General features: G+C 56.1%; 54 protein-coding genes, 1 tRNA gene, 1 riboswitch and 1 other annotated feature (2 of these 57 cut by a window edge). Of the genes, 40 read left to right on the forward strand and 15 right to left on the reverse strand.

Features of this window, described 5'->3' with window-relative positions:
• From D3F01_RS10645 to D3F01_RS10665, 5 genes are all read left to right on the forward strand, one after another.
• A protein-coding gene (locus D3F01_RS10645) for a helix-turn-helix transcriptional regulator (protein WP_117505945.1) crosses the window boundary here: on the forward strand, positions 1 to 564 show its 3' portion. 18 nt of this gene lie to the left of the window's left edge; 564 of the gene's 582 nt are visible here — the last part of the coding sequence; its start codon lies beyond the left edge, outside the window; its stop codon occupies positions 562 to 564.
• A gap of 48 nt (positions 565 to 612) precedes the next feature.
• Positions 613 to 822, forward strand: coding sequence for an AtpZ/AtpI family protein (locus D3F01_RS10650; protein WP_117477165.1), 210 nt, complete (start codon positions 613 to 615; stop codon positions 820 to 822).
• A gap of 251 nt (positions 823 to 1073) precedes the next feature.
• A complete protein-coding gene (locus tag D3F01_RS10655) occupies positions 1074 to 1586 on the forward strand; it encodes a hypothetical protein (protein ID WP_005943478.1) in 513 nt (170 codons plus the stop codon).
• A gap of 14 nt (positions 1587 to 1600) precedes the next feature.
• Positions 1601 to 1846, forward strand: coding sequence for a hypothetical protein (locus D3F01_RS10660; protein ID WP_005943479.1), 246 nt, complete (start codon positions 1601 to 1603; stop codon positions 1844 to 1846).
• Positions 1847 to 1966: 120 nt separating this feature from the next.
• Positions 1967 to 2731, forward strand: a complete 765-nt coding sequence (locus D3F01_RS10665; protein WP_097771615.1) for a nucleoside phosphorylase — start codon at positions 1967 to 1969, stop codon at positions 2729 to 2731.
• A gap of 164 nt (positions 2732 to 2895) precedes the next feature.
• On the opposite strand, the gene D3F01_RS10670 is transcribed toward D3F01_RS10665, so the two are convergent.
• On the reverse strand, positions 2896 to 3249 hold the full coding sequence (locus D3F01_RS10670; RefSeq protein WP_117534414.1) for a cupin domain-containing protein: 354 nt from the start codon (positions 3247 to 3249) through the stop codon (positions 2896 to 2898).
• 142 nt (positions 3250 to 3391) lie between these two features.
• On the opposite strand from D3F01_RS10670, the gene D3F01_RS10675 reads away from it, so the two are divergent.
• The 4 genes from D3F01_RS10675 (at position 3392) to D3F01_RS10690 (ending at position 6199) form a co-directional block, all read left to right on the forward strand.
• Entirely contained in the window at positions 3392 to 3724 is a 333-nt protein-coding gene (locus D3F01_RS10675) for a helix-turn-helix domain-containing protein (RefSeq protein ID WP_005943481.1), read from the forward strand.
• Positions 3725 to 4179: 455 nt separating this feature from the next.
• Positions 4180 to 4617 carry a radical SAM mobile pair system MarR family transcriptional regulator gene (locus tag D3F01_RS10680; protein WP_242888594.1) on the forward strand — a complete coding sequence of 146 codons (438 nt, stop codon included), beginning with the start codon at positions 4180 to 4182 and terminating at the stop codon, positions 4615 to 4617.
• A complete protein-coding gene (locus D3F01_RS10685; protein WP_242888701.1) occupies positions 4614 to 5303 on the forward strand; it encodes a radical SAM mobile pair protein A in 690 nt (229 codons plus the stop codon). Before D3F01_RS10680 ends, D3F01_RS10685 begins: the two co-directional genes overlap by 4 nt.
• Positions 5291 to 6199 (forward strand): radical SAM mobile pair protein B, encoded by a 909-nt coding sequence (locus D3F01_RS10690; protein ID WP_242888595.1) that lies wholly within the window; start codon positions 5291 to 5293, stop codon positions 6197 to 6199. The genes D3F01_RS10685 and D3F01_RS10690 overlap by 13 nt, the downstream gene beginning before the upstream one ends.
• A 258-nt stretch (positions 6200 to 6457) precedes the next feature.
• On the opposite strand, the gene D3F01_RS10695 is transcribed toward D3F01_RS10690, so the two are convergent.
• Positions 6458 to 7402, reverse strand: coding sequence for a bile acid:sodium symporter family protein (locus D3F01_RS10695; RefSeq protein WP_156070172.1), 945 nt, complete (start codon positions 7400 to 7402; stop codon positions 6458 to 6460).
• A gap of 106 nt (positions 7403 to 7508) precedes the next feature.
• Positions 7509 to 7765, reverse strand: a binding site (T-box leader).
• 267 nt (positions 7766 to 8032) lie between these two features.
• Here D3F01_RS10695 and D3F01_RS10700 point away from each other — a divergent pair.
• On the forward strand, positions 8033 to 8563 hold the full coding sequence (locus D3F01_RS10700; RefSeq protein WP_242888597.1) for a DUF6514 family protein: 531 nt from the start codon (positions 8033 to 8035) through the stop codon (positions 8561 to 8563).
• A 78-nt stretch (positions 8564 to 8641) separates the two neighbouring features.
• The gene (locus tag D3F01_RS10705) at positions 8642 to 8956 is read left to right on the forward strand and encodes a hypothetical protein (RefSeq protein WP_097771623.1); all 315 of its coding nucleotides are present in this window, start codon (positions 8642 to 8644) and stop codon (positions 8954 to 8956) included.
• A gap of 87 nt (positions 8957 to 9043) precedes the next feature.
• Here the strand turns inward: D3F01_RS10705 and D3F01_RS10710 are convergent, their stop codons facing one another.
• Positions 9044 to 10414, reverse strand: coding sequence for an NCS2 family permease (locus D3F01_RS10710; protein ID WP_227612823.1), 1371 nt, complete (start codon positions 10412 to 10414; stop codon positions 9044 to 9046).
• Positions 10415 to 10788: 374 nt separating this feature from the next.
• Positions 10789 to 12480, reverse strand: coding sequence for a M3 family oligoendopeptidase (locus D3F01_RS10715; RefSeq protein WP_242888599.1), 1692 nt, complete (start codon positions 12478 to 12480; stop codon positions 10789 to 10791).
• A gap of 244 nt (positions 12481 to 12724) precedes the next feature.
• On the opposite strand from D3F01_RS10715, the gene acpP reads away from it, so the two are divergent.
• The 10 genes from acpP (at position 12725) to fabZ (ending at position 21311) form a co-directional block, all read left to right on the forward strand.
• Positions 12725 to 12952, forward strand: coding sequence for an acyl carrier protein (gene acpP / locus D3F01_RS10720; RefSeq protein ID WP_005935295.1), 228 nt, complete (start codon positions 12725 to 12727; stop codon positions 12950 to 12952).
• A gap of 11 nt (positions 12953 to 12963) precedes the next feature.
• Positions 12964 to 13836: an acetyl-CoA carboxylase, carboxyltransferase subunit beta gene (gene accD / locus D3F01_RS10725; RefSeq protein WP_242888601.1), complete on the forward strand. Its 873-nt coding sequence runs from the start codon at positions 12964 to 12966 to the stop codon at positions 13834 to 13836.
• A complete protein-coding gene (locus tag D3F01_RS10730) occupies positions 13833 to 14786 on the forward strand; it encodes an acetyl-CoA carboxylase carboxyltransferase subunit alpha (RefSeq protein WP_005935299.1) in 954 nt (317 codons plus the stop codon). Before accD ends, D3F01_RS10730 begins: the two co-directional genes overlap by 4 nt.
• A complete protein-coding gene (locus tag D3F01_RS10735) occupies positions 14783 to 15727 on the forward strand; it encodes a beta-ketoacyl-ACP synthase 3 (protein WP_097773326.1) in 945 nt (314 codons plus the stop codon). The genes D3F01_RS10730 and D3F01_RS10735 overlap by 4 nt, the downstream gene beginning before the upstream one ends.
• Positions 15728 to 15905: 178 nt before the next feature.
• Positions 15906 to 16841, forward strand: coding sequence for a DUF561 domain-containing protein (locus D3F01_RS10740; protein WP_242888603.1), 936 nt, complete (start codon positions 15906 to 15908; stop codon positions 16839 to 16841).
• On the forward strand, positions 16835 to 17902 hold the full coding sequence (locus D3F01_RS10745) for a nitronate monooxygenase family protein (RefSeq protein WP_156067298.1): 1068 nt from the start codon (positions 16835 to 16837) through the stop codon (positions 17900 to 17902). The genes D3F01_RS10740 and D3F01_RS10745 overlap by 7 nt, the downstream gene beginning before the upstream one ends.
• Positions 17899 to 18831 carry an ACP S-malonyltransferase gene (locus tag D3F01_RS10750; protein WP_242888605.1) on the forward strand — a complete coding sequence of 311 codons (933 nt, stop codon included), beginning with the start codon at positions 17899 to 17901 and terminating at the stop codon, positions 18829 to 18831. The genes D3F01_RS10745 and D3F01_RS10750 overlap by 4 nt, the downstream gene beginning before the upstream one ends.
• Entirely contained in the window at positions 18828 to 19577 is a 750-nt protein-coding gene (fabG, locus tag D3F01_RS10755; protein ID WP_197036327.1) for a 3-oxoacyl-[acyl-carrier-protein] reductase, read from the forward strand. The genes D3F01_RS10750 and fabG overlap by 4 nt, the downstream gene beginning before the upstream one ends.
• 15 nt (positions 19578 to 19592) lie before the next feature.
• On the forward strand, positions 19593 to 20831 hold the full coding sequence (gene fabF / locus D3F01_RS10760; RefSeq protein WP_005935311.1) for a beta-ketoacyl-ACP synthase II: 1239 nt from the start codon (positions 19593 to 19595) through the stop codon (positions 20829 to 20831).
• A gap of 3 nt (positions 20832 to 20834) precedes the next feature.
• Entirely contained in the window at positions 20835 to 21311 is a 477-nt protein-coding gene (fabZ, locus tag D3F01_RS10765) for a 3-hydroxyacyl-ACP dehydratase FabZ (protein ID WP_242888610.1), read from the forward strand.
• 192 nt (positions 21312 to 21503) lie between these two features.
• On the opposite strand, the gene D3F01_RS10770 is transcribed toward fabZ, so the two are convergent.
• Positions 21504 to 21579 (reverse strand) — tRNA-Val (locus D3F01_RS10770).
• Positions 21580 to 21721: 142 nt separating this feature from the next.
• Positions 21722 to 22315, reverse strand: a complete 594-nt coding sequence (locus D3F01_RS10775; protein ID WP_097773333.1) for a TetR/AcrR family transcriptional regulator — start codon at positions 22313 to 22315, stop codon at positions 21722 to 21724.
• Positions 22316 to 22563: 248 nt separating this feature from the next.
• On the opposite strand from D3F01_RS10775, the gene D3F01_RS10780 reads away from it, so the two are divergent.
• From D3F01_RS10780 to D3F01_RS10795, 4 genes are all read left to right on the forward strand, one after another.
• Positions 22564 to 24663, forward strand: a complete 2100-nt coding sequence (locus D3F01_RS10780) for an MMPL family transporter (RefSeq protein WP_154276939.1) — start codon at positions 22564 to 22566, stop codon at positions 24661 to 24663.
• A gap of 5 nt (positions 24664 to 24668) precedes the next feature.
• Positions 24669 to 26573, forward strand: coding sequence for a hypothetical protein (locus D3F01_RS10785; protein WP_242888613.1), 1905 nt, complete (start codon positions 24669 to 24671; stop codon positions 26571 to 26573).
• A gap of 134 nt (positions 26574 to 26707) precedes the next feature.
• Positions 26708 to 27502 (forward strand): threonine/serine exporter family protein, encoded by a 795-nt coding sequence (locus tag D3F01_RS10790; protein ID WP_242888616.1) that lies wholly within the window; start codon positions 26708 to 26710, stop codon positions 27500 to 27502.
• On the forward strand, positions 27499 to 27957 hold the full coding sequence (locus D3F01_RS10795; RefSeq protein ID WP_097771637.1) for a threonine/serine exporter family protein: 459 nt from the start codon (positions 27499 to 27501) through the stop codon (positions 27955 to 27957). Before D3F01_RS10790 ends, D3F01_RS10795 begins: the two co-directional genes overlap by 4 nt.
• Positions 27958 to 28007: 50 nt before the next feature.
• On the opposite strand, the gene D3F01_RS10800 is transcribed toward D3F01_RS10795, so the two are convergent.
• A complete protein-coding gene (locus D3F01_RS10800; RefSeq protein ID WP_242888619.1) occupies positions 28008 to 29066 on the reverse strand; it encodes a hypothetical protein in 1059 nt (352 codons plus the stop codon).
• A gap of 784 nt (positions 29067 to 29850) precedes the next feature.
• Here D3F01_RS10800 and D3F01_RS10805 point away from each other — a divergent pair.
• The 3 genes from D3F01_RS10805 (at position 29851) to D3F01_RS10815 (ending at position 32314) form a co-directional block, all read left to right on the forward strand.
• A complete protein-coding gene (locus D3F01_RS10805) occupies positions 29851 to 30675 on the forward strand; it encodes an ABC transporter substrate-binding protein (RefSeq protein WP_242888622.1) in 825 nt (274 codons plus the stop codon).
• Between the two features lie 108 nt (positions 30676 to 30783).
• Positions 30784 to 31548, forward strand: a complete 765-nt coding sequence (locus D3F01_RS10810) for an amino acid ABC transporter permease (protein WP_156182527.1) — start codon at positions 30784 to 30786, stop codon at positions 31546 to 31548.
• Between the two features lie 31 nt (positions 31549 to 31579).
• The gene (locus tag D3F01_RS10815; RefSeq protein ID WP_278252040.1) at positions 31580 to 32314 is read left to right on the forward strand and encodes an amino acid ABC transporter ATP-binding protein; all 735 of its coding nucleotides are present in this window, start codon (positions 31580 to 31582) and stop codon (positions 32312 to 32314) included.
• An 83-nt stretch (positions 32315 to 32397) separates the two neighbouring features.
• Here D3F01_RS10815 and D3F01_RS10820 read toward each other — a convergent pair whose 3' ends face one another.
• On the reverse strand, positions 32398 to 34833 hold the full coding sequence (locus D3F01_RS10820; protein ID WP_242888625.1) for a glycosyl transferase: 2436 nt from the start codon (positions 34831 to 34833) through the stop codon (positions 32398 to 32400).
• A gap of 423 nt (positions 34834 to 35256) precedes the next feature.
• Here D3F01_RS10820 and D3F01_RS10825 point away from each other — a divergent pair, with 423 nt between their 5' ends.
• From D3F01_RS10825 to D3F01_RS10840, 4 genes are all read left to right on the forward strand, one after another.
• On the forward strand, positions 35257 to 36267 hold the full coding sequence (locus D3F01_RS10825; RefSeq protein ID WP_117477177.1) for a LacI family DNA-binding transcriptional regulator: 1011 nt from the start codon (positions 35257 to 35259) through the stop codon (positions 36265 to 36267).
• Between the two features lie 84 nt (positions 36268 to 36351).
• Entirely contained in the window at positions 36352 to 37791 is a 1440-nt protein-coding gene (locus tag D3F01_RS10830) for a twin-arginine translocation signal domain-containing protein (RefSeq protein WP_098924402.1), read from the forward strand.
• A 112-nt stretch (positions 37792 to 37903) separates the two neighbouring features.
• Entirely contained in the window at positions 37904 to 38881 is a 978-nt protein-coding gene (locus D3F01_RS10835) for a sugar ABC transporter permease (RefSeq protein WP_242888627.1), read from the forward strand.
• A complete protein-coding gene (locus D3F01_RS10840) occupies positions 38881 to 39747 on the forward strand; it encodes a carbohydrate ABC transporter permease (protein ID WP_005935355.1) in 867 nt (288 codons plus the stop codon). Before D3F01_RS10835 ends, D3F01_RS10840 begins: the two co-directional genes overlap by 1 nt.
• A 72-nt stretch (positions 39748 to 39819) precedes the next feature.
• Here the strand turns inward: D3F01_RS10840 and D3F01_RS10845 are convergent, their stop codons facing one another.
• Positions 39820 to 40116: an antibiotic biosynthesis monooxygenase family protein gene (locus tag D3F01_RS10845; protein WP_242888628.1), complete on the reverse strand. Its 297-nt coding sequence runs from the start codon at positions 40114 to 40116 to the stop codon at positions 39820 to 39822.
• Between the two features lie 115 nt (positions 40117 to 40231).
• Positions 40232 to 41347 carry a sn-glycerol-3-phosphate ABC transporter ATP-binding protein UgpC gene (ugpC, locus tag D3F01_RS10850; protein WP_097771644.1) on the reverse strand — a complete coding sequence of 372 codons (1116 nt, stop codon included), beginning with the start codon at positions 41345 to 41347 and terminating at the stop codon, positions 40232 to 40234.
• Positions 41348 to 41474: 127 nt separating this feature from the next.
• Between ugpC and D3F01_RS10855 the strand changes: the two genes are divergently transcribed.
• Positions 41475 to 42320, forward strand: coding sequence for an AraC family transcriptional regulator (locus D3F01_RS10855; RefSeq protein WP_242888629.1), 846 nt, complete (start codon positions 41475 to 41477; stop codon positions 42318 to 42320).
• 47 nt (positions 42321 to 42367) lie between these two features.
• Here the strand turns inward: D3F01_RS10855 and D3F01_RS10860 are convergent, their stop codons facing one another.
• Positions 42368 to 43669 carry an MATE family efflux transporter gene (locus tag D3F01_RS10860; protein ID WP_242888630.1) on the reverse strand — a complete coding sequence of 434 codons (1302 nt, stop codon included), beginning with the start codon at positions 43667 to 43669 and terminating at the stop codon, positions 42368 to 42370.
• 272 nt (positions 43670 to 43941) lie between these two features.
• Positions 43942 to 44017: riboswitch (cyclic di-GMP riboswitch) on the forward strand.
• Positions 44018 to 44175: 158 nt separating this feature from the next.
• Here D3F01_RS10860 and D3F01_RS10865 point away from each other — a divergent pair.
• From D3F01_RS10865 to lysS, 4 genes are all read left to right on the forward strand, one after another.
• Positions 44176 to 45699, forward strand: a complete 1524-nt coding sequence (locus tag D3F01_RS10865; RefSeq protein ID WP_242888637.1) for a leucine-rich repeat protein — start codon at positions 44176 to 44178, stop codon at positions 45697 to 45699.
• Complete coding sequence (locus D3F01_RS10870) at positions 45674 to 46498, forward strand: hypothetical protein (protein WP_242888639.1); 825 nt, start codon at positions 45674 to 45676, stop codon at positions 46496 to 46498. Before D3F01_RS10865 ends, D3F01_RS10870 begins: the two co-directional genes overlap by 26 nt.
• Positions 46499 to 46776: 278 nt before the next feature.
• A complete protein-coding gene (greA, locus tag D3F01_RS10875; protein WP_117534428.1) occupies positions 46777 to 47262 on the forward strand; it encodes a transcription elongation factor GreA in 486 nt (161 codons plus the stop codon).
• Positions 47263 to 47281: 19 nt separating this feature from the next.
• On the forward strand, positions 47282 to 48793 hold the full coding sequence (gene lysS / locus D3F01_RS10880) for a lysine--tRNA ligase (protein WP_242888642.1): 1512 nt from the start codon (positions 47282 to 47284) through the stop codon (positions 48791 to 48793).
• Positions 48794 to 49137: 344 nt separating this feature from the next.
• Here lysS and D3F01_RS10885 read toward each other — a convergent pair whose 3' ends face one another.
• Positions 49138 to 49806 carry an alpha/beta hydrolase-fold protein gene (locus D3F01_RS10885; RefSeq protein ID WP_242888644.1) on the reverse strand — a complete coding sequence of 223 codons (669 nt, stop codon included), beginning with the start codon at positions 49804 to 49806 and terminating at the stop codon, positions 49138 to 49140.
• Positions 49807 to 49925: 119 nt separating this feature from the next.
• Between D3F01_RS10885 and D3F01_RS10890 the strand changes: the two genes are divergently transcribed.
• Positions 49926 to 50717 carry an AraC family transcriptional regulator gene (locus tag D3F01_RS10890; protein ID WP_097773351.1) on the forward strand — a complete coding sequence of 264 codons (792 nt, stop codon included), beginning with the start codon at positions 49926 to 49928 and terminating at the stop codon, positions 50715 to 50717.
• Positions 50718 to 50742: 25 nt separating this feature from the next.
• Here D3F01_RS10890 and D3F01_RS10895 read toward each other — a convergent pair whose 3' ends face one another.
• Genes D3F01_RS10895 through D3F01_RS10905 form a run of 3 tightly spaced genes read right to left on the reverse strand, consistent with a single transcriptional unit; the run spans position 50743 to position 53609 of the window.
• Positions 50743 to 51792: an ABC transporter substrate-binding protein gene (locus D3F01_RS10895; RefSeq protein WP_242888646.1), complete on the reverse strand. Its 1050-nt coding sequence runs from the start codon at positions 51790 to 51792 to the stop codon at positions 50743 to 50745.
• A gap of 38 nt (positions 51793 to 51830) precedes the next feature.
• Positions 51831 to 52589, reverse strand: coding sequence for an ABC transporter ATP-binding protein (locus D3F01_RS10900; protein ID WP_186851309.1), 759 nt, complete (start codon positions 52587 to 52589; stop codon positions 51831 to 51833).
• Entirely contained in the window at positions 52590 to 53609 is a 1020-nt protein-coding gene (locus tag D3F01_RS10905; RefSeq protein ID WP_242888648.1) for an iron ABC transporter permease, read from the reverse strand. It lies immediately after the preceding gene.
• A gap of 309 nt (positions 53610 to 53918) precedes the next feature.
• On the opposite strand from D3F01_RS10905, the gene D3F01_RS10910 reads away from it, so the two are divergent.
• Together D3F01_RS10910 and D3F01_RS10915 are read left to right on the forward strand one after the other, a co-directional pair.
• A complete protein-coding gene (locus D3F01_RS10910; RefSeq protein ID WP_242888650.1) occupies positions 53919 to 55238 on the forward strand; it encodes a phage/plasmid primase, P4 family in 1320 nt (439 codons plus the stop codon).
• A gap of 369 nt (positions 55239 to 55607) precedes the next feature.
• Positions 55608 to 56724, forward strand: the 5' portion of a protein-coding gene (locus D3F01_RS10915) for a plasmid recombination protein (RefSeq protein ID WP_242888703.1). It continues 224 nt past the right edge of the window; 1117 of the gene's 1341 nt are visible here — the first part of the coding sequence; it begins with the start codon at positions 55608 to 55610; its stop codon lies off the right edge, out of view.

The following is a 56724-nucleotide window of genomic DNA, read 5'->3' on the forward strand; positions in this document are numbered from 1 at the left end:
ATAAAAAAATATCGCCAAGAGTTACAACTGTCTCAAGAGGAGTTAGCCGATCATGTTTATGTTTCAAGGCAAACAATCTCAAATTGGGAAAATGACAAAAGCTATCCAGATGTAACCAGCTTGGTATTACTGAGTGAAATCTTTCAAATCTCACTTGATAAACTAATCAAAGGAGATATTGATACTATGAAAGAAGTAATCAAACAAGAGGAAATCAAAAAACTCAATCACTATGGCGCAATCTATACGGTTTTTCTCGTTATTGCTGTTATTTCGGCAGCTCCGTTATTTTACATTGGTAATAAATGGGCATTGATCCTTTGGTGTGTCATTGCTTTAGCTGCCATGTATTTTGCAGCAAAGGTTGAACGAATAAAAAAGGACAATGATGTTCAAACATATAAAGAAATCGTAGCATTTTGTGAAGGTAAAAGGCTGGATGAAATCCAGAGCGCCAGAGAATACGGCAAACGTCCTTATCAAAAGGTTTTATGGTTTATCGGAAGTGCTGCAGTAGGAGCAATCGTTAGTTATGTATTGAGTCTTTTGCTGCAATCATTTTGATAACGACACTCAATAAATCTTATAATTTGGAAAGGAATGTATAGCTATATGAAAAATAAAAAAGATGATAAGCCTCACTATTTACCGACTTTTATGAGCATAGGAATTTCTATCGGTGCGGCTATTGGTGTAGTAACCAACAATATTCCACTCTATATGCTTGTCGGTTTAGCGCTTGGTGTAGGCATAGGGTCTGCTCTCGATGGTCAAAATCGAAATAGGGAAAGTGATGAATCTCAAAAGGATAACGAAGAATAATCAACCAACTAAATTCCCGTTTGTCGTAACCTCAGAAGCAGGGTTTGGGGCAGGCACGCCCCAACAAGAGCACTTCAAAAACGCGGGAGCGTTGCAGAAGTGCAGTCCCGGATGGGCAAGAAATTTTCAAGAATTGAAAATTTGTGGCCACGGGACGATTCTTGCTCTCACACTTTCACTCTCTTTGCGATTTTCTTTCTTGAAAGTCTATCGTTCTTTCGTTATAATAAAACTGAAAGAAGGTGGGCATTATGACTTTGCAATATTTTGTCACAGCATCCGATACGGGCAATAGGATTCCGATTGAGGTTGACAAGTCAACTCCCGCTGACCTTGCTGCAACCAAAGAAAGCTGGCAGACCGACTGGACAAGTGAGTTCATCGGTGACCCCGCACTGGAAAAGTACACGGCTAAAACCGAAAACGGCGAAATCGTAGCATTGGGTGCTTACCGCGAAACAGAATCCAGCATGTTCGTTTATATTGAGTACATCGAAAGCCACCCGGAGAGCAACCCGACGCTGACCATTCAGAAAAAATATCTGGGCATCGGGCGTATGATGATCGCGTTCGGCATCCAGCTTTCCATTGATTCCGGTAAAAACGGCGTCGTCACTTTTGAAGCTAAGACGGATGAACTTGCAAAACATTATATCCGGGATTTTGGCGCGATCCGGGTCTTTGCCAAACAGTCCGGCGGGCCAATCATGCTGATGCTTGCCGACAATGCGGCGCTTTCGCTCTTCAATACGTATCTTTCCTGAAAGGTGGTGCTCCCATGGATATTGAAGTCAAACGAATGTCCCCTACTGCTATTGAAATGCTTGACCAACTCAGCGCAGTCTGCAAACGGTTCGGCGTTGATTACTATGCAGCTTCCCAAAATCAGCGTGATCTGCTGGACAGCATTGCCCTGCACGAATATCAACTGAAAAAAGCACACGAGCAAGGGCTGAAGCGTTCCGAAGTGCCTCCGTTTCTCGGTTTGAAGCGCTCTGACCGCAGCAACGATATGCCTGCCTAAAGGTTCGACTGCTGCTGACAATGCTCCACCATACAGTTTGTACCCGAACCCGATTCTTTGTGAAAAAGGGTTCGGGTATTTTTATTTCGTGCAGCAATTTGCAGGAAGAGGAAATTTTCCATGATACAAAAACATGATCTTCCCATTCTTGAATACGATTTTGATTCGATTGAGGTCATCAGGCCCAATCATGGCGCAGAGCAGCTCGTCCTTCCGGAAAAATGTGTGTTTGGTTTTCTGGGCGATGTGATTGATGATTACGCATTTGAAATGGATGCAGTCATTGCTGAACACTTTGAAACGATTACAAAAAGTTATCCTGTTTATATCGTCCAGCAAAATGGGCTGGAATTTTGCCTGTGTCAGGCACCGCTGGGAGCTGCCGCGGCTGCACAGCTTCTGGATTTTTTAATCTCCTGCGGATGCAAAAAAATTATTTCAGCCGGTTCCTGCGGAGTGCTGACCGATTTGGACGAAAACGAATTCTTGATTCCAATCAGGGCGATGCGCGATGAAGGCACTTCGTATCATTATCTTCCAGCCGCTCGGTTTGTTGATCTGGAGCCTTCCGCAATAAAAGCCATTGAGCAGACGTTTTGTGCGTTGAATATTCCGTTTCAAAAATGTATCACATGGACAACGGATGGTTTTTTCCGAGAAACACGAGATATGGTAGAATATCGCAAATCCGAGGGCTGTGCCACAGTTGAAATGGAGTGTGCTGCACTGGCCGCCTGTGCCCAGAAGCGTGGTGCAGTCTTTGGCCAGATTCTCTACACTGCCGATTCCCTTGCGAATGTTTATGCTCATGATGAGAGAGATTGGGGAAAGGGCTCTTTGCGGAAAGCACTGGAGCTTTGCATCAATGTTCTTATAACCATGTGACGATTCACCACCATACAGTTCGTACCCGAACCCGATTCTTTACGAAAAAGGGTTCGGGTACGTTTTTGTTTATTGAAGTTTACCGCAGCAACCGAACGGTAAATGAGCAAAGGCAGGGTATCACCATGACGGTGGTATCCTGCCTTTTGTTTTGATATGTTTTATCAGTAGATCACAGCATCCGTTGCAGTATAGCCTTCGAGAGAATTCTCCTTGACCTGAATACAAATATAAGTGATTTCAGAATTGTTTGCAGCAAAGAACTGACGTTTTGCCACGGGAGAAATCTTCAGCCAGTCGCCTGCTGCAAGGCTGATTTCTTCGCCATCGATAACGACCTTGCCTTTGCCAGAAAGAACACCGTAGATTTCCTCATTTGCCTTGTGGGAGTGGACAAACGGAACATTTGCTCCCGCAGGAAGCGTATTCAAGCTGATCTCCGCACCAGTCAGGGCGAGCTTTTCATGAAGCTCCGTCCGATTTTCTTTTCCAACTGTCATTTTTGTGTAGCTTGCCATTGTAAGCACCTCCATTTTGATTCGCAATCTTTCATTGCCTGAGCTAAGTATAGAAGCTCGCACATTCAAAAACAAGTACGCACCTTTTTGTAACTGTACACTCAAAAATGAATGTGCTATACTATATACAGAGGTGACTGATATGCGTACAAAAGAAGAACTGCCGGAATGTCCGGTTGCAACAGCAGTATCCCTGATTGGCGGAAAATGGAAACTCTTGCTTCTGCGCAATCTAAAAGAGCGTCCATGGAGATTCAATGAGTTGCAAAGAAGCATCGACGGGATCTCGCAGAAAGTTTTGACCGAGAGCTTAAGACAGATGATTGATGATGGGCTTGCCTACCGTCGTGATTATCACGAGAATCCTCCCAAAGTAGAATATGGGTTGACCGATCTCGGAACGGAAATGTTACCAATCGTCAATGCACTTGCAGACTTTGGCAATTACTATAAATCAGTCGTTGATCGGTCATGATCGATATTATGAAGTAGGGTTTAGGGCAGGCACGCCCCAACCAGACCGCGTTTGCGAAGCAACGAACGCCCCAGTGGGGATTTCAAGCGGCAGAACGGTCTGCGTTAGCAGATGGAGGGGCTTTGCCCCAACAAGTTCTGAAAAGAGACTACTCAGAGCGATAAACAAGCAAAGGCAGGGTATCACCATGGAGGTGGTGCCCTGCCTTTTGCTTTGCACCCCCCTATACTGTGCGTTTCGGGTCAATCGCGGCGTACGTCCGTACATGGCCGGTACGCACGTACGCAGGAAAAAGGGCAGGTTCTTGCATATAGGGGTGTTCTTTCGGCTGTCGGTATGGTATACTCGGTTTAGTTCAACAAATCGGAATTTACTTCTACTTAGACATACAAACTGTTGACAGTAAAACTCCTATATAGTATTATTTGATAAAATACTATATAGGAGTTTTTTGTGTGAAAATGAATGGCGGATTTCTTGTTACCAAAATAAAACAACTTGGAGATCGAATCTTTGAGAAGATTCTCAGCGAAAAGAATATTGATGCATTTAATGGAGCTCAGGGGCGTATTCTTTATGTGCTGTGGCAGGAGGATGGTATCTCAATCAGGTCACTCTCAATCAAATGTGGATTAGCGATAACATCTCTTACTACGATGCTGGAAAGAATGGAAAATCAAGGGCTGATAAGCCGTGTTCAGTCTGAAACGGACAAAAGGAAAACACTCCTGTTTCTGACTGAGAAAGCACACGCCTTAAAGGGCGAGTACGATTCTGTATCTGATGAAATGGGCAGTATTTACTACAAAGGTTTTTCGGAGGAAGAAATTACCCGGTTTGAGGAATGCCTCGACCGTATCAGAAAGAATCTTGAGGGGTGGCAGAAGTCATGAGTATTTGTATCAAAGATCAGATTCAGAACATGAATATCGTCATTGGCTGCACAGTGGGGTGTACATATTGCTATGCCCGCAACAACGTGAAACGCTGGCATATGATTGAAGACTTCTCTGACCCTGAATTCTTTCCGGGTAAGCTCAAGATGATGGAAAAGAAACGTCCGCAGAACTTTCTTCTTACCGGTATGAGCGATCTTTCCGGCTGGAAGTCAGAATGGAGAGACGAGGTATTTGAAAAAATCCGTGAAAATCCACAGCATCAGTTCCTGTTCCTTACAAAGCGACCAGATCTGCTGGATTTTGATACTGAGCTGGAAAACGCATGGTTTGGCGTTACGGTGACGAGAAAAGCAGAACTGTGGCGTATTGACGCACTACGGGAAAATGTCAGAGCAAAACACTATCATGTTACCTTTGAGCCGCTATTCGACAATCCGGGTTCCGTTGATCTTTCCGGAATCAGCTGGATCGTTGTCGGCACCATGACCGGGGTTCAGAGCAGGAAGGTTCATACGGAGCCGGAGTGGGCATGGTCTCTGACGGACCAGGCACATAAGCTCGGCATTCCGGTGTTTATGAAGGAAGACCTTGTCTCTATCATAGGGGATGAAAATATGATTCAGGAAATGCCGGAAGAATTTAATAAAGTGTTAGAGGTACAGAAATCATGGAAGAAGTAATAAATGGAATCCTCATTCGTGAGGTGGAAACAAAGAACATCATGACTAAGTCCAGTCTGCCGGTAGGCGGTTACTCGGTCAATCCCTATGTGGGCTGTACACATGCCTGCAAGTATTGCTATGCTTCTTTTATGAAGCGCTTTACCGGGCACAAGGAGGAATGGGGCACTTTCCTTGATGTGAAGCATTGGCCGAAAATTAAAAATCCGAAGAAATATGCCGGACAGCGGGTGGTCATCGGTTCTGTGACAGATGGCTACAATCCACAGGAGGAGCAATTCGGGAATACCAGAAAACTTCTGGAGCAGCTGATCGGCAGTGACGCAGATATTCTAATCTGCACAAAGTCGGATCTTGTGGTACGGGATATTGATCTGCTGAAGAAGCTTGGACGTGTAACCGTTTCATGGTCGATCAACACACTAGATGAAAATTTCAAGAATGATATGGATTCTGCTTCGAGCATTGAGCGCCGTATCGCTGCTATGAAGCAGGTATATGAGGCAGGTATCCGTACAGTCTGTTTCGTATCCCCGGTATTCCCCGGTATCACGGATTTTGAAGCAATCTTTGAGCGGGTAAAGGATCAGTGCGATCTGTTCTGGCTCGAAAATCTCAATCTTCGAGGCGGTTTCAAAAAGACAATTATGGATTATATCGCTGGAAAATATCCTGATCTTGTACCACTTTACGACGAGATCTATAACAAACATAACCGTAGCTACTTTGAAGCACTTGAAGTAAAAGCTGAGGAAATGGCTAAGAAGTATGATTGTGTCTTTGCGGATAATGAAATGCCTTATGGCAGAGTCCCGCAGGGACATCCGGTGATCGTAGATTATTTCTATCATGAGGAAATCCGTGGGACAGAGAATACCGGAAAAAGAAATCGCTAACTTCCAGTTTGCCGTACTCGTTCCTGGCAGGGCCTGGGGCAGGCACGCCCCAACAAGACCGCGTTTGCGAAGCAGGATGGAGGGGCCTCGCCCCGACAAGTTCCTGCGGAGGCACTGCTCGGAACGATAAACAAGCAAAGGCAGGGTATCATCACGGTGATGGTACCCTGCCTTTTGATATTATCGTATCCTCGGTTTCGTTCAGCAAATCGAAAGGTGTAAGGGATGTTTCCGGGCGTTCGAGGTTCTTATGAACCATCAGTCCTTCTTCTCTGCAGTGCGGGCGAAGAAGTTGGCAAGGAGGGCACCGGAAATGTTATGCCACACAGAGAACACAGCACCGGGGATGGTTGCCAGCGGATACTGTGCAAAGTGAGCAGCGGCCAGAGAGGTGGCCAGACCGGAGTTCTGCATACCGACCTCGATGGAAATTGCACGGCACTTAGTGGAGTCCAGCTTCAGCAGCTTGCCCACGCCAAAGCCGGTGAGGTAGCCCAGCAGGTTGTGCAGGATGACCACGGCCAGGATCAGCAGGCCGCTGGTCATGATCTTAGCGGAGTTTGCGGACACAACGGCGCAGATGATGAGCACGATGGCAGTGGTGGAGATCAGCGGCAGCACCCGGACGGCATTCTGGGTGAAGGCTTGGAAGAAGTGGTTGACCACAAAGCCCAGTGCGATGGGAACCAACACCACCTTGACGATGGACAGGAACATGTTCACGGGGTTCACCTCCACGCGCTGACCGGCATACAGCAGAGTGAGCAGCGGGGTGAGGAACGGAGCCAGCACGGTGGAAACAGCAGTCATGCCAACGGACAGTGCAACGTCGCCCTTGGACAGATAAGTCATCACGTTAGAGGAGGTGCCGCCGGGGCAGGTGCCCACAAGGATGACACCGATGGCCAGCTCAGTGGGCAGATGGAACACCTGCGTCAGCGCCCATGCAAGGAAGGGCATCAGCGTGAACTGTGCAATGCAGCCGATGATCACGTCCTTCGGGCGGCTGAACACCACCTTGAAATCCTCCGGCTTCAGGGTGAGGCCCATGCCGAACATAACGATGCCCAACAGGGTGTTGACCCATGCGGTCTTTACCACGCTGAATGTGCCGGGGAAGAACAGGGCCAGCGCTGCCACCACAATGACGATGGCAGCCATATACTTGCCTACAAAATCGCTTACTTTTTCCAGTGTTTTCATGTTAAACTCTCCTTTTCCAGGTCCTGATTTTTGCGGATGCAAAGGCAATGAAACATCCGGAAAATGGCTTTCCCGCAAACAAAAACGCCTTTGTCCCTTACGGTTTGTAAGAGACAAAGGCGTAGATCCTCTGCGGTACCACTCTTATTGCCGGTGCAAAGCCCGGCCCCTCAGTGCGCATCCAACAATGCGCGGCCCGTGATAACGGGGGCCTGCCGTTCCCGCTTACTGGGGCGCAGATGCCGCCCATTCAGCCGGAAAGCTCGGAGAGGATCTTCCCACGGACACCCTGCACTGCCTTGCACCATCCGGCAGCTCTCTGCAGCATTCTTTCCGGGTACTCTTTCTCGTCATAGCCGAATATTTCACTGCCCCGGAGTATACTCCCCTGCAAGGGGAAAGTCAAGTGACACGGTCCGTCGGATTTTTCATCTGGTTTGCATCCGGAGTGAAAGCGGTTCAGGCAAGGGCAGCGCCGGGGTCTGCGGCAGACGATGCGGAGGCAAAGCAGAATGAGCAGCCTTATCCGCACAGCGAACAAGTGATATACCAGAAAGCTCGGTCTTACGACCGATTTCTCAACTTTTTCTGCCAAAAAGTGGTTAAGATGCGGCAAAGATTTTTCTTTTTGTGCTTTCGGTTTTCCGCGGAGCATCCTTTCCTCTGCTGCTGCGTGAAGTTGATTTTTCTCAATTTTACACGATATTCCGTAAAATTGTTCGTTCCCGTTTTCCAGTTCGTCTTTTTACTGCACCACCGGTTTCACCGGACATGCAAAACACGCCGCCAGATTTTGAAATTTTGGCTGTTTATTTTGAAGCCAAGAGATGGTATATAAATTTTGTCAGAACATTTTGCGGGCAGCAAACCTGCATTCATGCAGCCGTTTCAAAGCGGCGTGACAATTTTGACAGAGAGGTGATTGGTGTGTTTTGGTATCATTGTGTTATGGAACGACTTTATCATCCCGCGTGTGGTGCGTATACATCCTTTGGCATCGCCGCGTATTCTGCATCTCACGGACGACACCGAAAACTGCGGTTCATCTCAGATGTCTCCGTTGACCCGGTGCGGGTCCTTCGCCTGGCCGCGCGCTGTACCGCGTGCCAGCTCGAGCCGTCTCAGCTGATGGATGTGGTGGAGGATCTGCTGGCGGAATAAGGCCGCTTTTTGCGGGAGGAGTTTTTTCTGTCACAATTCTATGGTATACTGGTAGAAAAAACGCCGGAGGATACCACCATGGCAGAAACGAATCAGACCCAGCGGGAAGAAGAGCTGGCCCGCCGTGAGGCACTGCTTGCCCAGCGGGAGGCCCAGCTGGAAAAGGAGCAGGCAGAACTTGCCGCCGCCAAAGCCCAGAGCGCTGAGCGCAAAAAGACCCTGCTGGACAACAACGACCCGAATTTCGTCAACCCCAAGGAAAAGCTCTACGATAAATTCCCCCTCACGGTCCACCAGATGGACATCATCATTGGGGTACTGTTTGCCCTCATTCTTCTGTTTCTGGTGCTGGGCATGACGCACACCAGCTTTTTCGGGCTGTTCGGCGGCTGAGCCCAGCCCGCCCCACCCGCGCAGGAACCAATAAACGCACGAAAGCCCCGGCCGGAGCCGGGGCTTTCTGTTTGCTGCAAATGCCTGTTACAGCAGAACGTATTTCAGGATGAACAGAACGGTCAGCACATACATCAGGGGGCTGATCTTCTTCTCCTTGGCCTTGCCGGTGATGACATTCAGCAGGGTCCAGGAGATGACACCGATGGCGATGCCCTCAGAGATGCTGTATGCGGTGGGCATTGCCAGGATGGTCAGGAATGCGGGGATGCCCTCAGCAGGATCGTCGAACTCGATCTTCAGGGCAGAACCCATCATGTAGAAGCCAACGATGATCAGGGCCGGAGCGGTCGCAAAGCTGGGGATGGTCAGGAACAGGGGGCTGAACACCACGGCCAGCAGGAACAGCACACCGGTGGTCATGGAGGTCAGGCCGGTGCGGCCGCCCTCAGTCACGCCGGAAGCGCTCTCGACGAAGGTGGTGGTGGTGGAGGTGCCCAGCACGGCACCGGCGCAGGTGGCGATGGAGTCGGCCATCAGTGCGCCCTTGATGTTGGGCAGCTTGCCCTCCTCATCCAGCATGTCGGCCTTGGAAGCAACACCGATCAGGGTGCCCAGGGTGTCGAACAGGTCAACGAAGAGGAAGGAGAACATCACGGCGAAGAAGTTCAGGATGCCCACGCCGGAGAAATCGGTCTTGAACACCTGACCAAAGGTCTTGCCCAGCGCAGAGAAATCGAAGCTGATGAAGCTGGTGGGGATGACACTGTACATGCCGGCATCGGGGTTGGGGATGTAGATGCCGGTCAGCTCGCAGAGGATGCCCAGCACCCAGGTGATGAGGATGCCGTACAGGATGCCGCCCTTGACCTTTTTGACCAGCAGGATGGCGGTGATGAGCACGCCCACCAGCGTGAGGATCGCACCCACGCCGATGCTGTGGAAGGTCTCGCCCTTGAAGTGCTGATAGGTGACGAGGGTGGAATCGCTGTTCACGATCAGCTTTGCGTTCTGCAGGCCGACGAATGCAACGAACAGACCGATGCCCACGCTGACAGCGCTCTTCAGGGTCATGGGGATGGCATTGAAGATGGCCTCACGCACATTGGTCAGGCTCAGCACAATGAAGATGATGCCCTCCACAAAAACGGCCATCAGGGCCAGCTGCCAGCTGTAACCCATGGTCAGGACGACCGTGTAGGAGAAGTAGGCGTTCAGGCCCATGCCGGGAGCCAGAGCGAACGGATAGTTGGCCAGCAGAGCCATCAGGGCAGTGCCAACGAACGATGCCAGCGAGGTGGCGATCAGGACCGCATTGGCATCCATGCCCGAAGCGGACAGGATGCTGGGGTTGACCGCAAGGATGTAGGCCATCGTCATAAAGGTGGTGACACCCGCCATGAGTTCGGTCTTGACATCGGTGTGGTTTTCTTTCAGGTGAAAGATCTTTTCTAACATGAAAGTTCCTCCTGTGTTATAGTAAAAACAAAAACCGCCGCGTGGGAACCGGCGGAAAGAACAGCTCCCATTGTAGCAGAACTGTTCCCACCTGTCCATGGTCGAAACACAGAAAATTCACGAAAAGTTCAAACCTTCTTGTATAGGTATGACTTATCCAAAGGCTTTTTGGCGTTTTATGGAAATTTTTCTTTCCGGTCATGGAGTTTGTGCCGCTCCGTATATCCCCATAGTCTGTATTTGCGATAAAATCGACCTCCTATTCACAAGAAAGCGCCCCCGCTCACTGCGATCTTACAGTGAACGGGGGCGCTGTGCTTTTTCATAGAAAAGAGCGGATTTTGCAAGAAAAAATCTCCGTAGGTCCGGGAGGCTTACACCTGATGCTCTGCGATCCACTGACCCATCTGCTGGGCGATGGCCTTGATCGAGCCATCCTCAAAGGGAACCTTCAGTCCGGCGGTCTGCATCAGCTCTGTGTAGCTGGCCAGACCGGCACGGCGCACCAGCTTGAGGTAGCGCTCCCAGGCATCCTTGTGGTCCTTGAGGCTCAGCAGGAAGAACTGCAGCGCGGCCATGGTGGACAGGCAGTAATCAATATAGTAGAAGGGGCACTCATAGATGTGGAGCTGACGCTGCCAGCCGGCACCGCGGCCATAGAAGGGCAGGTTGTCGAAATCGATCCAGGGGCGGTACTTGTGCTCCAGCTCCAGCCAGACGGCGTTGCGCTCGTCCGGGGTGAGGTCGGGGTTCTGGTACATCCTGTGCTGGAACTCGTCCACGATGCAGCCATAGGCCAGGAAGAGGAAGCTGTCCTCGGCGTGGAGCAGGGCGTATTTCTCAGTGTCCTTGCCAAAGAGCAGATGGTGCCAGGGAGCCGTCAGGAACTCCATGGCCATAGAGTGGATCTCGGCGCTCTCCATGCCGGGGCACTCGAGGTCTGCGGGAACCTTGGGGTCACGCTCGGCCACATAGCCCTCAAAGGCGTGGCCGCACTCGTGGGTCAGCACGTCCACGTCTGCGGAGGTGTTGTTCCAGTTGGCAAAGATAAAGGGGGCCTTGTAGGTGGGCAGGCTGGTCATATAGCCGCCGGACATCTTGCCGGGGCGGCTCTCCACGTCGAACAGCTCATTGTCCTGCATAAAGTCAATGAATTCTGCGGTCTCGGGGCTCAGCTCGTGGTACATGGTGCGGGCGGCGGTCATCCGGGCATCGTAGCCGGGGATGGGAGAGGGGTTGCCGTCCTGAAACGCCACAGGCAGATCGGAGAAGGTCAGGTGGGAGATGCCGGTGCGCTTGCAGCGCAGCTCGATCACCTTTTTCAGCTCGGGCACCACATCGTTGGCCACCTGGTCGCGGAACTTCCGGATCTCGGCAGGGCCGTAGCCGATGCGGTTCATCCGCACATAGGAAAGCTCGCTGTAATCGTGGTAGCCCAGGATCTGCGCCTGTGCGTTCAGGTTCTTGACGATCTTGGTGTACAGACCGTCCAGCTCGTCACGGTGGGCATCGAAATACGCTGCCTCAGCCTCGTAGGCAGCGCGGCGGACGGCAGGGTCCAGGTTCTCCTTATAGGGGCCCAGCTGGGGAATGGTCAGCTGCTTGCCGTCAAACTCGACCAGTGCGCCGCCGTACACCTGCTGGTACTGGCTGACAAGGGCGTTGTACTCCTTCTGCAGCTCCACGGTGCGGTCATCCATGCCCAGCACGGCATTCTTCATACCGGCCACGCAGGTGGTGCCAAAGGCTTCGGTCAGCGCGTCCACATGGGCGTTGGCCAGAAATGCCCGGCTGATCTCCACCCGTGCGTTCTCCACGGCGGGGCCGTTGGCATCAAAGAAGTCCTGCTCGGCCTTCCAATAAGCGTCACGGGTGTCGCAGGTGTAGTGGATGCTTGCCAGCTGTGCGGCGGTGTTGTAATCGGCAAAGGCGCGGCTCTGCTCGTAGTAAACATTCACCAGCTCCTCGCCGCTGGCGGCCCCGGCGGCCTTGGCAGCCAGCGCCTTGCACTGGCCCAGCAGGGCATCAATGTCCGGGCGGGTATAACTCATTTCGCTGAATTTCATGGGATTCATCCTTTCGTTTCTTCTTGTCTGAGTGCTGAACCCATATTAGCACGTTTGGGGAAAAAGGGCAATGGAAAAGAGGAACTGCCCCTGTGGAGTAAAGTGTGTCAGAATTGTAAAAGTTAAAATATTTTAGCTATTATTCTTGACTTATCCGACGATTCAGATATAATGGTCGTGTTCGCAAGAAACCTCAAACTTTTTAGATAATAAAAATACAAGTCAATCAAAGGAGAATATTACCATGACGTTTGAAGAAATGAAGAAGATCGTTGTTGACACCCTGAACTGCGAGGAGGACAAGGTGACCATGGAGGCCAGCCTGACCGAGGATCTGGAGGCCGACAGCCTGGATGCCGTGGAGCTGAACATGGCGCTGGAGGATGCCTGCGGTGTGTCCATCCCGGACGAGGAGCTGGCAAAGCTCAAGACCGTGGGTGACATCTACAACTACATCACCGCACATATCTGAGGAAACATGCGATGAATGATATCCGAGATCTGCTCCCCAACCGGATGCGGGAGCGCACTTTCCAGCTGAAAGCCAAGCGGGATGCCGGAGCGGTGTGGCACGAGCCGCAGTTTGTGGAGTGCAAGCAGTGCGGCCGCCGCGCTGCCCGCACCCTGTGGGGCAGAAGTCTGTATGTCTGCCCCAACTGCGGCTACCACATGCCCATTGGCGGGTATTACCGGCTCAGTCTGGTGCTGGATCACGGCAGCTTCCGGGAACTGGACGCTGACCTTGATCCGCAGGATGTGCTGAACTTCCCCGGATACGGGGAAAAGCTTGCCGCCGCCCAGAACAAGACCGGCCTGCACGAAGCTGCTGTCACCGCCGTCGGCCGCATTGGCGGCGTGGCCTGCGTGGCAGCCGTGTTGGACAGCCGGTTCTTTATGGGCAGCATGAGCACGGCTGTGGGCGAGAAGATCACCCGCGCCGTGGAGTACGCCACTGCCAAGCGCCTGCCTCTGGTCATCTTTTCGGCCAGCGGCGGCGCGCGGATGCAGGAGGGCATTTTCAGCCTGATGCAGATGGCCAAGACCAGTGCCGCCATCCAGCGCTTTTCGGCAAAGGGCGGGCTGTACGTCAGTGTGCTGACCCACCCCACCACCGGCGGCGTGACCGCCAGCTTTGCAAGCCTGGGCGATATCATGCTGGCCGAACCGGGGGCACTCATCGGCTTTGCCGGCCCCCGTGTCATTGAGCAGACCATCGGTGAAAAACTGCCCGCCGGGTTCCAGCGCAGCGAATTCCAGATGGAACACGGCTTTGTGGATCAGGTGGTGCCCCGCAGTCAGCTGCGGGATACGCTGATCCAGGTCCTGCAGCTTCATGCCGGAGGGAAACACGAATGATAAAAGATATTTTGGAGCAGCTGGCCCCACTGGACGCACAGATCGCCGCGCTGAAGGGCAGCGGCAGTGACATGGAGGCCATCACCGCCCATGCGTCCGAACTGGCAGAGCTGGCGGTGGAAGAGGACGAGATCCTGCGCTCCTGCGGCCCGCTGACTGCCGAGGACCGGGTCTTTCTGGCCCGTCACCCGGAACGTCCGCACATCGACGAGACGATCTCTGCCCTGTTCACGGATTTCTTTGAGCAGCGCGGCGACCGGCAGTGCAAGGAGGACGCGGCCATTCTGGGCGGCGTGGCCCGTTTCCACGGGATGCCGGTGACAGTCATCGGCCACCGCAAGGGTTCCACGCTGGAGGAAAATCTGGCCTGCAACTTTGGAATGCCGGGGCCGGAGGGTTACCGCAAGGCTCTGCGCCTGATGAAGCAGGCTGAAAAATTCGGTCGTCCCATCATCACCTTTATCGACACGCCGGGCGCTTACCCCGGCAAGGATGCCGAGGAGCGGGGGCAGGGCGAGGCCATTGCCCGGAATCTGATGGAGATGAGCGGCCTGACGGTGCCGGTCATCGCCGTGGTCACCGGCGAGGGCTCCTCCGGCGGCGCGCTGGCACTGGGTGTGGCCAACCACATCCTCATGCTGGAAAACGCGGTCTACTCAGTGCTGAGCCCCGAGGGCTTTGCCAGCATCTTGTGGAAGGACTCCTCCCGCAGCGGCGAGGCCTGTGAGATGATGAAGCTGACGGCGCAGGATCTGTACCGCGGCGGCATCGTGGAAGAAGTGATCCCGGAGCCGGTGGGCGGTGCCCAGCGCTGCCACGCGGCCCTGTTTGAGCGCATGGATGCCGCTCTGCGCGCCCACCTGAAAGAATTGTGCCGCATGAGCGACCGGCAGCTGGCCGATCAGCGCTATAAAAAGTACCGCCAGATCGGAGAAACGAGGAACGCATGAATGGTTTACAGCTGATCGCCACCGGCGGGGCACTTCCCGGACGGACGATCACCAATGACGCGCTGAGCCGCATGGTGGACACCAGTGACGCATGGATCACCAGCCGCACCGGCATCCGCACCCGGCACTGGTGCACCGAGGATGAATCTGCCGCCACGCTGGCCATTGCGGCCGCGCGGCAGGCCCTTGACCGCAGCGGCCTTGCCCCGGCGGACATTGCCTGCTGTGTCTGCGCGACCCTTTCTGCCCCGGATGCCACCCCCAGCGTGGCCTGTCAGGTACAGGCGGCACTGGGGCTGCCCGAAAACCGGCCCGCGCTGGACATCAACGCGGCCTGTTCCGGTTTTCTCTATGGCATGGCTGTGGCGCGGGGAATGCTGACGACTCTGGGCGGGCAGTATGCCCTTGTCATCGGGTGCGAAGCGCTTTCCCGCCTGATGGACCCCACCGACCGCTCCACCTGCGTGCTGTTCGGCGACGGGGCCGGAGCCGCCATTTTCCGGCTGGCAGATACCCCCTTTGCGTTGACGCTGGGGGCACGCGGCAGTGATGTCCTTCATGCGGGCGGGCCGAGCCGGGAAGGCTCTGCCCCCATCACCATGGACGGCAAGGCGGTGTTCCGCTTTGCCGTGGATGCCCTTCCCAAGTGCCTGCACACGGTGCTGGACGAGACCCGGCTGACCCTCGAGGATCTGTCGTGGGTGGTCTGCCATCAGGCCAACAGCCGCATCATCGACCACTGCATCAAAGCCCTGCAGGCCGACCCGGCAAAATTTTATAAGAACATGGATCGCCACGGCAACACCAGCGCCGCCAGCATTCCGGTCGCCCTCAACGAGCTGGCCGAGAGCGGGCAGCTGACCCCGGGCAGACCGCTGGCCTGCATCGGCTTTGGCGGCGGCCTGACCTGGGGCGGCGCGATCCTGCAATACAAAGAGTGAAAATCATGTTCGGCAAACGGGCTCGCCCTCTCAGTCACCTTCGGTGACAGCTCCCCCAAAGTGGGAGCCTTTGGCAAAACCGAAAAGTTTACCGTACTGCCAAGGGCTCTCCCCTTGGGAGAGCTGTCGAGCAGAGCGAGACTGAGAGGGCGAGGACGCTTACCGATAGGATAAAACTATGAAACTTTTAAATGAAATTTTAGGCACAAAATACCCCATCATCCAGGGCGGCATGGCAAACATTGCCACCGGTGAGTTTGCCGCAGCCTGCTCCAATGCAGGTGCATTGGGCATCATCGGCGCAGGCGGTATGAATGCCGACACCCTGCGCGAAAATATCCGCCGCTGCAAACAGCTCACAGACAAGCCCTTTGGCGTGAACATCATGCTGATGCACCCGCAGGCAGACGAGTTTGCCCAGATCGTTGTGGAAGAAGGCGTGCAGGTGGTCACCACCGGCGCAGGCAACCCGGGCAAATATGTTCCCATGTGGAAAGCGGCGGGCATCAAGGTGATCCCCGTGGTGGCTGCCGCCGTGCTGGCAAAGCATCTGGAGAAGCTGGGCATCGATGCCGTGATCGCCGAAGGGACCGAGAGCGGCGGCCATGTGGGCGAGATGGCCACCATGGCGCTGGTGCCGCAGGTGGTGGACGCTGTGGATCTGCCCGTCATTGCGGCGGGCGGCATTGCCGATGGCCGTCAGCTGGCAGCAGCCCTGGCGCTGGGTGCCTGCGGCGTGCAGGTGGGCACCTGCCTGCTGGTGAGCCAGGAGTGTCCCATCCACGAAAACTACAAGGCTGCCCTGCTCAATGCCAAGGACAGCGACACCATCGTGACCGGACGCATCGGCGGTTCCCCGGTCCGGGTGCTGAAAAACCGGATGAGCCGTGAATATGTCCGGCAGGAAAAGGCCGGTGCCGATAAGATGGAGCTGGAAAAGTACACGCTGGGCAGTCTGCGCCGGGCCGTGTTTGAAGGCGACATCTCCACCGGCAGTCTGATGGCCGGTCAGGTGGCCGGAATGCTCCACGAGGTGCGCCCCGTGGCAGACATTCTGGATGACCTGTGGAACGGCGGGAGGCAGCGCATCCGCGCGCTGAGCGAGGAATGCTGACGCTCGGAAAGAAAACCCTGTCTGTGCCCATCCTGCAGGGCGGCATGGGCGTGGGCGTTTCTCTGGGCGGGCTGGCCGGTGCCGTGGCGGCCTGCGGCGGCATGGGGTGCATCTCCACCGCCGATGCAGGCTATCGGGAGCCGGACTTTGCCCGTGACCCGGCCAGCGCCAACCACCGCGCCCTGACCGCTGAGATCCGGAAAGCAAAGCAGATCGCAAACGGTGCCGGTATGGTGGCCATCAATGCAATGGTGGCCACGCAGGACTATGCCGCCGCCATCCGCACCGCGGTGGAAGCGGGCGTGGACGCTGTGGTGTCCGGCGCGGGTCTGCCGCTGGAGCTGCCTGGCCTTGTGAACACGATGGAGGTCGCCATCGCGCCCATCGTTTCCAGCGGGCGGGCGGCAAAGCTCATCCTGCGCCGCTGGGCCAAGGAGTTCGGCCGCACCGCCGATTTTGTGGTCATTGAGGGCTGCAAGGCAGGCGGTCATCTCGGCTTTGCGGAGCAGGACCTGTTCTCCGGAACCTGTCAGACACTGGATGAGATCCTGCCGGAGGTGCTGGCCGAGGTAAAGCCCTATGAGGCGCAGTTCGGCCACAGCATCCCCGTGTTTGTGGCGGGCGGCGTGTACACCGGGGCCGATCTGGCTCACTTTACCAGACTGGGTGCCGCAGGCGTTCAGCTTGCCACCCGCTTTATCACCACCTACGAGTGCGATGCATCCCAGGGGTACAAGGACGTTCTGCTGAACGCCGGTTCTGAGGATGTGCGCATCATCCACAGCCCGGTCGGAATGCCGGGCCGGGCGCTGAACACGCCGCTGGTGCAGGCCATGGCGGAGGGCAGACGCTTCCCGCCCCGGCACTGTGCCCGCTGCCTGAAGACCTGCGACCCTGCCAAGGTACCCTACTGCATCACCCATGCACTGATCGAAGCGGTCAAGGGCAACCTGGAGGAAGGACTTTTCTTCTGCGGGGCCAATGTGGGCAGGCTGGACCGGATGTACACCGTCCGTGAGCTGATGGATGAACTTGTGACCGAATGGAGGCAAAACCGATGAAGCTTGCTGTTTTGTATGCCGGTCAGGGTGCCCAGCACCCCGGCATGGGCAAAGAATTTTACGAAGCATCTTCCGCTTTCCGTGCCGCGTTCGACGCTGCAGACCTTCCGTTTGATCTGCACCGCGTCTGCTTCGACGACCCGGACGGCGTTCTGAATCAGACCGAATACACCCAGCCCTGCATGGTGGCCTTTGCCTGCGGCGTATCCGCCGTTCTGGCCGAGCAGGGGGTCAAGCCCGCTTATGTGGCCGGTCTCTCTCTGGGCGAATATTCCGCGCTGGAAGCCGCCGGTGTATTCACCGCCAAGCAGGCCATTGAGCTGGCAGCCTACCGCGGCAAAGCCATGGCCGACGCGGCCAGCGGCATCGACTGCGGCATGACCGCAGTGCTGAACCTCGACCGGGTCCCCCTTGCAGAATGCTGTGAGCAGGCATCCGCGCTGGGCTGTGTGCAGATCTGTAACTACAATTGCCCGGGCCAGCTGGTCATTGGCGGCGAAAAGGCCGCAGTGGACAAGGCCGCGGAGCTTGCAAAGCAGGCCGGTGCCCGCCGGTGCATCCCGCTCAAGGTGAGCGGCCCGTTCCACACCCGTCTGATGGCTCCCGCCGGGGATGCCCTGGCAAAGCGCTTTGCCGCCGAACCCTTTGGCGAAATGAGCGTTCCGGTGCTGTTTAACTGCCTAGGCCGTGAAAAAGCCGAGAGCGACAGCATCCCGGCCCTGCTGGTCTGGCAGGTGCAGAGCAGTGTCCACATGGAGGACACCCTGCACCGTCTGGGCGAGCTGGGTGTGGATCACATTCTGGAGGTCGGCCCCGGCAATGCGCTCTCCGGCTTTGTGAAAAAGACCCTGCCCGGTGTGACTTGTGTGTCGGTGGAGACCCCGGCGCAGCTGGACACCGTTTTGAACGCATGGAAGGAAGAACAATGAACGAAGAAACCATCATCCGTACCGCCGTTGTGACCGGCGGAAGCCGGGGGATCGGCCGGGCAGTGTGCGTACAGCTTGCCCGGCAGGGCTGCCATGTGGTGGTCAACTACTGCCACGGCGAAGCGGCTGCTGCCGAGACCGTGTCTCTGTGCAGGGCCCTGGGCGCGCAGGCTGTGGCCGTGCAGGCCGATGTTTCCACCGCCGAGGGCTGCAAAAAGCTCTTTGAGGAAGCGGTAAACGCCTTTGGCCGGGTGGATATCCTTGTGAACAATGCAGGCATCACCCGGGACAACCTGATCCTGCGCATGTCCGAAGCAGACTTTGATGCCGTGCTGGACGCAAACCTCAAGGGTGCGTTCCTCTGCTGCAAGGAAGCGGCCCGCCGGATGGTGCGCCAGCGCTGGGGCCGGATCGTCAATCTGAGCAGTGTCGTTGCCCTGCGGGGCAATGCAGGCCAGACGAATTACGCCGCCAGCAAGGCCGGGCTCATCGGCCTGACCAAAAGCCTGGCCCGGGAGCTGGCCAGCCGCAATGTGACAGTAAACGCTGTTGCGCCCGGCTTTATTGAAACTGATATGACCGCCGCCCTGCCGGAGGCTGTCCGCACCGAAATGGCAAAGGACATCCCGGCAGGCCGCGCGGGCCAGCCGGAGGACGTGGCAAACGCGGTGGCGTTTTTTGCCGCAGAACAAAGCAGTTATCTCACCGGGCAGGTGCTCTGTGTGGACGGCGGCATGGCAATGTAAAAGGAGAAATTCTCTATGGAAAAACGCAGAGTCGTGATCACCGGTCTGGGCACCGTGAACCCGCTGGGCAACACTGCTGCCGACAGCTGGGCTGCCGCAAAGGCAGGCCGGTGCGGCATTGGCCCCATCACCCAGTTTGACACCACCGATTTCAAGTGCAAGCTGGCCGGTGAAGTGAAAAACTTTGACCCCGAGACCGTTGTGGACAAAAAGGAAGCCCGGAAGATGGCCCGCTTCACCCTGCTGGCACTGGCTGCTGCAGCCGAGGCCATTGCCGACAGCGGCCTGAATACGGAAGCAGAGGCCAAAAACATCGGTGTGGTCCTTTCCAGCGGCATTGGCGGCCTGCCCACCATCGAGGAGCAGCACACCCGCGGGGAAGAAAAAGGCATGGAGAAGGTCAGCCCCTACTTTGTGCCTATGTCCATTGCCAACATGGCGGCGGCACAGGTGGCCATCCGGTTCGGCCTGAAGGGCATGTGCACCTGCCCGGTCACGGCCTGTGCCGGCGGCACCAATGCTGTGGGCGATGCCTTCCACCGCATCCGGGACGGTTACGAGACTGCCATGGTCTGCGGCGGTGCCGAAAGCTGCATCAGCCCGCTGGGCATCGGCGGTTTTACCAGCATGAAGGCGCTTTCCACCGCCACCGACCCGGATGCTGCCAGCCTGCCCTTTGATGCCCGCCGCGGCGGCTTCGTGATGGGCGAGGGCAGCGGTGTGCTGGTTCTGGAAGAGCTGGAGCACGCCCGGGCACGCGGTGCGCATATCTACGCCGAGGTGGTGGGCTATGGTGCCAACTGCGATGCTTACCACTTTACCGCACCGGCTCCCGGCGGCACAGGTGCCATCGACTGCATGAAGCTGACACTGGCCGATGCAGGCATTGCCCCGGAGCAGGTGGATCACATCAACGCCCACGGCACCGGCACCCACATGAACGATGCCTGCGAGACGGCTGCCATCCATGCCGTGTTCGGTGAGCACGCAAAGCAGCTGACCGTGGTCAGCACCAAGAGCATGACCGGCCATCTGCTGGGCGGTGCGGGCGGCATCGAGGCCGTGTTCACGGCGCTGGCCCTGCGAGACCAGTTTGCCCCGCCCACCATCCACTACGAGCAGCCTGACCCGGAATGCGATCTGGACTATGTGCCCAATGCAGGCCGTGCACAGGCCATGACCTACGCACTGAGCAACAGCCTGGGCTTTGGCGGGCATAACGCCTGCATCGCCCTGCGCAGATGGGAGGGCTGAGCCATGGCAGAACCGCGCACCGTGCGGGAGAATGCAAACGCCCTGAACAGTGAGCAGATCGCAGCCCTTCTGCCTCACCGCTACCCCTTTGCCCTCGTGGACCGTATCCTGGACTACGAGCCGGGTCAGTGGGCCATTGGCCGCAAGTGCGTATCCCGCAATGAAGAATTCTTCTGCGGTCACTTCCCGGGCCAACCGGTCATGCCGGGGGTGCTGATCCTGGAAGCACTGGCCCAGACCGGAGCTGTTGCGGCACTGAGCATCCCCGAAAACAAAGGCAAGCTGGCCCTCTTCGGCGGCATCAAAAATGCCCGCTTCCGCAAACAGGTCGCCCCCGGAGATGTTCTCACGCTCCATTGTGAGCTGGTGGAACAGCGCGGCCCGGTGGGCATCGGGAAGGCATCCGCTTATGTGGATGGCAAGTGCGCCGCAACAGCGGAGTTGACCTTTGTGCTGACCGAAGCAAACACAGGGGCTTAAGGCGCTTTGTGCGCAGCAATCGCCCCCAATACCATATCGTATATAAAAGGCAGGATACCATCGCCATGATGATATCCTGCCTTTGTTCGTTCCTGTTTACCGTTCTGCATACTCCCTCCGCAGAACCTCTTGTAAACAAAAAACGTACCCGAACCCTTTTTCATAAAGAATCGGGTTCGGGTACGAACTGTATGGTGGACGGTACAGGACTCGAACCTGTGACCTCCTGCACGTCAAGCAGATGCTCTACCAGCTGAGCTAACCGTCCAGATGTCGTATCGACTTGAGTATGATACCACATTTTTCGCGCAATTGCAAGGGCTTTTTTGAAAAAAGTCTGCCTTTTCCGTTTTTTGCCCCGGAGGATTGGCGCAAAGGCCCCTTTGCGGGGGCTGGCAGGGGAGAGGTGCTCAGAGCGCCCGGCGGATGATGTCGTAGAGGATGGGCTTCATGTTGTCGATGTTGTCGGGCTTGCCCTCCAACACGGAGGTATAGCACACCGACATGCACATGCTGCCCAGGGCGGTGATGCGCTGGTAGATCTCCCGCTCAGTGCGGCCTGCCATCTCGGGGCTGCACATCACGATCTGGAGGACCTTGCGCATCAGCGGCTCGGCCTCGCCGCTGGCTTCGATCTGATCCAGCCCGGGCCAGACAAAGCTGCGCTCCAGGAAGCGGAGCATCAGGGTGTCCGCGCGCAGGGCTTCGATGATATGGTCAATGACAAAGATCATCTGGTCGGGAAAGCTGGTAAGCTCGGCGGCGTGCTGCTCGGCGGCGGCACAGGCGTTGTCCAGCAGCTGGTAGCTCACCCGGGCCAGCAGGGCCTGCGTGACCGAACCCTTATCGGCAAAATAGAGGTAGAATGTGCCCTTGCCCACCTTGGCGCGGGAGGTGATATCCTCCACGCTGGTCTTGGAGGTGCCCCGCTCCAGAAACAGCTCGTAAGCTGCGTCCAGAAGCGCGCGGCGCTTTTCCTGTTTCTTTCCTTCCACGGTGCTCATAGCTTGCTGCATCCTCTTTTCTGACGTTGTTTTGTCGTGTAAACAATATTTTAGCAGGGAGAAGGGAAGAGTGCAAGAGCAAAAGCCCCCGGACAAGCTATACAATTTTTGCTTTGTGATAAGAAAACTGACTTTTGGTCATTTTCTATCTTGACACCTTGCGTCGATTGGTTATAATAGTGCTTGCTCAGAAATGACCACGGGTCATTTTAGGGCAGATCCAATCAACTTTCGTATGGAGGGTTCCCATGAAAAAGATCGCACAGAGCATCGTGCGTCTGCGCAAGCTGATCTTAACAGTAGCGGTCCTGCTGTTGATCCCTTCCGCAATCGGCGCGGTTGCTACCCGCATCAACTATGATGTCCTGACCTATCTGCCGCAGGAGCTCGACTCCATGATCGGCGAGGTAGCGCTTGAGGACGACTTCCATCTGGCCTCCACCGGTATGATCACGGTGGAAGGCCTGCCTACCAATGAACTGATCGCCATGAAGAAGGACATTGATGCGGTGCCCGGTGTCACACAGACCTTCTGGCTCAGCGATGTCATCGACCCCAGCATCCCCACCGAGATGCTGCCCGCGGATGTCCAGCAGTTCATGTTCGGTAAAAATGATTCTACCATGCTCATCGTCCGGTTTGATGCGCCCAGCGCCAGCGACGAGACGATGAACGCCGTCAAGCAGATCAAACAGGTGCTGCGGCACGACTGCTACTTTGGCGGCATGAGCGTCATTCTGCAGGATACCAAGGCGCTGATCAATGAAGAGATGCCGCTGTACATCCTGTGCGCTGTGGGTGCCAGTATGCTGGTGCTGTTCCTCTCGCTGGAGAGCACCATCACGCCTGTGCTGTTCATGCTGGGCCTGCTGTTCCCCATTGCGTACAACTTTGGCACCAACATCTTCCTGGGTCAGATCAGCTACATCACCCAGGCGCTTTCCACGGTGCTGCAGTTGGGCGTGACGATGGACTTCTCCATCTTCCTGCTCCATCGTTATCAGGAGGAAAAGGAACTCCGCTCCTCCAACGAGGAAGCCATGGTGACCGCCATCTGCAAGACCATGACCTCCATCACCGCTTCCTCCCTGACCACCATTGCGGGCTTCCTGGCACTGTGCGCCATGCGGCTGACGCTGGGCCGCGATATCGGTGTTGTTATGGCAAAGGGTGTGGCGCTGGGTGTCATCTGCACCATCGTCATTCTGCCTGCTTTGATCCTGACCTTTGATCAGCAGGTCGAAAAGTACAAGCACCGCACCATCGTGCCCAAGCTGACCAAGCTCAGCTACTTTGTTTCCAAGCACGCAATGCCCATCGTGGTCGTCTTTCTTGTGCTGCTGGTGCCCTTTGTGGTGGCCCAGCAAAAGACCGAGGTCTACTACACCCTGTTCGACTCGCTGCCCCAGGACCTGACCGGTATCGTTGGCACCAACAAGCTGGGCGAGGACTTTGGCATGACCACCTCCCACTTTATTCTGGTGGATGAGGACCTGACCGCAACGCAGGTGTCTGACCTCTGCGATGAGCTCAAGGATGTGGACGGCATCACCCAGGTGGTGAGCCTGGATTCCATCACCGGCCCGGGCTTCCAGACCGAGCTGCTGCCCGACAGCGTGACCGAGATCCTGCAGTCCGGCGGCTACAAGCTCATTCTGGCCAACAGCTCCTATAAGACCGGTACCGATGCCATCAACAACCAGCTGACCGAGATGAATGACCTTATCAAGGCGGTTGACCCCAACGGTGTCATCACCGGCGAGGGTGCCATGACCAAGGATCTGATCGAGGTCGCGGACGTGGATTTCAAGAACGTCAACGTCTGGTCGATCATGGCAGTCGCTGCCATCATCCTGATCTCCTTCCGGAGTCTGTCCATCCCTGTGCTGCTGGTTGCCAGCATCGAGGCCGCCATCTCCATCAATATGGGCATCCCGTACTTCACCGGTACCCAGCTGCCCTTCATCGCCAGCATCGTCATCGGTACCATCCAGCTGGGCGCGACTGTGGACTACTCCATCCTGATGACCACCCGTTATCACGAGGAGCGCAGCTATGGCCGCACCCCGCAGGAAGCTGCCCAGCAGTCGCTGGAGCACTGCAGCCAGTCCATCCTGACCAGCGGCCTGACCTTCTTTGCCGCAACCGTCGGCGTGGCCGCCATCAGTAAGATGGAGCTGCTGCAGAGCATCTGCCGGCTCATCTCCCGCGGCGCACTGATCAGTATGGCTGTCATTCTGGTCGTTCTGCCCGCTGCCCTGATGCTGCTGGACTGGGTCATCCGCCACACCACCATGCACTGGCTGGTCCCTGAATCTTCCAACGCCAAGAAGTCTGATAAGGAGTAATTACCATGAAAAAATCGCTTCGTTTCGCCAGTGCGGCGCTGGCGCTGACTCTCGCCGCAGGCATGACCCTGCCCGCCTTTGCAGCCGCCAAGGCCGATTATTCCAAGGACGAGACCGTCTACGCCGTGATGAACGCCGACGGCTCCATCAAGTCCACCACCGTCAGCGAGCACCTGTACAGCGCTTCCGGCCTGTCCAATGTCACCGATGAGAGCACCCTGACCGATATCCAGAACACCGAGAGCGATGCCGCGTTCACCCAGGACGGCGAAAAGCTGGTCTGGAACACCGACGACACCGACGTGTACTATAAGGGCAATACCGACAAGGCCCTGCCCATCACCGCAAATGTCACCTATACGCTGGACGGCGTGACCGACAGCCTTGAGAACCTGATCGGCAAGAGCGGCCACCTGACCGTGACCGTCGACCTGACCAACAACGAGACCGGCACCGTGACCGTCAACGGCAAGGAGTGCACCGTTGTCACCCCGCTCATCACTGCTGTGGGCGTGATCTTTGGTCAGAATGCCACCAACCTGAGCGCCGAGCACGGAATGCTGGAATCTGCCGCCAAGAGCAGCGTGGCCGCTTTTGTCTGCCTGCCCGGCGTAAAGGACTCTCTGGACGGTCTGCTGCCCGATGACCTGTCTACTGTGGAGGATTATCTGCAGGACAGCGTCACCGTGGAAGCCGATGTCGAGAACCTGACCGCACCGCAGGTCATGCTGGCCTGTGCCACCAACGCCGATGCGCTGGGCACCAATGCCTTTGACCTGAGCAGCCTCAACGAGCTGACCGATGGCATCGGCCAGCTGAACGATGCCATGAACCAGCTGATGGATGGTGCCGCCCAACTGGTGGACGGTGCTTCTCAGCTGGCCAACGGTACCCTGGCCCTGCTGGACGGCGCTTCTCAGCTGAACAGCGGTGCTTCTGCCCTGGACGATGGTCTGGGCCAGCTGACCAACGGTCTGGATACCCTGAGCTCCAATAACGCCGCCCTGCAGGCCGGTGCCCAGCAGGTGGCCGATGGTGTTCTGGCCTCCGCCAACAGCACCCTGATGGAGGGCGGCCTGATCGACACCCCCATGACCTGGGACAACTATGCTTCCGTCATTGACGAAGTGCTGACCATGAACGAAAAGACACTGGCCGCTGCCCGCAAGAAGATGGTGCGCACCGTCTGGGAGCAAGAGCCCAGCTTCAAGGCCAGCCAGCTGGACATTGCCCTGTACCTCTCCGCAACCAAGACCAACCATGACCTGGAAGCGGCTCTGCGGCTGATGCAGAGCTACGACCCCTCCATGTTCAGCGCCATGCTTGACCTGAGCACTGCCAGCGCCAAGCAGACCGTGCATGACGAGCTGAAGTATCAGGCTGAGAACAGCCAGGATATCGCAGATGTCCGTGCCCTGAAGAACAGCCTGGCGCAGATCCAGTATTTCGTGTCCAGCGTCAACCAGTACACCAATGGTGTTGCCACCGCTGCTGACGGTGCCCACTCCGCAAAGGACGGTGCCGCCCAGCTGGCCGATGGAACCAAGACCCTGTATGACGGCGTGACCACCCTGAATGATGGCGCAGGCCAGCTCAGCGATGGCACGGTCCGGCTGAACGATGGCCTGAACCAGTTCAATGAGGAGGGCATCTCCAAGCTGACCGGCGCTCTGGACGAGGAGCAGATCCATGGCCTGAAGATCGTGCTGGACGAGATGACCAGCCGTCTGGAGGACTACACCAGCTTTGCCGGTAAGTCCGAGGATGCTTCCGGCAGCGTGAAGTTCATCTATAAGACCGGTGAGACGGTCGCCGCTGCGGATGTTACCGCCCAGACCACCGCCGATGTGCAGGAAGGCAACTTCTTCACCCGCCTGTGGCAGCGGATCGTGAACCTGTTCAAGTTCTGAAAAAACGGTGTGCCTGCTTGACAAGCCGCCGGAGATTGACTATACTACAAATAGATTCGTCAAGAAAAATGACCGCTCAGGCACTGAAACGTTGAGGCGGTCATTTTTTATGCCAATTTTAAGGAGACCACAGCATGGCAGAGAGGGAATTGTATCCGGACGGGGAACAGCGCCGCCGCATCATGGATTTTATTATGGCGGCTGGTCAGACCCTTTTGGAGAACGGGGCAGAGGTGTTCCGGGTGGAGCAGACCATGGAGATCATGGCGGCCAGCTTCCACCTGCGGGAGTTCCATGTCTATGTGCTGACCAACGGCATTTTTGCCAGCGCAGGCACGGCGGAGATGAGCGAGGTGCGCAACGTGCCCACCCGTACCACCCACCTGGGGCGGGTGGCGGCGGTGAATCAGCTTTCCCGCCAGATCGCGTCCGGGGAAGTGGAGACCGTCGCCGAGGCCGAGACCCGGCTGGCTCAGGCCAGGTGCATCCCTTTTCCAAAGGACTGGGTGCAGCTTGCGGCAGGCATGGGCGGCGCGTTCTGCTTTGCGCTGATCTTTGGCGGCGACCTGAAAGCCGGGCTTGCCGCCGCTGCGGCCGGTGTTGCGGCCAACGCCTATCTGCTGTTCTGCGGGCGGCGCGGCGTGGGGGGCGGGTTTCGCACCATCTCCACCGCCGCCCTCATCACTCTGTGCTGCATTCTGGGCTGCGGCCTGCTGGGCACTGAGTCCAGCCACGCCATCATCGGCACCCTGATGATCCTGACCCCCGGCATCGCCTTTACTATGGGCATCCGGGACTTTGTGCAGGGCGATTATCTGTCCGGCACCATCCGGATGATCGATGCGCTGCTCATTGCGGCCAGCATCGCCATCGGCGCCGGCCTTGTGCTGAGCCTCTATGCCTTTTTGAAGGGGGTGGCCGTGGTATGACAGAACTTCTTTTCACCGGGGAGCAGCTGGGCCGTCTGGCCCTGCAGTTCCTGCTGGCCGGGGCGGGCACCCTGAGTTTTGCCATCCTCTTTGCCTGCCCCAGGCGCACCCTGCCCTACTGCGGGCTGGTGGGCGCAGTGGGGTGGCTGGTATACGAGATCGCGGAGCTGTTCGGGATGGAAGCCTTTGCAGCCTCGCTGCTGGCGGTCATTCCGCTGACGCTGCTGGCCCGCATCCTTGCGATGACCCTCAGGACACCGGTGACGGTGTTCCTGCTCACCGGCATCTTTCCGCTGGTGCCCGGTGCGGGCATCTATTACAGTGCCTACTACTTCATTCAGGGCAACAACGCTCTGGCGCTGGCAAACGGCATCTCCACCTTCAAGATCGCCGTGGCGCTGGCCGTGGGCATTGCCCTGGTGCTGGGCATCCCCCTGCCGCAGAAACGCCGATAAAACAAAAACGAGACCGCCCACCGGGCGGTCTCGTTGGTTGTGTGAATGATTTATTCTGCAATGGGAACAAGGTGGATGATTTGTGCACCATTGGCAAAGTTCAGGGCAAAGCTGCTCTTGCCGTTGCCGCTTCCCACAGAAAGCTCGGTCTCCGTGCCGTCTGCGTTTACCAGCATCAACCGGTAACCGGCTACGACATCGGTATTCACCACCACGTTCAGGGTGATATCGACCTCGGAAATGCCGTCACTGCCGATCAGGGCCACGGTCATAATACGCTCACCATTTGCCAGCGTACCGTGGAAGACCGTCAGACCAGAGAAGTTGGTGTAGGCGGAAGTAACTGCCTGCAGAGCGGGCGCATCTTTCTGCGCACCGGTGGCAACATCTACCCGATGGCTGGACAGAACGCCTGTCTGATTCAGGTGGAAGTCTACATTGGTATCGGGAACCAGAGCAGGAATCACTTCCTGTTCCTTAAAGACAAGGCCACAATCTGCACAATGGCTGCCCTCAGTCAGGCCAACGGAGCTGTAAGTGGGAGCCACGGCGGCATCCACAACAGAGGTGTGGCCTTTGGCAGAGCCTTCATCGGACTGGGTGTCAGTTACATCACAACGGTCACACTTTGCGGTTTTGGTGCCGTCCTCAGTGCAGGTGGCATCGTCGTTGCTGATGTAGTTGGTAAAGCTGTGATTCAGAGCAGAAACCGTTTTCTGTGCAACCAGGATTTTGTTGCAGACAGAGCAGTGGCTGCCCTCAGTCAGGCCTGTTTCGGTGCAGGTTGCTGCAACAGCCGGGTCAATCACTTCGGTGTGGTTGGTGGAGGAGACAACTTCCTGGGCGATCAGTATTTTATTACAGTCACCGCAGTGGCTACCTTCAGTCAGGCCCGTTTCGGTGCAGGTGGGAGCTACGGCAACATCTTTAACTATGTTTGCATGATTGTTGGGATCGATCGGAAGGCTCTGTGCCGGAACGATATAGTCACAGCGTTTGCACTGCTGTGTTGCTGCTGTTCCCTTCGTTACACAAGTAGCAGGAACTTCCGCAACATTCTTATAATCGTGTCCGGGGGCTTCAATATTCTTTCCTAAGGATACGAGCAAGCCGCAATCATTGCAATAAGTATCACCGGTATAGCCATTTTCTGTACAGGTGGCATCTTTTGCATTCCGAAGTTCCCTATTGTTACCGTGGTTAAGCAGATTTTTGACAAGTGGAATGCCCTTTATTACTACGGCTCCGCATTTTTTACAAACTTTATCACCAGAATAGCCCATCTCAATACATGTTGCTGCTTTATAATTTATGGTTTCTCTCCCTGTTCCAATATGGTAGCATTTTGCCTGCATCGCGACCCCATCCGCACCAGTTGCAAAGCCGATGGCAGAACTGCCGACAACGACACAGCCTGCGAGGATGAGAGCGACAAGGCGTTTGTAAAGCTTTTTGTTTCTCATAGTTCTCTCCTATTCCAATTTTTGCAAAATTTCCCGTTTTTTCGGTTTTCCGCACTGACTCTATTATACCCTCCCCTTTTTTTTCTTGTCAATTGATATGTTCTCGTGCTTTTGAACGATTTTTTCTTCCGTTTTTTGGCAATTTCGCCATACGCTTTTCGAACAGGACGGTTTCGAGAAAAACCACTGCGAAGATATGATTTTACTTCGGAGAAAGTGACTCCCAGACCAGAGCTTGTATATATTCATTCTTTCTTCGGCTGTTTCTGTATAAATGTTTTCAAAAGGGTTTCATTTGTTCCGATTTTTTGCACAACACTTGACTTTTTTATTTGTACAACATATACTAATTCTGTTCCTTGATGACACGATGAAGCGCATTGTGCCGGGAAAGTGAAAAAATATACAATCAACAGAGGAGTGTTTGAATATGAAAAAGATCAATCGCCGCAGCTTTCTGGCTGCCGCTGGTCTGACCGCTGCCGCTCTGGCTCTGACTGCCTGCGGCGGTTCCGCCTCCAGCACCGCTTCTTCCACTGCAAGCAGTGCAGCTTCTTCCACCAGCGCTGCCGCTGAGCTGACCACCGTTGAGGCTGGCAAGCTGACCATGGCCACCAACGCCACCTTCCCTCCGTACGAGATGACCACCGACTCCGGTGAGATCGAGGGCATCGATGTGGACACCGCCAAGGCGATCGCTGAGAAGCTGGGCCTGGAGCTGCAGATCGATGATATGGACTTCGACGCAGCCCTGCTGAGCGTGCAGCAGGGCAAGGCCGATATCGTCATGGCTGGCGTTACCGTGACCGACGAGCGCAAGGCTGTGATGGACTTCTCCGACAGCTACGCCACCGGCATCCAGTCCATCATTGTGCCGAACGGCTCTGACATTGCTTCTCCCGATGATCTGGCAGGCAAGAAGATCGGCACCCAGCGCGGCACCACCGGCTACATCTACTGCTCTGATGACTTCGGCGATGACGCTGTGGTCGCATACGACGACGGCCTGACCGCTGTGCAGGCTCTGAAGAATGGCCAGGTCGATGCAGTTGTCATCGACAATGCACCCGCTACGGAGTACGTTGCCGCCAACCCCGGTCTGGTCATTCTGGACACCAGCTACGCCGAGGAGGACTACGCCATTGGCATGGCAAAGGGTTCCGCTCTGGAGGATGCTGTCAATGCCGCTCTGGAAGAGCTGAAGGCTGACGGCACCCTGCAGTCCATCGTGGACAAGTACATCACCGCTGAATAATTCAGCTGTACCTTGTATCACGGGGAGGCGGCCCCATTTGGGGTACCTCCCCTTTTTTGGAAAGAACAGGTTACAAAATTCTAACAATTTTAGAAAGCGAGGATGCGAATGGCCGCACAATACGAACTGCTGAAAGAGCTGCTGAATAGCGGCACGAAGCTGGGCTTCGGGCAGGAAATGTTCTTCAAATTTTATCAGGCGTTCATCCTGAACGACCGCTGGGTGCAGTACATCCAGGGCGTGGGCACTACGCTGCTGGTCACCGCCATTGCGCTGGCAATGGGCGTGGTGCTGGGCAGCGTGGTCGCACTGGTGCGTGTTGCGCACGACCAGCAGCGTCCTGGCCGCAGGAACCCGGTGCTGGGCTTCTTCAACGCCGTCTGTCAGGTGTATACCACCATCATCCGCGGCACCCCCATGATGGTGCAGCTGCTCATTATGAGCATGGTCATCTTTGCCAACAGCCGCAACTTTACCATGGTCGGTGCGCTGGCACTGGGCATTAACTCGGGCGCTTACGTTTCGGAGATCATCCGCGGCGGCCTGATGGCGGTGGACCCTGGCCAGATGGAAGCCGGCCGCAGCCTGGGCCTGAACTACATGACCACCATGGTGGTCATTGTCATTCCGCAGGCCATCCGCGCGGTGCTGCCTGCACTGGGCAACGAGTTCATCATCCTGCTCAAGGATACCTCGCTCATCACCGTCATCGGCGGCAAGGAGCTGCTGTATGCGGCGCAGGGCATTATGAACCGTACTTACGAGGCCATGTTCCCCCTGTTGGGCGTTGCAGTGGTCTATCTGGTTTTAGTCATGATCTTTACATGGCTGCTGTCGAAGTTTGAGAGGAGGATGGCGCAAGGTGACCGCTAATCATGCTGAAAAGATCCTGGAAGTCCGTGGTCTGACCAAGACCTACGGCGGTGAGACCAAAAAGGGCGCAAAGCAGCCCACCCCCACCCTGGATGTCCTGAAGGGCATCGATATCGACATCTACCGCGGCGATGTGGTCTGCCTGATCGGCCCCTCCGGCTGCGGCAAGTCCACCTTCCTGCGCTGCCTGAACCGGCTGGAGATCCCCACCGGCGGCTCCATCAAGTTTGAGGGCATCGAGGTGGATGATGCCCACATCGATGCCGTGCGCCAGAAGATGGGCATGGTGTTCCAGCACTTCAACCTCTTCCCCCACCTGACCGTCAAGCAGAACCTCTGCCTGGCCCCGGAGCTGCTCAAGCTCAAGAGCAAGGAGGAGGCTTCCAAGCGTGCCGAGGAGCTGCTGGCCCGTGTCGGCCTGTCCGATAAAGCCAATGTGTTCCCCAAAAGCCTTTCCGGCGGCCAGCAGCAGCGCATTGCCATTGCCCGCGCTCTGGCCATGGACCCGGATGTCATCCTGTTCGACGAGCCCACCTCCGCCCTCGACCCTGAGATGGTCGGCGAGGTGCTGGAGTTGATGAAGGAGCTGGCCCACACCGGCATCACCATGCTGGTGGTCACCCACGAGATGGGCTTTGCCCGCGAGGTGTCCAACCGCGTCATCTTCATCGATGAGGGCAGGATCCAGGAAGATGAGCCCCCGCAGGAGCTCTTCTCGAACCCCAAGCATCCTCGTCTGAAAGCTTTCCTTTCCAAGATGCTGTAATTGAAGCTGAAAAAACTGTATTGAAAAGACCGCCAGAGCAAGCGTTTCTACTTGCTTTGGCGGTCTTTTTGCTGTGAGGGGGGTTATCCAAGAATGACAGAGACCTCCACGTTTTCGCCGGCCTTTGCCAGTGGCAGGAGGGTGCCCGCAATAGGAGCACCGTTCACGGTGACGCTCTGCACGCCCTTCTGCACGGCGTGGGGGTTCTCCACCCGGATGTGGTACACGGCACCCCGGTAGCGGCGGGTGACGGTGTAGCCTGCCAGCGTGTGGGGGATGCAGGGGTCAACGCGCAGACCATCCAGAGTGGGCTGGATGCCCAGAATGTACTGGCTCACGTTCACGAAGGTCCATGCCGCCGTGCCGGTCAGCCAGCTGTTCTTGGCCTCGCCGAAGGTGGGGGCATCGCGGCCTGCCACCATCTGGCTGTAAACGTAGGGTTCGGTGCGGTGGATCTCGCTGATGTCCTCGATATAGGCCGGACAGGTCTTTTTGTAGACAGCAAAGGCCCGGTCACCGTGGCCCAGCACGGTCTCAGCACAGCTGATCCAGGGGTTGTTGTGGCAGAAGATACCGGCGTTCTCCTTGTAGCCCGGGGGATAGCTGGAGATCTCGCCCAGATTGAGCCGGTAGGTGGTGTAGGCGGGCTGGAGCAGTACCACGCCGTACGGGGTGTCCAGCCGCTCCTCCACGCTCTTCAGTGCGGCTTCGGCCTGACCGGTCTCCCGGCCGATCCCGGCCATCACGCACATGCCCTGGGGTTCGATGAAGATCTGCCCCTCGTCGCATTCCCTGCTGCCTACGGGGGCACCAAAGGCATCGTAGGCACGGCGGAACCATGCGCCATCCCAGCCGGCGGTCAGGGTGGCCTGTTCTACTGCATCAATGGCAGTGCGGGCACTGGCAGCCTCCTCAGTGAGGTGCAGGTGGTCACAGAGTTCGGCGTACTCGCGGCCGTATTTCACGAACATGCCCGCAATGAACACGCTCTCAGCCACAGGGCCCTCGCTGGGGCCGGTGATCTGGAAGCTCTCGCCTGGGTGCTCCGAGAAGCAGTTCAGGTTCAGGCAGTCGTTCCAGTCGGCCCGGCCGATCAGGGGCAGGCCGTGGGGGCCCAGATGGGTATGGGTGTAGCGGAAGCTCCGGCGCAGATGCTCCATCAGGGGCTGTGCTCTGGTCACGTCGTTGTCAAAGGCAACCGGCTCGTCCAGGATCGACCAGTCACCGGTCTCCCGCAGATAGGCGGCGGTGCACGCAATGAGCCAGAGCGGGTCATCGTTGAAGCCGCTGCCCACGTCGCTGTTGCCCTTTTTGGTCAGGGGCTGGTACTGGTGGTAGGCACTGCCGTCCTCAAACTGGGTGGCAGCAATGTCCAGAATGCGCTCCCGTGCGCGGGAAGGGATCATGTGGACGAAGCCCAGCAGATCCTGACAGGAATCCCGGAACCCCATGCCGCGGCCGATGCCGCTCTCGTAATAGCTGGCACTGCGGCTCATGTTGAAGGTGACCATGCACTGATACTGGTTCCAAAGGCTCACCATCCGGTCCAGCTTTTCCTCGCCGGAGGTCAGCTGCCAGCCCGAGAGCAGCTCCTGCCAGTAGTCGGCCAGTGCCCTGCGGGCGGCATCCACCTGTGTGTCGGTGGCATAGCGGGCCATCATGGCCTCGGCCCGGGCTTTGTTGATGATGCCGGGAGCGCTGAATTTTTCCCCGACCGGGTTTTCAATGTAGCCCAGCCCGAAGATGATGCTCTTTTTCTCACCCGGTGCCAGCGTGAGATGGAAATGGTGGGCACCCACCGGAGCCCAGCCGTGGGCAATGCTGTTCGAGCAGTGACCGGCTTTGACCGCTTCCGGTGCGGCGGAGCCGCCGTACACGCCACAGAAGGCATCCCGGCTGGTGTCGAAGCTGGTAACGGGGGCGTTGGCCCAGAACACGGCGTAGTGATCCCGGCGCTCCCGGTACTCTGTCTTATGATAGATGGCACTTTCCACCACTTCCACCTCGCCGGTGGAAAAGTTGCGCTGGAAATTGGAGCTGTCGTCCATGGCATCCCACAGGCAGAACTCCACATAGCTGAACACGTCCAGCGTGCGGGGGGCAGCGGTCTTGTTTTCCAGCGTCAGCCGGTCGATCTCACAGGCATCGCCCCGGGGCACGAACAGCTCCTGAGCGGCCGCAATGCCGTTTTTTTCGCCCTGCAGGATCGTGTAGCCCAGACCGTGGCGGCAGGTGTAACTGTCCAGTTCCGTCTTGGCGGGCTGCCAGCCCGGGTTCCAGATGGTGCCGCCATCGTTGATGTAGATGCGGTGGCCGTCCATGTCCAGCGGGGAATTGTTGTAGCGGTAGCGGGTCAGCCGCCGCAGCCGGGCATCCCGGTAAAAGCTGTAACCGCCGCCGGTGTTGGACACCAGACTGAAAAAGTCCTCGCTGCCCAGATAGTTGATCCAGGGCAGGGGAGTGCGGGGCGTGTCGATCACATATTCCCGGCGCGCATCATCAAAATGTCCGAATCTCATAGCCTTGTTCCTCCTTATAGGGTAAACCGGAAATGCTGAAATCATTTGATGGCGAAAACGATTTAGGGTTTGCGGCCCAAGGGTGGGAAAGGCACTTGTCACCCTAAGAATAGTCTATCCTGCGGGAAAAATCAAGAGCGGACCTGAAATATACAACAAGGGTGCAGCGGGCTGGTTCAGGGGTGGAAACCGGTATGGGAACGAAAAAATTATCGAACGGTAACGAAATGTAACGAAAACGATACAGACTGCATAATTCTGAGGAAATGAAATCTCGCAACCTGCTGAAATGCGGACTTTTAGGATAAAACTTTTCTTCTTCTGCTTGATTTTTAGTGCAAAGTGCGCTATATTGAAATTGCGAAAACGATTTAGGATTCGCTCGGGAGCCCTGAGCGGGTCCCTGTGAGGGAGGGCGGCGAAATGTCATCCTTGAAAGATCTGGCGCGTGAATGCGGTGTCTCGGTGGCAACGGTGAGCAAAGCGCTCAATGGCCAGTCGGACATCTCTGCTGCGACCCGCGACCGTGTCCGCGAGGCGGCCCGCCGGATGGGCTATGTGCCCAATATGGCGGCCCGCGCGATGAAGACCAACCGTACCTACAACCTTGGCGTTCTGTTTGTGGACGAGCGGCAGAGCGGCCTGGCCCACGAGTACTTTTCGGCGGTGCTGGACAGCTTCAAGGTGCAGGTGGAAAAGCTGGGCTATGATATCACCTTTGTCAACCGGAACCTCGGCGGCAGAACAATGACCTATCTGGAGCATTGCCACTACCGGGGCGTGGATGGAGCGGTGATCGCCTGCGTGGATTTCAACGATCCGCAGGTGGTGGAGTTGGTCAACAGTGATGTGCCGGTGGTGACCATCGACCATGTGTTCAACAACCGGATGGCGGTCCTTTCCGATAATGTCAACGGGCTTTCGGCGCTGGTGCGGTACGCCTACGCCAACGGCCACCGCCGCATCGCCTTTATCCATGGCGAGCGCACGGCGGTGACGGAGAACCGGCTGGCGGGCTTCTACAAGAGCTGTGCGGAGCTGGGGCTGCAGGTCCCCGAAGAATATGTGCGCTGCGGTGTGTATCACGATCCCGACCGCTGTGCCGAGGAGACCCGGGCCCTGCTGGCACTGCCCCAGCGGCCCACCTGCATCCTCTTCCCCGATGATTTCTCGGCCATGGGCGGCTGCATCGCTCTGCAGGAAGCGGGCCTGAGCATCCCGGAGGATATTTCCGTGATGGGATATGACGGCATTTACCTCTCCCGCGTGATGAAACCCCAGCTGGTGACCTGGCAGCAGAACACCAGAATGCTGGGCCGGATGGCAGCGGATAAGCTGGTGCAGATGATTGAGCACCCCCGTGTGACGCTGGCCGAGCAGATCCCGGTGACAGGAAAACTGCTGGAGGGCGGCTCGGTGCGCAGCATCGAATGAATGGGTTGGATTTGGTTCCGGGCGAACCGGAGCCTTGAATTTGAAACGCTTTTTCACGAAAACCATTGAAGGAGGTTTTTCATTATGAGAAAGATTTCGCGTCGTAATTTCCTGCTGGCTTCCGGTGCAGTTACCATCAGTGCAGCGCTGAGCGCATGCGGCGGCTCCTCTTCTTCTACCGGCGCGGCATCCTCTGCCGCAGCTTCTTCCGCCGCTTCCGATGCTCCGGCAGCTCAGGGCAAGGTGCTGAATATCTGGTGCTGGAACGACGAGTTCCAGGGCCGCTTCAATAACTATTACCCCGAGGTCGCCTCCATCGCTGAGGACAAATCCACCACCACCCTGAAAGATGGCACCGTTGTCAAGTGGACCATCAACGCCAACGAGAACAACAACTACCAGAATAAGCTGGATGAGGCCCTGCTGAATCAGGACTCCGCCGCCGATGATGACAAGGTAGATATCTTCCTGATCGAGGCTGACTACGCACTGAAGTATGTGGATTCCGATTACGCACTGGATGTCAAGGCAGACATCGGCCTGACCGATGCCGATCTGGCCGGTCAGTACCAGTACACCAAGGATATTGTCAGCGTGGACGGCAGCCAGCGCGGCACCACCTGGCAGGCGACCCCCGGTCTGTTCGCATACCGCCGCAGCATCGCCAAGGAAGTGCTGGGCACCGATGATCCCACCGAGGTGCAGAGCCATCTGTCCGATTGGGATAAGTTCAACGAGGTGGCTGCACAGGCCTATGCCAAGGGCTACAAGATGCTGTCCGGCTTCGATGATGCTTACCGCACCTTCTCCAACAACGTGGACGCTCCCTGGGTGGACGGCACGACCGTCAAGGTAGACCCCAACATTATGAAGTGGGTCGATCAGACCAAGGAGTACACCGATAAGGGCTACAACAATAAGTCCAGCCTGTGGGACAGCCAGTGGGCAGCCGATCAGGGCCCGAGCGGCAAGGTGTTTGGCTTCTTCTATTCCACCTGGGGCATCAATTTCACCCTGCTGGGCAACTCTCTGGAGACCCCTGTGGCCGAGGGCGGCAAGGAAGAAGTGGGTAACGGCATCTACGGCGATTACGCAGTCTGCGAAGGTCCTCAGCCCTATTACTGGGGCGGCACCTGGATCTGCGCGGCAGCCGGTACCGATAATACCGATATCATCCGCGACGTGATGCAGAAGCTGACCTGCGACGAAGCCATTATGAAGCAGATCACCCTGGATACGCAGGATTACACCAACAACGAGAAGGCCATGGAAGAAATCGCAAACAGCGATTATGCCTCCGACTTCCTGGGCGGCCAGAACCATATCGCCCTGTTTGCAGAAGCTGCAAAGAAGATCGATATGTCCAACGCAGGCCCGTACGATCAGGGCCTGAACGAGAGCTTCCAGAATGCCTTCAAGGATTACTTTACCGGTACGGTGGACGAGGATACCGCAAAGGCAAACTTCGAGACCGCCATCAAGGAAAAGTACCCCGAGCTGACCGATGTGGTCTGGCCCGCATAAGCGCAGCCGGAACCTGAAAACCTTTTGAACCGAATCCGAATGGGGCGGGCCGGACGCTGATCCCGCCCGCCCCGTTTTGCTTTGGGCAGTGTACGTCAGGAGGGCAGTTACTATGGGAGCAAAACCAAAGAAGAACGGCTCGATCAGCTATGCAAAGTGGGGCTATATCTTCATTGCACCGTTCTTCCTCATCTTTGCGCTGTTCCAGCTCATTCCACTGGGGTCTACGATCTATTACAGCTTTTTTGAATATTACCGCAGCGGCCTGAAGATCATCGGCCCTACCTTTGTGGGCCTGAAGAACTACATCACCCTGTTTGCAACCGACCTGCCCAAATACTTTGGCAACACGCTGCTGCTCTGGATCATCGGTTTCATCCCGCAGATCGCCATCTCGCTGCTGCTGGCGGCCTGGTTTACCGACCTGCGCCTGAAGCTGAAGGGCCAGACCTTCTTCAAGACAGTCATCTACATGCCCAACCTCATCATGGCTTCGGCATTTGCCATGCTGTTCTTTGCCCTGTTCTCGGATAACGGCCCCGTGAACGCTGCACTGGTGGGCATGGGCATCCTCAAGGAGCCCTTCAGCTTCTTGAACAGTGTCTGGGGCAACCGCGGCCTCATCGGCCTGATGAACTTCCTGATGTGGTTCGGCAATACGACCATCATGCTGATGGCGGCCATCATGGGCGTGGACCCCACCCTGTATGAGGCAGCGGAGCTGGACGGCTGCACCCCGAACCAGATGTTCTGGAAGATCACCATCCCGCTCATCCGGCCGATCCTGGTCTATGTGATGATCACTTCGATGATCGGCGGCCTGCAGATGTTCGATGTGCCGCAGATCCTGACCAACGGCAAGGGCGGCCCCGACCGCACCTCCACCACCATGATCATGTACCTGAACAACCACCTGTTCAGCAAGAACTACGGCATGGCCGGCGCGGTCTCGGTGGTACTGTTCCTGGTGTGCGCAGTGCTCTGCGTGATCGTTTACATGGCCCTGACCAAGGAGGACGACGGCCTGAGCAGGGCCGAGCGCAAGGCCCGCAGGCAGGCGGCCAAACAGGTGAAGGGAGGAAAAGCATAATGTCACACGCAGTCAAGACAAGATCCGAAAAAGCGACCCTTGCGGCCCGCCGCACGGTGTGCTATGCGGCGCTGGTGCTGCTGAGCTTTTTATGCCTGTTCTTCTTCTATGTGCTGGTCATCAATTCCACCCGTACCCATTTTGAGATCCAGAAGGGCTTTTCCTTTCTGCCGGGCAGATCCTTGATGACCAACCTGAAAAATGTGCTGTCAGATGCCAACATCCCGGTGCTGACCGGTGTGCGGAACAGCCTGATCGTGTCCGGCTGCTCGGCTGCCCTCAGTGTCTATTTTTCGGCCCTGACAGCCTACGGCATCTACGCCTATAACTTCCGGTTCAAAAAGGCGGCGTTTGCCATCATCCTGCTCATTATGACCATGCCGACCCAGGTCTCGGCGCTGGGCTTCCTGCAGCTCATCACAAAGATGGGGCTGAAGAACAGCTTCATTCCCCTCATCATCCCCAGCATTGCGGCCCCGGCGGTGTTCTTCTTTATGAAGCAGTATCTGGATGCCAGCCTGCCCATGGAGATCGTGGAAGCCGCCCGCATCGATGGCGCAGGGGAGTTCTACACCTTCAACCATATCGTGCTTCCCATTATGAAGCCCGCTCTGGCGGTGCAGGCCATCTTCTCCTTTGTGTCCAGCTGGAACAATTATTTCATCCCCGCACTGGTGCTGGATACGGCAGACAAAAAGACCCTGCCCATCCTCATTGCACAGCTCCGCAGTGCCGACTTCCTCAAGTTCGATATGGGCAAGGTCTATATGCTGGTGGCCATTGCCATCCTGCCTGTGATCATCGTTTATCTGCTGCTGTCCAAGTTCATCGTCCGTGGTGTTGCACTGGGCGGTGTCAAGGGCTGAGCATTCCGTTCTCTCCTTCGGAAAAAGCACCCGCAGCCAGCAGGCCGCGGGTGCTTTTCTATCCTCTCGTGCTCAGCCGGCTTTGGCAATGCGCTGCATCGCGGTGGAAGCGACATGCTTCTCCTTGATGGTGCGGAGCTGGGCCATGTGGTCGGTGTTTACGTGGGCCTGCTGCTGGGCTTCGGAGTCCCACTCCTCAACGATGAGCAGCTCGTCCGGGTCGGCGGCGCTCAGGTAGTAATCGTAGCGCTCAAAACCGTCCTCCTGCTGGACCTTTGCCAGAATGCCGGCAGCGGCGACCTCCTGCAGAAAAACGTCCCGCTGGCCGGGGAGCATACGGTAGGTGACCAGAAGCATCATGCGTTCCATGGTGAAATCTCCCTTATAATGTTCCAATGTGTGTTCTCTTAGACAAAAGCCGCCGGAAATCGCTTCCCGGCGGCTTTTGCTTATTAGGAGGATCAAAAGATGATCCCTGGAGAACTTAGTTCAGGATGGTCTGCTCGGTCTCGACATCAAAGACGTGGACCTTGTGCGGATCGAATGCAACGCGGACGGTGTCTCCGTTGCGTGCCTTGGAGGTGGGAGCAACACGGGCGGTCATCTTGTTGCCCTTGTACTCCAGGTACAGGTAGATCTCAGCGCCCATCATTTCGGACACATCGACCTGAGCCTCCAGGTGGCAGTCGGGGTGCTTTGCCATAAACTCGGGCTCGTCGTCGATATCCTCAGGACGGATGCCCATCTTGACCTTCTTGCCAACGTAGGAATCCAGCTTGCCGTCAGCGGTCTTTTCCTTGGGCAGGGGGATGGTGTCGCCGCCCAGGTCAATGGCGTACTGATCGCCGTTCTTGGTCACGGTGCCGTCCAGGAAGTTCATCTGGGGGCTGCCGATGAAGCCGGCAACGAACATGTTGCAGGGCATATCGTACAGGTTCTGCGGGGTATCGACCTGCTGGATGATGCCGTCCTTCATAACAACGATGCGGTCGCCCATGGTCATAGCCTCGGTCTGGTCATGGGTAACGTAGATGAAGGTGGTAGCCAGCTTCTTGTGCAGCTTGATGATCTCGGTGCGCATGCTGGTACGCAGCTTTGCATCCAGGTTGGACAGGGGCTCGTCCAGCAGGAAGACTGCCGGGTTACGAACCATTGCACGGCCCAGAGCAACACGCTGACGCTGGCCGCCGGACAGAGCCTTGGGCTTGCGGTCCAGCAGGTGCTCAATCTCCAGGATCTTGGCAGCCTCGTGAACGCGGCGGTCGATCTCGTCCTTCGGGGTCTTGCGCAGCTCCAGACCGAAAGCGATGTTCTTGTAAACGGTCATGTGGGGGTACAGAGCGTAGCTCTGGAACACCATGGCGATATCACGATCCTTGGGGGGAACGTCGTTGATCAGGCGGCCGCCGATGTACATTTCGCCCTTGGAGATCTCCTCCAGACCGGCGATCATGCGCAGGGTGGTGGACTTGCCGCAGCCAGAGGGGCCGACGAAGATGATGAACTCCTTATCCTGGATCTCCAGGTTGAAGTCGGTAACAGAAGGAGCAGTAGCGCCCGGATAGATCTTGTAGATGTGCTGGCAGCTAATCGAAGCCATAGGTCATTGCCTCCATTAAAATTTTTCTATGTTATGGCACCTTGACGGTGCACGCTCTCGTTGGTATTATAATAGCAGATAACTTTGTGATATAAAATAGCATTTTATTGATTTGAGGTGTCAGATATTGCTTTATGATTGGACAAGCACCGCAGCCCTTGGCGTGGTGCGGGATATCCAGCCCAAAGAACCCCTGACCCTGACCGGCGAGGGGCTGTGGGTCTGCCTGATCTCCAGCGGCAGATGCACTGCCAGCCTGACCGATGCCTCGCCCTCCCCGACGGGCAGCGCACTGATCCTGCCGCCCCAGAGCGCGGCTGCGGGCCATCTGGTGCTGAGCCGCGCCCCGTTGACCCTGACCCCGGAAGGGGAGAGCCACCTGCTCTGCATCCAGCTGACCGGGCAGGCGGCGGTGCAGTTCCTTGCCGGGCTGACGGAGCTGCCGTTCCTGGCCCGGGGCGAGACCTGCCCCGCCGCCGCAGAGCTGCTGGGCCGCCTTGCCGCCGAGGCCGATACACCCCGCAGCCGGGCTGCCAGCCAGCTGGCCTTTGCCCTGCTCTGTGAGCTTGCGGGGGCCGACAGCGCCGCCCCGCCTCTGCCGCCGCTGGTGGAGGCCGCCATTGAGGATATCCGCCAGAACTACGCTGGCCTGTACGGTGTGGAGGAGCTCAGTGAGCGGCTGGGGGTCTCCAAGAGCCACCTTGTCCGCACCTTTACTGCCGCCGTAGGGGTGCCCCCGGGGCGCTACCTGACCACCGTGCGGGTGGAAGCTGCCATGCGGCTGCTCCTGCACCGGGAATACACGCTGGATGTCATTGCCAGCCTGTGCGGCTTCTCAGGGGCCAACTACCTGTGCCGGGTGTTCAAAAAAGAGACCGGCCAATCCCCCGCACAGTGGCGGGCCTTGGCCGGTCAGACAGCGCGGCCCCTCAGCCCGGCGGAAAGCCAGCGGGAGCAGGCACTGTATATTTAAAATGTTCAGGAGTCGGGGCAGCACCCGGCTCTTTTCTGTGGAGGCGTTCAGCCGCACACAGACTGCGGGCGCTTGAGCAGGAACACCGTCAGGGCCAGCGTGATGGCCTCGGCGGCGGGGAAGGCGGACCACACGCCGTTCATGCCGAACAGGGCGCTCAGGATCAGCGAGCAGGTGACGATGGCGGCTACGCCCCGGCTGACCGAGGTGATGGTGGCCTCGGTGGGGCGGTTGACCGCACCCAGATAGCCCGCCGCAACAATATTGCAGCCTGCAAAGAAGTAGCCCAGGAAGTAGATGCGCATACCACTGTGGGCGTATTCGGCCATCAGTGCAGAGTTCTCGCTGTTGAAGAGGGCAACAAAGGTATCGGTAAAGCCAAACACGGCACCGTACAACACCGCCGCCAGCGCCAGCGCAGTGCCGCAGCCCAGCAGAAGCAGCTTTTTTGCCCCGGCCATCTCATTTTTGCCGTAGCACTGGCTGATCAGCGGCTGGGCACCCTGGGCCACGCCGTTGAAGATGGCTGTTGCCACCAGCGCAAAGTTTGCCACCACGCCATAGGCGGCCACGCCCACGTTGCCCGCCAGCCGGAGCAGCAGGAAGTTGAACACGGTGGTGGTCACGGCAGAGGAGAGCTCCCCGACAAAACCGGAGATGCCCAGCTGGCAGCTCTGCACCAGCAGCCGGGCCGAGGGAGCCTGCCGGACAAAGGTGAGCGTGTTGCTCATTTGAAAGAAGTGGCGGCTGCAGATGGCGATGCTGAGCACCGGCGAGATGGCCGTTGCCAGCGCCGCGCCGGGCAGGCCCAGCCCCATGGGGAAGATGAAGATGTAATCGAACACCACATTGAACAGGCTGCCGCTCAGGGTGGCCACCATGGCAAGGGACGGGTCGCCGTCGTTGCGGACGAAGGCCGAGAAGATGTAGTTGCACATGAAGAAGGGTGTGAACAGCAGGAAGATGCGGGTGTAGTTCAGGCCCAGCGCCACGATGTCCCCATCGCCGCCCATGAGCTGCAGGAGCGTGCCCGGGCAGAACGCGCCCGCCAGCATGAACGGGATGGCGATCAGGCAGGCGCAGAGGATGGCGTTGGAAAAAAACCGCTGCGCCCGCGCCTCGCCCTGCGCCTGCAGGATGGCGTACCGGGTGGCCGCACCCAGGCCGATCATCGAGCCGAAGGCAAAGATCAGGTTGTACATGGGCAGGCAGAGGTTCAGCAGGGTCACGCCGTCGGTGCCCGCCGCCTGGGCGATGAAATAGGTGTCGGCCAGAATATAGCACGAGGTGCCGATCAGACCGAAAATATTCTGCGACACATACTTGAAGAACTGCTTTGTCAGGTTCATGGATGCTTCCTTTCCGCAGGGAGAATAGGGGCGTGAAACGTAAAAACGACTACTACTATATCATAAAACCTGGCATATTTCAACGAAAAAACGAGGAAACACGCCGCCGTTCCCCAAGCGGAACACTTCTCCCCGGGGAGATGCCGCTATCCGAAAATGCCATACAGATACTTCCTCTTTTGTGCAACTCGCCAAAGATGGTTTTGGGTTATTGACAAAAAAAAAAAAAAAAAAAAAAATTTATGATTTTTGTGTAAGATGCCACATAAAAACAGAAGAATCGGCAAACCAGCCGGAAGGCTGCGGCGCAAAGCTACAGGGCCTGTAATATGGCAGCCAGCTGCACTTTCTCAACCATACCGCACATGGGCATCACCTCAAGGGGCGGTAGATTCCCAAAGTACAAAACGCAGAGCGTTGTACCAGCCATTTGGCCGGTGCGGCGCTCTTTTTGCTTTGTGCGGGCATGGTTATATTTTGGGAGTATTCATAAAAGGAGGATTTTTATGAAAAAACGACTCATAAGCTTGCTGGTTGCGGCGTGCATGATATTTGCACTACTGCCAGTAAGTGCAATTACAGCATTTGCAGAGGAATCGGTATTAACTGGTTACTGTGGTGCTGATAACTCTTACGAAAGCCAAACATACTATTGTTCCACACAGTATAACGGAGCAGCTCAAACTTTTACTGGCACATATTATCGCAACGCAATCTGGACACTTACACCTAATGGTGCAGACACTTATAAGCTGACCATCTCTGGTACTGGTCAGATGGGAGATTTTGGAACAAGCTGGTCTTTTGGTAAGCCGTGGAATTATGCACTTGCTGAGAAAGAATCAACAGCTGTTACGGAATCCAGAAATAAAATTACAGAAATTGAAATCGCAGCCGGAATTACAGCGATTGGTGCACATGCGTTTGAGGGATACGAAAAAATCTCTAAAATTGAACTGCCTGATAGTGTAACAGAGCTTGGTGAATACGCGTTCAATCATTGCAGTGGCGTTACTTCCGTAAGGCTTTCAAACAACTTGACCGAGATCAAAGCCACTGCTCTCAGTGATTTGGGTACAACTAGTAATGTGGTAGGTTCTGTTGCGAATCCTATTTCCATTACACTGCCTGATTCTTTGCTTTATATCCGCGGTAAGGCGTTTTCACTTTCCAATGGAAGCGGCCTAAAAGGGGATTTGACGATACCTGACAATGTTCAGAGTATTGGAGAGGATGCCTTTGTAAATAATCATGGCTTAACAGGAAATTTGACTATCGGAAAATCTGTGAAAGAAATTGGAGGGGGTGCTTTTTCGAGTTGCAACTTTACTGGTAAATTGTCTGTTCCCGGTTCTGTAACCAAGATCGGTGAAAAAGCATTTATGAGTAATAAATTTACCTCTATCCAGATTGCAAATGGAGTAACCAGCATTGGCGAGTATGCGTTTAGTGGATGTACGAGTGTGCATTCGATTGACCTTTCAAGCATAGCACAAGCTACCTATGGGGATAACGCTTTTGCCTCGATGAGTACAAAGCTTATTTATGTTGACAATTTAACGCAAAAGAGCACTGTTGAAAGTACCCAAGGATTCACAAGTTCTGTATTCGCTATTACCAACGGCGGTACTTTCGCAGAGAATGCTACTTTTGAAGAAGGTAAGCTGGCTATTCCTGAAAAGACTGATTACACCTTCAAGGGCTGGTATGAGAATGCCGAGTTTGACGGTAATGCAGTGACCACTGCTGAAACTGGTAAAACTTATTATGCAAAGTGGGAGCTTACCCCCGTTGCCGCAACGATGACTGCAACCACTTCCAAGAGCGCCTATCTGGTCAATACTCCGGTTGATGTGAACATTACCGTTAACCCGGGCACCTATGGGGCAGAGATTCACAAAGGTAAAGTTGCTCTGACCTACGGCGACGAAGTAGAGAAGGTGGAGCTGAACGGCAAGGAACTGGATAAGAAGGACTACACGGTTCAGGAACTTGCTCAGATGGATGGGCCAGGCTCAGCAGAGCAGTGATCTCAAGGCGACCCTGAACGTGACCTACAAAAAGACCGGCAGCTACACCTTTGGTATTGCAGTGAACGACAGCAATGACGAGACCATCTGCAATGCGGATGCAAAGGTCGTTGTTGGCGAAAAGGCCGCTGACCTTACCCCTGCAACCAAGCTCTACACCCTGACTGTCAAGAATGCTGATGTTACCATTAAGAATGGTGACGAAGAGATCAAGGCTGAGAAGAACGGCAAGGGCGAGCTGACCGCCAAGGTGCCCGAAAAAGCTGATGTGACCGTGACCTACACCAGCCAGAGCGATGCGGTTGCATTTGACCAGTGGACTATTACCACCGATGAAACGCTGGATGTAGATGTCAAGAACAACCCCCTGAAGTTCCAAATGCCTGCCGGTGGTGTGACCATCGAAGCCATGACAAAGGATGCCTCCATTGAGGAGAGCGAGCCCAATATTCTGGGCACCGCCGCAGTGGTCGGTACTGCCGCTGCTGGCACCGCCATTCTGGCATGGCAGGGTTATCAGCTGGGCACGGAGCTGTACCTGAAAACCGCTCTGCCCGCTGGTACTGCCATCCCCACAAACCGTGCCGAGCTGGCCCTGCTGGTGTGGAACCATGCCGGTAAGCCCGCACCCGCCGCAGTTCTGCCCGCTGATGCCACCGATACCCAGAAGGCCATTGCCTGGGCTGTGGAGAACGATCTGCTCAAGGCCGCAAAGGACAACGGCGAGACCTATGTGGATACCGATTCCGTGAGCCGTGTTGAAGTGATCCGTGTGTGGAATAAGGCACAGGAAAAGTAAACCCCTTGGAACAAAACCTCTCAGCCGTCACTGCGGAGAGGTTTTGCCCCACAACCAAACCATTCTCTATTCCCAAATAACCTGTGGAAGCGCCCTGCCGGGGAACCGGCGGGGCGCTTCTGCATAGGGGCGGGAGCCGAAACCGCCGCTTTTTCCGCTCTAGCGCCGTGGTTTTTATTGACAAGCCCCCGGCTTGCTATTATAATAGAACAGTCATAATAGCATTCGTGCGCGGCTTTGCGGCTGCGTCAATTCAATAGACAAGGAGAAGATCCAAAATGGCACAAGAAATCAAGATGTCCGCTTCCGGCCTGAAGGCGATGCAGGACGAACTGGAATACCTCAAGACGGTCCGCCGCAAGGAGCTGGCCGAGGAGATCAAGGAAGCCCGCAGCCACGGCGACCTTTCTGAGAACAGCGAGTACGATGAAGCCAAGAACACCCAGGGTCTGGTGGAGAACCGCATCACCGAGCTGGAGCAGATGGTCAAGAACGCTGTGATCATCGACGAGAGCGAGCTGAGTGTGGACAGCGTTTCTGTTGGCACCCACGTCTCCATCAAGATGACCGGCGATGATGAGGCCGAGGAGTACGACATCGTTGGCCGCACCGAGGCTGACCCCATCAACGGCAAGATCAGCGACGAGAGCCCCGTGGGCCACGCTCTGCTGGGCAAGGCTGTGGGCGAGAAGGCTGAGGTCCTGCTGCCCTCCGGCCAGACCGTCGAGTACGAAGTGCTGGCCATTACCCACGCCGCAAACTGAGCCTGAACGGGAGGAAACCATGGAAGAACAAAAGAGAAACCCCGCTCAGGGCCTGTCTGAGAGCGAGCAGGTGCAGGTGCGCCGCCAGAAGCTGGCCGACCTGCAGGCTGCCGGAAACGACCCCTTCACCCTGACCAAGTTCCCGCAGGACGCATACTCTGCCGACCTGAAGGAAGAGTTCAAGGATCTGCCCAACGAGACCGACAGCGGCAAGCATGTCGCGCTGGCTGGCCGTATGATGTCCAAGCGCGTGATGGGCAAGGCGAGCTTTGCCCACCTGCGCGATGACAAGGGCGATATCCAGCTGTATGTCCGCCGCGACGAGCTGGGCGAGGAGGCCTACGCCGCCTTCAAGAAGCTGGACGTGGGCGATATCATCGGTGTCAAGGGTGAGGTGTTCCGCACCAAGACCGGCGAGCTGAGCGTTCGCGCCACCGAGCTGACCCTTCTGGCCAAGAGCCTGCGCCCCCTGCCCGAGAAGTTCCACGGCCTGACCGATACCGAAATGCGTTACCGTCAGCGCTATGTGGACCTGATCGCCAACCCCGAGGTGAAGGATACCTTCGTCAAGCGCAGCCAGATCCTGAAGGAGATCCGTGCCTATCTGGACGAGAAGGGCTTCCTGGAGGTGGATACCCCCATCCTGACCCCCTTTGAGATCGGCGCCTCTGCCCGCCCCTTCTACACCCACCACAACAGCCTGAACATGGACATGGTGCTGCGCATTGAGACTGAGCTGTACCTCAAGCGCCTGATCGTGGGCGGCATGGACCGCGTGTATGAGGTTGGCCGCATCTTCCGCAACGAGGGCATGGACCCCAAGCACAACCCCGAATTCACCAGCATCGAGCTGTATCAGGCCTTCACCGATTTCCACGGCATGATGGATCTGGTGGAAGAGCTGTACAAGCGCCTGGCCCTCAAGATCTGCGGCAGCATGGTCATTCCCTATCAGGGCAAGCAGATCGATATGGGCCACTGGGAGCGCTTGACCATGGTGGAGGCTGTCAAGAAGTATTCCGGCGTGGACTTCAACGACTGGAAGTCCGACGAGGATGCCATTGCCTCTGCCAAGGAGCATCATGTGGAGCTGCCCGAAGTCCCCACCAAGGGTGCCATTCTGGCCGAGTTCTTCGATGCCTTTGTTGAGGACAAGCTGATCCAGCCCACCTTCATCTATGATTACCCTGTCGAGATCAGCCCGCTGGCCAAGCGCAAGCCGGATGATCCCGCCTTTACCGAGCGCTTTGAGTACTTCATCGACTGCACCGAGTACGGCAACGCCTTCAGCGAGCTGAACGACCCCATCGACCAGAAGGGCCGCTTTGAGCGTCAGGTCGCCGAGCGCAAGGCCATCGAGCCCGACTGCAAGGCTCAGGTGGATTACGATTACGTCAACGCTCTGGAGTACGGTCTGCCCCCCACGGGCGGCCTGGGCTTCGGTGTGGACCGCCTGGTCATGCTGCTCACCGACAGCGCCTCCATCCGCGATGTTCTGCTGTTCCCCACGATGAAGCCGATTGAGCAGTAAAATGCGAAATTAAAACGCAGATACGAGAAAATTTTAACATGATTTTACCCATCATCTGCGGTACTACACCACAACTACACCAATTTTGGGACGTTTTCCTGAAAAGGGGCCTTACAAAGCGGTGTGGTGTATGAATTGAATATGCGGATTGGTGTAGTAGGTACACCGAACTCCCAAAACGAAGATACGGCAGCTATGTTGCAAAAAACAACGTAGCTGCCGCTTTTTGTTTCATATAAGGATTTTATGTTACCAATCGGCGTTCCCTGCGGTTAAATCAGCTCGTCGCTGGTGATTATAAAATGCACCTTGATTCAGCATACGCCAAAATTTTCGCCAATGATTCATAGCACACGTTCCACCCAACGCAGTGCAGCGTTAAGACGCTCACTTTGCCGGTCATGATGGCCGTAGTCATCCAGCACAGTTTTGGCTCCACATGTCGCTTGCAGGGCAGTGTGAACTCGTTGGGCATAGCTATAGGCATCACACAGGCGGTTGTTGTGGCCTTCGCCCTCCCGGATACCATTTTGCAGATAAACCTGTGCGGAGTAGTTTTTGGGGACATGTTCCTCTATGAAATCGGCAACACCCGGATACCAGAACGACCCACAGAGGGAAAATACTGCAGCAAAGGCATCTGTTTCCCAGAGACTCATGGTTGCAGCCAGACCGCCCAGCGAATAGCCGCCATACGCCAGCTTTTCCGTGTCAAGGGCGTATTCGTCTATAAGCGCCGGGAGAATTTCGTTGTTCAGTTCTCGATGATATTGTCCTAGCTGCCCACAAAAATCCGGTGTGCCCGGTCGAATAGCCGGTTCCGGCCACGGGGTATATTCTGAAAGTCTGTTATTGGGGTATACCCCCACCAACACTGCTCGTTCCGTGCGCAGATTCAACTGCTCAATCAGTTCCCCATCGTTGAGTAGGATTGCAGGATTTTTGCCTTTGCGCAGTCCCTTTTCCGGGAACCGCACTCCAATTCGATGTGAACCGAGATTTAGAATTTTCATCCATAACCGCCCTTTTTTGTTAATTATTACGCAGTGTGGGGTGCTCCCCACATAGACAAACGGTAGCATTTTGTGCTATATTAGCATTAACTAACCACTTTTGCACAAAGGAGCTCCCAATGAATCAAATATCCGCGCTTCCTAATCCGCTGGAAATTTTATTTCAGGAATACAATCAGGGCCGAATCGAGTCTGTCGGCTTCCGCAGCTTTACCCTGCACGCTGGTGAGAGTAATAGCTACCGCACCCTGAAAAGTGCACTGATTGTTCCGGTGTCGGGTCGGGCCATCTTCTCATTTGAGCACGAACCTTTCATTGCCAAGCGAGGACTATTCCTGCACGGATGTCCCGACAAGACCCTGACCATTTCGGCTTTGGGCGAGCAGGATTTCCACTACATCAATATGTACTACGAAAACGACCGGCCTTTGCTGTTCTCCCACAAGCTCAAAAATCCGGAACAGACCTTTTCCATTCTGGAGCAGATCCTAAAGCTCCACCCGGACGCTGACATCCGCAGCCAGTACCAGCAAGAAAAGCTGACGGAAGAATTCTTCGCCCAGATTTTCGCAGATTTTCAGCCAGAGGAAACTTACAATGAAAGCCAAATCATGAGCATCCTGCTGGATTTCATCGCAGAGCACTATGCAGAGCCGCTGACGCTGGACGCACTGGCCGAACAGGTCAATGAGAAAGCCGGACATGTCAGCTATCTCTTTTATAAGTACAAAAACATCCGCCCCATCGATTACCTCATCAATTATCGTGTCCGAATAGCCACTGAGCTTTTGCGTTCCGGTGACTACACTGTGACACAGGCCGCTCATGAGGTCGGCTACCGAGATGCCTGTTATTTCAGCCGCATTTACAAAAAACGGATGGGCTTTCCGCCCACCCGTATTCTGCCATAACCGAAATTTTTGATTTCAGGTTCCGTTAAGATGCACTGTACATGAAGTTGTACAGGGTCTCAGCAGAATCGATGACCCGTGCACCGTAGTCCATTACGTCATCATAATCCATCTCGATGACCTTCTGGTTGGCGATGGCGGGAACCTCCTGCACGACGGCGTTAGAGGTCAGCTGCTCCACAGCGTCGGCATCGGTGGCACCGAAGCGGTCTGCGCGGACGTAGACGATGACATCCGGATTCATGGAGACCAGATTCTCCAGAGTCAGGCCGTTGCCGCCCTTGTCCAGAACATTCTCAGCGTTCAGGGCATTCAGCATACAACTGCTCATCTTGGAATTGAAGGCCACGAAGGTGCCATCGGCGTAGCCAGCCATGAACAGAACCTTCAGGGGCTCTCCACTCTGGCTGCTGACCTTGTCCATCAGCGCGTCGATTCTCTCCTGCAGCTCGTCAGCGTAAGCGTTTGCAGTCTCCTGCACGTTGAAGATCTCGCCGATGTTCCGCACATCCTCTACAATGTTATCCAGCGACTGATCAATGGAAGCGCTAGCCAGCTCAGTGTAGACGGGAATGCCCAGCTCCTGATAGGATTGGACGGTGCCGATGCTACTCTCAGTGAACATCAGGGGACCCTTGCCAAGGATCAGATCCGGCTCCGTGGCAAGGATGGTCTCCTTGGAAACAGACTTCTTATCGCCAAGGCTGTTTAGAGATGCAATTTCATCAGCAATGTCACCCTTCAGGGCATTGTCATTATCGAACACGCCGACGATTTTATCCTTGAGCCCCAGCTTGATGAGCAACTCAGTCATGGACAGCTGTGTGGACAGCACCTTCTCCGGTGCATGGTCGTAGGTCATATCTACAGCATTGCCATCAGCGTCATAAATCTGCAGGGTCAGGGGGTAGGCAGTCTCCTCAGCGGAAGAAACGGTGCTCTCGGCCACCGATGAAGCCACCTCAGAGGAGGCGGCAGCAGACGATGCCACAGAAGATGCGGTCTGACCACAGCCAGTGGTCAGCATGACGGCTGCCAGTGCCGCGGCAGCAACACTCAGGGTTTTCTTTTTCATAAAGGTTCCTCTTTCTGCGGGATACTCCCGCGTTTTTGTTATAGATATTGAATCATCAGTTTTCCGTTGATCGGGCTGGGGTACACACAGGCTTCTACATCAAAGATGCGACGCAGATTTTCGGGGGTCATCACCGCTTGAGGCTGGCCCTGCGTTACAATTTCGCCTTGTTTCATCAGGTAGAGATAGTCGCAGAACTGCGCTGCAAGGCTCAGGTCGTGCAGCGCTGCCAGGACCGTGATCTGCAAATCTTTGATGATTGAAAGGATTTCTAACCGATAACGGATATCCAGATGATTTGTCGGCTCGTCGAGGATCAGGATCTTGGGCGACTGGGTCAGCGCGCGGGCCAGAACCACCCGCTGCTTTTCACCGCCCGAAAGGGACTGGAAGTTCCGGTCGCGGTAGCTTTTCATGCCTACCTTGTCCAGCGCCTCCAAAGCCATCTCATAATCCCTCTCCCGTTCTTGCTCCAGCAGGGAATGGAAGGGATACCGCCCCATCAGGGCGATGTCCAGCACGGTATAGTCAAAATTGATCTGGTTGAATTGGCCCATCACCGCCATGTTCCGCGCCAGCTTTTTGCCGGAAAAATGTGTGATGTCCTTGTCGTCCAGACGAACGATGCCGCTGTCCATTTTTTGTGTGCGATAGATAGAGCGGAGCAGAGTGGTCTTGCCGCTGCCGTTGGCACCCAGCAAGGCCGAGAATTTCCGGTCCGGCACCTCAATGGAGAGATGCTGTACAATTGGTTTGCCGGAAATCGAAATGTTTACATCTTTCGCTTCCAGTCTCATTCAATTGCCTCCAAATCCATATTTTTTACGCACCATCACATAGACGAAGAACGGCGCACCCACCAAGGCGGTGAAGATGCCCACAGGCAGCTCGGTGTTGGGAATCAGACTGCGGGCGATGGCATCCACCCAGAGCATGAACAGTCCGCCGGATAATGCCGCAATCGGCAGTAGTTTTCGGTGGGCTGTGCCGGCAATGGCGCGGGAAACATGCGGGATGATGAGCCCCACAAATCCGATAGTGCCGCAAACCGATACAAGTGCACCGGTCAGCACCGAGAGTACCAGCAGGTAAACCAACCGACACCGGAAGGTGTTGATGCCAATGGTGGAAGCTGCTTCCTCACCAAGCATCAGACCATCCAGTGTCTGGGCCTGCGTCCGAAAAAAGACTGCTGCTGCCAGTACGATCAGTGCAATGGGGCCGATGTTTTTCCATCCGGCGCGGGTCAGGGAGCCCATCGTCCAGAACTTAATGGACATCATACCGTCAGAATCACCTGCTACTGCAATGATAAAGTTGGAAAATGCTGTCAGCAGTGCATTGACGATCATGCCGGAGAGAATCAGCTTGACTGAGGTGGTCTTGCCATCCGCCGATGAGAGAGCCAATACGAGGAAGCAGGCACCGCCTGCTCCTACAAAGGCCCAAAAGCCGGAGATTACGCCCAGCCCTAAAAAGAGTGAACCGGTGGCTCCCAGCGTTGCGCCTGCCGACACACCAAGAATATATGGGTCTGCCATTGGGTTTTGGACAACTGCCTGCATCACGCAGCCACAGAGCGCCAGCCCGCTTCCTGCTAGAAAGCCCAGAATAATTCGGGGCATTCGGATCTGCCAGACGATCTGTTCAAATGCCACAGATACCGAGGCGCCTGTGTCTGTCCCGAACAGGTGCCGAAGCAGGATCGATAGTGTATCTTGTACCGGAATGCGGACTGCTCCCATGCAAAGCGTAATGATTGCAGAAACAAGCGTTAGAATCATCAATAGAATGATCGTCAGTCGAGTCTTTTTCATATAGAAATCACCCTCTCAAGTAGTTCGAGGTTAGCTTTGACTACCTGCAAAGTATTTTACAGGCTGCTTGCAGATTTGTCTATGGACAATTCTTTAAAGAATGGACGATTCTTGAAAACCGCATGACCGTCTGCATGGGATACCCGGCGAAGACCCTGAAAAGGAGAGCCGGAAAACGCCGCCGGAAGGGGGCAGGAAAGCCATGCAGGGAGAACGGCAAGACGTTGATTTCCCAGTTGCGGAGTAAGAAAATGTGGTCAAAATGACCACATTTTCTTACCGTAACGCCAATGAAAGGACGGAATGCCTATGAGTAACTTTACCCCTGCATGGTTCAAGAAAGGCTTTTTCAACGAATCCCTGTTCTGTGACGATTTTCTGAGCACGCACCAGCTGCTTTACTCGAATGGCGCATTTTTCACCCCGGAAGGCATGGTCACGGACACCATGAACCTGCGCTGTGAAATTTTCGATATGCTGCGAGACCATATCGGCGCAAATATCGCCAAACGAGTCAGCAATGTGGTGGATGTGCTGAAACTGGCGGCACAGGTGGAGGACTTCCCGCCCGTCACCGACCGCATTGCGCTGGCAAACGGCACCCTGTATCTGGATGACACTTTTCCGGAAGGCAAGCCGGAGATCGTCCGCAACCGCCTGCCCGTCAAGTATGACCCGAAAGCCGCCCAGCCCGTCCACTGGCTGCGGTTTCTATCCGACCTGCTCTACCCGGAGGACATTCCCACGGTGCAGGAGTTTATCGGCTATTGTTTGATCCCCAGCAACAAGGGGCAGCGCATGATGGTCATCAAGGGCAACGGCGGCGAGGGAAAATCGCAGATCGGTGTAGTGCTGTCCCGCTTGTTCGGCTGCAACATGAAGGATGGCAGCATCGGCAAGATCTTGGAGAACCGCTTTGCCCGTGCCGATCTGGAGCACACCCTGCTCTGCGTGGACGACGATATGCGGATGGAAGCCCTGCGTCAGACCAACTATGTCAAGTCCATCGTGACCGCACAGGGACAGATGGACTTGGAGCGCAAGGGCAAGCAGAGCTATCAGGGCTGGATGTACGCTCGTCTGCTGGCATTCAGCAACGGTGACTTGCAGGCTCTGTATGATCGCTCGGACGGTTTCTACCGCCGCCAGCTTGTCCTGACTACCAAGGACAAACCCCTGTCCCGTGTAGACGACCCGGACATTGCCGAGAAGATGGCGGCAGAGGTCGAGGGCATCCTGCTGTGGGCATTTGAGGGCTTGCAGCGGCTGGTGAAGAATGGCTTCCAGTTCACCGAGAGTGACCGTGCCAAGCGCAACCGGGAACTGGTGAAGCGGGACAACAACAATGTGTTCGACTTCCTCGAATCCGAGGGCTACATCCGTCTGAAGGCGGATGCCTGCACCAGCTCGAAAGAGCTGTATGAGGTCTACAAGATGTGGTGCGAGGAGAACAGCCTGAATGCGATCAAGGCACGAGGGTTCAGCGATGCGCTGATCGCCAACCAGCGCAGGTATAATCTGGAATCTACCAATAACATCGTCAACTCGTCCGGGCGGCGGGTCCGGGGATTTGTCGGCATTGAAGCCCTTGTGCAGCCCGACCTTACCACCAATAGCTGGCGGGCATGACCCCCTATAAAGGAGAACTTTGGCGTTTTGCTGCGTACGTGCGTACGCGGCAGATGCCTTTTCTTTGTACGCACGTACACAGCGATTGTCCAAAAACGCGCCATATAGGGGGGGGGGTATTGGCAAAGTGTCAGGTTGACAGTTTGCCAAATCAGGTGGTCAAAATGACCAACTGAAAAAGCCGGACGAGCTGCGGGCAGGGATTCGCAAATCATTGCCTGTCAGCTTGCCCGGTGCAGAAGTGCAGAGGGGTGCGGATCGCCTGCGGCGACCTCAAAAGGCCGCAGGCATTTTGAAGCACCGACCGAGCCGACAGGCGAGACCGCAGCCCTTTGAAGGGAGTCAAGGGGGAACGCCTTGCCCAGTGATATGATGCTGTGCGTCATATCCTACTGGGTATTATCTGGCGCAAAACGGCGGCAGATCCAGCAGCTCCGCTGCTGCGATTTCCCTGCCAAGATGTTGAAATGGAGGGATGTCTATCTGAAATTGACACGACACAACGGACGAGCCGGAACCCACGGCACCTATAATCCCAAGCACAATGACCGCAGTTTCAACCTTGCCAACAGTGAGCACATCGACCCGGAACGAGCCAAGGGCAACATCTACTGGGACTGCTTCCACGGTTTCCGTTCGGCTCTCGCTCCACCCGACCCGGATGATCTGGCGGCGACCTTCTCGGATGTGGAACGTCAATTCTACGAAACCCACTACACGGCTTTTGTGGAAAGCCAGAACGAGCGTAACGCCAAGATCCGGCACACGGAACGTAACCGCTCCATTCCTGACCTGCTGTCCAGCCGCAAGACCTGCCCGGAAGAAACCATCTATCAGCTGGGAACAAAGGACGACCATGCTTCGGGCGAAGTTCTTCTGGCGGTCGTGACCGAATTCATCGAGGAGTTCAAGGCAAGGTTCGGAGACCATGTTCATGTTTTGGATTGGGCATTGCATCTGGATGAAAGTACACCGCATATCCACGAACGTCATGTGTTCGACTGCGAGAACAAGTATGGTGAGGTGGCACCCCAGCAGGAAAAGGCACTGGAAGCGTTGAGTTTTGAGCTGCCCGACCCGGACAAGCCCCTCAGCCGCCGCAACAACCGCAAAATCACCTTTGATACCGCCTGTCGGAAGATGCTGTTTGAAATTACCAAGCGGCACGGGCTGGAATTGGAGGAAGAAGCGGAGTACGGCAACCGGCAATATCTCGAAAAGCAAGACTTTATCCTTGCCAAGCAGAAGGAGCAGCTTGCCGTCCAGCAGAACAGGCTGGACGAATTGACCCTCAAGGTCAACGACATGGAAACGCTGATCGATGAAGTTTCGGCTGCGGCCTACGACAAGGCGGTGGAGGTCGTGACGGATGTGGTGCGCACCGAGACCCGGAAGGAAGACATGCGGATGATTGAGGACACGAAGAAGTGGGTGTTATCGCCAGAGAGAAAAGCTCCCAAAGCCACGAGGGAATATGCCTCCCATC

This window comes from Faecalibacterium sp. BCRC 81149 (genome assembly GCF_022750605.1).
Classification (GTDB): Bacteria; Bacillota; Clostridia; order Oscillospirales; family Ruminococcaceae; genus Faecalibacterium; species Faecalibacterium duncaniae.

Bases quoted from the DNA above. Each gene is read 5' to 3' on its own strand.
- D3F01_RS10870 (WP_242888639.1), top strand. From the start codon at position 45,674: ATGGGCCAGGCTCAGCAGAGCAGTGATCTCAAGGCGACCCTGAACGTG.
- D3F01_RS10910 (WP_242888650.1), top strand. From the start codon at position 53,919: ATGAGTAACTTTACCCCTGCATGGTTCAAGAAAGGCTTTTTCAACGAA.
- D3F01_RS10715 (WP_242888599.1), bottom strand. From the start codon at position 12,480: ATGAAATTCAGCGAAATGAGTTATACCCGCCCGGACATTGATGCCCTG.
- lysS (WP_242888642.1), top strand. From the start codon at position 47,282: ATGGAAGAACAAAAGAGAAACCCCGCTCAGGGCCTGTCTGAGAGCGAG.
- D3F01_RS10820 (WP_242888625.1), bottom strand. From the start codon at position 34,833: ATGAGATTCGGACATTTTGATGATGCGCGCCGGGAATATGTGATCGAC.
- D3F01_RS10805 (WP_242888622.1), top strand. From the start codon at position 29,851: ATGAAAAAGATCAATCGCCGCAGCTTTCTGGCTGCCGCTGGTCTGACC.
- D3F01_RS10900 (WP_186851309.1), bottom strand. From the start codon at position 52,589: ATGAGACTGGAAGCGAAAGATGTAAACATTTCGATTTCCGGCAAACCA.
- D3F01_RS10810 (WP_156182527.1), top strand. From the start codon at position 30,784: ATGGCCGCACAATACGAACTGCTGAAAGAGCTGCTGAATAGCGGCACG.
- greA (WP_117534428.1), top strand. From the start codon at position 46,777: ATGGCACAAGAAATCAAGATGTCCGCTTCCGGCCTGAAGGCGATGCAG.
- D3F01_RS10840 (WP_005935355.1), top strand. From the start codon at position 38,881: ATGTCACACGCAGTCAAGACAAGATCCGAAAAAGCGACCCTTGCGGCC.
- D3F01_RS10705 (WP_097771623.1), top strand. From the start codon at position 8,642: ATGGCAGAAACGAATCAGACCCAGCGGGAAGAAGAGCTGGCCCGCCGT.
- D3F01_RS10695 (WP_156070172.1), bottom strand. From the start codon at position 7,402: ATGAAAACACTGGAAAAAGTAAGCGATTTTGTAGGCAAGTATATGGCT.
- D3F01_RS10780 (WP_154276939.1), top strand. From the start codon at position 22,564: ATGAAAAAGATCGCACAGAGCATCGTGCGTCTGCGCAAGCTGATCTTA.
- D3F01_RS10785 (WP_242888613.1), top strand. From the start codon at position 24,669: ATGAAAAAATCGCTTCGTTTCGCCAGTGCGGCGCTGGCGCTGACTCTC.
- D3F01_RS10775 (WP_097773333.1), bottom strand. From the start codon at position 22,315: ATGAGCACCGTGGAAGGAAAGAAACAGGAAAAGCGCCGCGCGCTTCTG.
- D3F01_RS10730 (WP_005935299.1), top strand. From the start codon at position 13,833: ATGATAAAAGATATTTTGGAGCAGCTGGCCCCACTGGACGCACAGATC.
- D3F01_RS10825 (WP_117477177.1), top strand. From the start codon at position 35,257: ATGTCATCCTTGAAAGATCTGGCGCGTGAATGCGGTGTCTCGGTGGCA.
- D3F01_RS10740 (WP_242888603.1), top strand. From the start codon at position 15,906: ATGAAACTTTTAAATGAAATTTTAGGCACAAAATACCCCATCATCCAG.
- ugpC (WP_097771644.1), bottom strand. From the start codon at position 41,347: ATGGCTTCGATTAGCTGCCAGCACATCTACAAGATCTATCCGGGCGCT.
- D3F01_RS10655 (WP_005943478.1), top strand. From the start codon at position 1,074: ATGACTTTGCAATATTTTGTCACAGCATCCGATACGGGCAATAGGATT.
- D3F01_RS10660 (WP_005943479.1), top strand. From the start codon at position 1,601: ATGGATATTGAAGTCAAACGAATGTCCCCTACTGCTATTGAAATGCTT.
- D3F01_RS10745 (WP_156067298.1), top strand. From the start codon at position 16,835: ATGCTGACGCTCGGAAAGAAAACCCTGTCTGTGCCCATCCTGCAGGGC.
- D3F01_RS10670 (WP_117534414.1), bottom strand. From the start codon at position 3,249: ATGGCAAGCTACACAAAAATGACAGTTGGAAAAGAAAATCGGACGGAG.
- D3F01_RS10890 (WP_097773351.1), top strand. From the start codon at position 49,926: ATGAATCAAATATCCGCGCTTCCTAATCCGCTGGAAATTTTATTTCAG.
- D3F01_RS10885 (WP_242888644.1), bottom strand. From the start codon at position 49,806: ATGAAAATTCTAAATCTCGGTTCACATCGAATTGGAGTGCGGTTCCCG.
- fabZ (WP_242888610.1), top strand. From the start codon at position 20,835: ATGGCAGAACCGCGCACCGTGCGGGAGAATGCAAACGCCCTGAACAGT.
- D3F01_RS10690 (WP_242888595.1), top strand. From the start codon at position 5,291: ATGGAAGAAGTAATAAATGGAATCCTCATTCGTGAGGTGGAAACAAAG.
- D3F01_RS10845 (WP_242888628.1), bottom strand. From the start codon at position 40,116: ATGGAACGCATGATGCTTCTGGTCACCTACCGTATGCTCCCCGGCCAG.
- D3F01_RS10710 (WP_227612823.1), bottom strand. From the start codon at position 10,414: ATGTTAGAAAAGATCTTTCACCTGAAAGAAAACCACACCGATGTCAAG.
- D3F01_RS10860 (WP_242888630.1), bottom strand. From the start codon at position 43,669: ATGAACCTGACAAAGCAGTTCTTCAAGTATGTGTCGCAGAATATTTTC.
- D3F01_RS10650 (WP_117477165.1), top strand. From the start codon at position 613: ATGAAAAATAAAAAAGATGATAAGCCTCACTATTTACCGACTTTTATG.
- D3F01_RS10865 (WP_242888637.1), top strand. From the start codon at position 44,176: ATGAAAAAACGACTCATAAGCTTGCTGGTTGCGGCGTGCATGATATTT.
- accD (WP_242888601.1), top strand. From the start codon at position 12,964: ATGAATGATATCCGAGATCTGCTCCCCAACCGGATGCGGGAGCGCACT.
- D3F01_RS10835 (WP_242888627.1), top strand. From the start codon at position 37,904: ATGGGAGCAAAACCAAAGAAGAACGGCTCGATCAGCTATGCAAAGTGG.
- fabG (WP_197036327.1), top strand. From the start codon at position 18,828: ATGAACGAAGAAACCATCATCCGTACCGCCGTTGTGACCGGCGGAAGC.
- D3F01_RS10830 (WP_098924402.1), top strand. From the start codon at position 36,352: ATGAGAAAGATTTCGCGTCGTAATTTCCTGCTGGCTTCCGGTGCAGTT.
- acpP (WP_005935295.1), top strand. From the start codon at position 12,725: ATGACGTTTGAAGAAATGAAGAAGATCGTTGTTGACACCCTGAACTGC.
- D3F01_RS10685 (WP_242888701.1), top strand. From the start codon at position 4,614: ATGAGTATTTGTATCAAAGATCAGATTCAGAACATGAATATCGTCATT.
- D3F01_RS10750 (WP_242888605.1), top strand. From the start codon at position 17,899: ATGAAGCTTGCTGTTTTGTATGCCGGTCAGGGTGCCCAGCACCCCGGC.
- D3F01_RS10735 (WP_097773326.1), top strand. From the start codon at position 14,783: ATGAATGGTTTACAGCTGATCGCCACCGGCGGGGCACTTCCCGGACGG.
- D3F01_RS10790 (WP_242888616.1), top strand. From the start codon at position 26,708: ATGGCAGAGAGGGAATTGTATCCGGACGGGGAACAGCGCCGCCGCATC.
- D3F01_RS10795 (WP_097771637.1), top strand. From the start codon at position 27,499: ATGACAGAACTTCTTTTCACCGGGGAGCAGCTGGGCCGTCTGGCCCTG.
- D3F01_RS10895 (WP_242888646.1), bottom strand. From the start codon at position 51,792: ATGAAAAAGAAAACCCTGAGTGTTGCTGCCGCGGCACTGGCAGCCGTC.
- D3F01_RS10905 (WP_242888648.1), bottom strand. From the start codon at position 53,609: ATGAAAAAGACTCGACTGACGATCATTCTATTGATGATTCTAACGCTT.
- D3F01_RS10665 (WP_097771615.1), top strand. From the start codon at position 1,967: ATGATACAAAAACATGATCTTCCCATTCTTGAATACGATTTTGATTCG.
- D3F01_RS10675 (WP_005943481.1), top strand. From the start codon at position 3,392: ATGCGTACAAAAGAAGAACTGCCGGAATGTCCGGTTGCAACAGCAGTA.
- fabF (WP_005935311.1), top strand. From the start codon at position 19,593: ATGGAAAAACGCAGAGTCGTGATCACCGGTCTGGGCACCGTGAACCCG.